Genomic DNA, 57,671 nt, shown 5'->3' on the forward strand with positions numbered 1-57,671 from the left:
TTTCGTGTTGAGCAAGAATATTAGCAACACTTGCGATTGCACCAAAACGATCATTATGCATGACTAAAATTGCAGGATGGTTCCCTGATAGTTTTAGTTCAAAACCGTTTAACTCAGTTATTTCAATTTTACCGCCGCCAATGGAGATGCCGACTAGTTCAAGCTCACCATTATGGTCCCCAATCATAATTCTAGCTGTATTCGGGTGATCGGTGATGGCATCCTCTTCAATAAAACGAATCTTAATGCCACGTTCCTCAGCAAGATCAAGCGCATTTATAATTCTAGTGTCATCGGTTTCAAAATCTAATATACCACCAACGATGGCAACATCTGTCCCGTGTCCCTTATAGGTTTGGGCAAAAGAGCCGTATAAAGAGATGTTGGCCCATTTTGGTTCCCTACCAAACAAACTTCTTGCTACTTTTCCAATCCTTAGAGCGCCAGCGGTATGAGAGCTGGATGGTCCAATCATTACTGGACCGATTATATCAAACACGCTTCTATACTTCACAAGTCTTCTCTCCCTTTCTAATGATAATAAAAAAAAGAAGGGTCTTACCCTTCTATTTTATCTATTCCTTATTCAATTGCAAAGATAAAAGAATATAATGGCTGCTGTCCATTATGTATTTCAACTTCAACATCAGTAAAGTTTTCTTCAACAAATTGAGCAACTGTCTTTACTTCTTCATCTGAAACGTCCTCGCCATAAAGGATTGTTAAAATTTCAGAATCCTCATCGAGCATTTTTAAAAGTAAATCTTTTGCAGCTTTTATCATATCTTTATCTTTAATAACAATTTTCCCTTCGGCAATCCCCATGAAATCATCTTTCTCGATTTCCAAACCATCAATTTGGGTGTCACGAACCGCAAAGGTGATTTGCCCTGTTTTCACATTGTTTAATGCTTCGATCATGGCAGTTTTATTCGCTTGAACATCTCCAGCCGGATTAAATGCCAATAGTGCAGATAAACCTTGCGGAACCGTTTTAGAGGGGATAACATAAATTTCCTCATCTTCCGTTACTTCCGCTGCTTGGTTTGCTGCCATAATAATGTTTTTGTTATTTGGCAAAATAAATACCTTTTTGGCATTTACTTCTTTGACTGCTTTAATGATATCCTCTGTGCTCGGATTCATTGTCTGCCCGCCTTCAATGACTGCTTGCGCCCCGATACTTTTAAATAAATTAGCAATTCCTGGTCCCATTGACACAGTGACAATTCCATATTCCTGCTTTTCATTAGGACGTTCCTTCAAATCGGTAACTAATGGCGTCTTTGTTTCTCCGACAATATTTGAATGCTGCTGGCGCATGTTTTCAATTTTCATATTGATTAAGCTGCCATACCGCTGGCCATATGTTAAGACATTGCCAGGCTGTTCTGAGTGAATATGAACCTTAACCACATCTTCATCCGCAATCACAAGTAGAGAATCTCCAAATCCACTTAGGTCATTCCGGAATACTTCCTCTTTAAAGGGATGCTTGGCAATTTTATCTTGTTCAAACTTCACCATAAATTCCGTGCAATATCCAAATACAATATCTTCAGTATGGATATGGCCCTGGACATTTTTATGATGCTCTGCACTTACTAATTCATCCATTGTAGGAAGGTAAGCAGGTGAATCAGGTAGCTTTTCACCTTTTAATTCAGCTAAGAAGCCCTCATAAACAAATACAAGACCTTGTCCACCGCTATCCACAACGCCTACCTCTTTTAAAACAGGCAGTAAGTCAGGTGTCCTCTTTAAGGAGGCTTTCGCTTCCTTTACTATTTCTTCCATAATTTCAATAAGATCATCTGATTGTTGGGCCGTTTGAACACCTTTTTTGGATGCATCCTTCGCAACAGTTAAAATGGTGCCTTCCACAGGTTTCATTACAGCTTTATAAGCGGTTTCAACTCCAAATTCAAATGCTGAAGCGAAATCCTTCGCATTAATGGAAGCCTTATTTTCTATCGATTTAGCAAAGCCGCGGAACAACTGGGAAAGAATGACACCTGAATTTCCGCGCGCCCCCATAAGTAAACCTTTTGATAAGGCCACTCCAACTTTACCGATATGTTCGTTAATATTATTTTTTACTTCCTTTGCCCCGGAAGTCATGGATAAATTCATATTTGTTCCGGTATCACCATCCGGTACAGGAAAAACGTTTAACGCATCCACCAATTTGGCATTTGCAGATAAATGATTCGCCCCCTGAATCACCATATCTGCAAAACGTTTTCCATCTAATGCTCTAATTGACACGAGCCTTCCTCCTTACTACGGGTTCGTCACACGAACACCTTGAACGTAAATATTTACTGAGTCAACGGCAAGTCCAACAGTCTTATCGAGTGTGTATTTTACCTTTGATTGCACATTGTGAGCAACCTCGGAAATTTTCGTTCCATAGCTGACGATTATATACATATCAATATGTATTGCTTCATTTTCTTGGCGGACAATGACTCCGCGGGTGAAATTTTCCCGACGTAAAATTTCTGTTAGACCGTCTTTTATTTGATTTTTAGAAGCCATACCGACAATTCCATAACAATCGATTGCTGCTCCTCCAGCGATGGTAGCGATTACTTCGTTCGAAATATCAATTTGTCCGTACTTTGTTTTTAATTCAATGGACATGAATCGTTCCCCCTTTGGAATATGCTCCTTGACTACAGTCATTTTACTATAGTCTTGACAAATAAGAAAGTCATACTTGTTTGTATACTATTTGAACACCATTAACTGATGTCAAGGTATTTTTCTTGAAAGCTTTTATTCCACCTATTGCATTCCATTAACTTGTATGATAAATTATTAAGGTATCTTTAAGCAGAAATATGGCCATGCCATTTTTCTTTACAGATGTACCATCTGAATTTAATGAAAAATGCAGCATAAAGCTTTTGGTAGTTAAGGAGGGAAATCAATATGCCACGTAAATGTGTTATAACTGGTAAAAAAACGACAACTGGTAATTCACGTTCTCGCTCTATGATCGCAAGCAAGCGTACATGGGGTGCAAACCTTCAAAAAGTACGTATTCTTGTAGATGGTAAACCTAAACGTGTTTGGGTTTCTGCAAGAGCGTTAAGATCTGGTAAAGTAGAACGCGTTTAAATGACTCGAGCACTCAAAATTGGGTGCTCTTTTCTTTTTTTTGGCTGTGTTAAACTTGCCAGTTGATTTGCAGCATCCGCGGGCGTTCCGGGGAGCCTCCTCGGCACTTAAGCGCCTGTGGGGTTTCCCCTGCCCCGTACTCCCGCAGGACGTTGAATCAGCATCTTTGAATCTACACCGCACGAAGGAAATGCGATAGCATTTTCGAGAATCTCGCGCCTTCCGCTCCAATTAACATAGTTTCAAAAATCAACAATGACCTTTAACACAGGCTTTTTTTGAGGATGTTTACTTTTCATTTATTCTTATTCTTTCCCAATTATACGAAAATAAAAAGCACCCTCATTTCGGGTGCCATTAAATGAACATTTACATTATGTTGGGGCTAATATTTATTCGCCCTTCTTAAAAACCCCTATCATCGCTCGGACAAGACCACCTAAAAATCTCGGCAGTTTAATTGTATAGAATTTCATAATGCCCCTCCTCACCGTCTTTCACACATATCCACTTTTTTGTTTTCCCATACCATCATATTCAAACGAACAAAATCAGTTAATGATAAAACTTATTAATCGCGACTTCTTATCACTAATAATATGCCTTCGGAAAATGAAAAAGTACCATAATCACTTATAAGTTCATTACTAATACATAATGTGGAACCAATGGAAATATGACGATTTTTTAATGGATATTTAAATCCTTCGAGTGTGAGATCCGGGACTTCCTTAATAATCGGTATAAACGATATATATTTTTGGTTTTTCATTTTTGTTATTTTATGTTTTCCAGGAGCCTTTAAATAAAGCAGGTTAGAGCGGTCGATCAGACTGATATCGATAGGGAATTTTTTCAAAAGTTGAGGAATCAATAATTGAACATTGGCAAGAAAATGATCCAGTCTTCCTCCTGACGCACCGAATAAGCGGATGGCTTCAGGTTTTTGTTCCGTTGCCCAATTTAAGGCTAATTCCATGTCAGTTTCATTCTTTTCAGGCTGATACCGTTTCAGCTCTTTAACTTGACTTTCAATAAATTTTAATTCTTCTATTGTTACGGAATCAAAGTCTCCAAAGGCAATCGTTGGTTTAATACCTCTTTTTAATAAATTGAAAACACCTCTATCTACGCCTACCCAGCTAGCTTGATCTTCATTGTAATCGTTTAAATTCGGCAGCAGATCCTCTGGTCCTCCTGCAACAATATTGATGATCATAAAATACTCCTTTCTTTATAGGAAAGAGGGTGTCCTAAAAGTATAAACTTTAAGGGCACCCTCTTTTTATTAATGGTCTGTTAAACTTGGCTGTTGATTTCCGCTCTAGTGGCGGTACGGGGAGCCTCCTCGGCGCTATTGCGCCTGCGGGGTCTCCCCTGCCCCGTACTCCCGCAGGACATTGAATTACATCCTTGAATCCGCCCACGCACGAAGGAAATGCGATAGCATTTTCGAGGAGTCGAACGCCTTCCGCTCCAATCAACATAGCGGAAAATTTATCATGACCTTTGCACATATAGTGGTGCCTGACACCTTTTGGGACAACCTCTTATCTCTATCCTCTGATTAACGAAATGGCTTTTGCATAATCCTCTTGGTTATAAATGGCAGAACCTGCCACTAAAACGGTCGCACCTGCTTCTATGCAATGCTTAGCTGTTTCCGGATTGACGCCGCCATCGATTTCTATTTCAATGTCTAACCCTTTATTCTCAGCCATTTCCTTTACCGCTTTTATTTTTGGCAGTGCCTCTGGAATGAATTTTTGACCTCCAAAACCAGGATTTACTGACATTAATAAAACCATTTCTACATCAGCAATAATATGCTGGATTGTATCAACTGGAGTAGCAGGATTTAACACCACTCCTGCTTTCACTCCAAATGATTTAATAAGTTGAATGGTCCGGTGAAGATGACGGCATGCTTCAACGTGCACGGTTATAATATCAGCGCCTGCTTTTGCGAATGCTTCAATATAATGGTCTGGATTCTCAATCATCAGATGCACATCAAGAGGCAATTTGGTGATCGGACGAATTGCTTCAACAATAAGTGGACCTATCGTAATATTCGGTACAAAATGACCGTCCATTACATCGACATGTATATAATCCGCGCCTCCTTTTTCTACTTCTACAATCTCACTCCCCAATTTTGCGAAATCGGCTGAAAGTATGGAAGGTGCAATTTTTACCATATTTAATACCTCGGCTTTCTATCCTTAATTTCCTGTAAAAAATCTAAATAATGTTCATATCGGTACTTTGGAATTTCCCCGGCCTCTAAAGCTGCTTTAACACCACATTTTGGCTCACTTAGGTGCAGGCAGCCGCGAAATTTACAGTTTTCACTAGCTTTCGTCATTTCCGGAAAACAAAATGTTAAATCTTCCGCTTCTAAATTAGTAAATTCCAATGAACTAAAGCCAGGAGTATCGGCAACAAGACCGTTTCCGATACTAATTAATTCAACATGACGAGTCGTATGCTTCCCTCTCCCTAAATGCGTGGAAATGCCACTTGTTTTCAATTCTAAATCAGGGCGAATTGCATTCAATAGAGAGGACTTTCCTACACCCGATTGCCCTGCGAAGACAGATATTCTATTTTCTATATGCGGGTACAGTTGTTCGATTCCTGTAGCCGTTTCTGATGAGGTTAACACGACCTCATAACCTGCTTTTCGATACTGCTCACTGTACTCTGAAATCGCAACCAATTGGTCATGATTGGTTAAATCGATTTTCGTAATACAAATAAGGGGCTTAATATGATTGAATTCTATCAATACAAGAAAACGATCTAATAGCAATGTACTGAAATCAGGTTCAACTGCTGAAAAAACTAGGATGGCTTGGTCAACATTAGCTATAGGCGGACGGACCAGTTCATTTTTGCGTTCCTTTATTTCTAATATATACCCTTCTAAGTCATTTTCAGCCTGGAAAACCACCTCATCGCCAACAAGCGGAGTTATTTTATTTTTTCGAAAAATCCCTCTACCACGACACTGAATTGTCTCTCCGTTATGAAGCACATAATAAAATCCACTTAATGCTTTTATTATTTTTCCTTCAGGCATAGCTTCACTCCTTACATTAAAGCATAAAAAATCGATTGAACTGATCTTTTTCTTTGGCTGTGCATAAACTTGGCTGTTGATTAGAGCTCCAGGCGCTTCGCTTTCCGCGGGCGTTCCGGGGAGCCTCCTCGGCGCTTAGCGCCTGTGGGGTCTCCCCGCCCTGTACTCCCGCAGGACGTTGAATCAGCATCTTTGAATCAACACCGCACGAAGGAAATGCGATAGCATTTTCGAGGATCTCGCGCCTTCCGCTCCAATCAAGATAGTTTCAAAAATCAACAATGCCCTTTTACACAGCCTATTCTTTTAACTGTCAGAATAATTCTTTGTTTCATCCATTACAACCTTTTGGTCCACTTGAACTCTGTAACCAGCTTTTTTACCATATGGAATCAAAAGCTTGATTTGATATTTTTTATTATCAGTTATATAAAAAGTATCCGCAGGGTTTGTCATGGTATGATTCATATCATCAATGTAAATTTGCACCAATTGTTTATGGTCTGGATTCGCTGCTGCTGCTGTTGGATCGTAAGGTATCGTTATATCCTGGATCACTTCTTTAGGTGGAAAATCCTGCTTTCCTTTAGAAATGATGACAGAAATCTGATCTCCCTTTTTCATTTCAGTTCCTGCAGCTGGAGTTTGGGAAATGACATTACCTGTTGGAATTGTATCACTATATTGCTGTTGTGAAGTATCTAAAGTGAGACCAACAGAAGCTACATAATCCTGAGCACTTTTCACACTATATTGTGTGAGATCCTTTAGAACAATTTTTGTAGGGCCTTTACTCACTTTAAACTCTAATACTGTATCCTCCGGAACGATTTTTTGACCACCAGCTGGATTTTGGCTGATAATCGTTCCAGGGTCACTATCATCATTTACTTCTTCCTTCTTTATGTCTTTAAAATTTTGATTGACCAATAAGGGAAATACATCATCATATAGGCGCCCCACATAATCAGATATTTCAACTTTTTCTTTTCCGCTACTAACATAGAGATTTATTTTTGTATTTTCTTTAACGATGTTCCCGGCTACAGGATCTGTCTTGATTACATGATCTTTTTTTACAGTATCATCTGACATCTCAATTTTTTTTCCAGGTTGAATACCTTTTAATTTGAGCTTTGAAATAGCATCGTCTACGGTCATACCGCTCACATCAGGAATTTTAACATTTTTAACTGAAAATAAACCTGGAAAAACTGTAAAAGTTGATATGGCAAGAATCACTAATAATATAAAAGTAGAAACTAAAACAATCGGCCACTTTTTCCGTTTTGGTTTAGTTTTTTCCTTTTTGGGAGAACTCTTTTTGTCATTATTATTTTTATCATTACTATGCACTAATGTTTCATCAAGATTCTTATTGATGTGGTCATCAGTTATAACGGGAATAGCCTTTGTCGCCTCATCGTCATCTGGAATAGTAAATTTGGGCTCATGTAATCTTTCTGGATCAAGGGCTGTTCTTAAATCCTCTTCCATTTCATCGACATTATTATAGCGATGGAACGGATCTTTAGCAGTTGCTTTTAGTACAATATTTTCAACACTTTGCGGAACATTCGGATTCCATCTTCTAACAGAAGGCGTTTCCGATTGGAGATGCTTTAAAGCAATCGAAACAGCAGATTCCCCTGAAAAAGGTAGTCTCCCTGTTAATAACTCGAACATGACAATTCCCAATGAATAAATATCCGACTTCCTAGTGGCCATGCCGCCTCGTGCTTGTTCAGGAGATAAATAATGGACTGAGCCCAGAACAGAATTAGTTTGCGTAATGCTTGTTGCACTTAGTGCCATCGCGATTCCAAAATCGGTGATTTTCACATTTCCATTTAAGTCAATCAAAATATTATGTGGCTTAATATCGCGGTGGATAATATGGTTTTGATGGGCATGGGAAATAGCAGAAGTTAACTGCTTCATGATCTCAACCACTTGTTCAACCCTTATTGGTGAATTTTGTTGTATGTACTGTTTTAATGTTTGACCCTCAACATATTCCAATACAATATAATAAAGGTCATTTTCTTCGCCAACATCATAAATATTTACGATATTCGGGTGAGCCAAGCTCGTAGCAGATTGTGCTTCTCGATGGAACCTCCTGATAAATTCCTCATCATCTGCAAAGTCGAGGCGTAGCATTTTAACGGCAACATCCCGATCCAAAATCATATCATGGGCCAAGTAGACATTTGCCATCCCGCCTCCGCCTAGTATATCGAGGATTTTATAGCGGTCGCTTATTCTTTTCCCAATTATCACAGTGTTCACCCTCTTTCAATTTCATCATCGAATTCTATGATGATTAGGGTGATATTGTCTTCGCCCCCATTTTCATTTGCTATTTTAATTAATAAGGTTGCTTTTTCCTCAAGCGATGAATCATTTGTTAGGATTGCCATCATTTCTTTCTCAGTGACCTTGTTTGAAAGTCCGTCAGAACACAAAAGAAGGTAATCCCCAGATTCAAGCATAATGGTTTTGACATCAATTTTGATGTCTACTTCTGTCCCAATTGCCCGTAAAATAACATTTTTTCTAGGATGGTGCTCTGCATCTTCTTTTGAAATTTGTCCCGTTCGGACTAATTCATTAACAAGCGTGTGATCTTCTGTTAATTGATGAAATCCGGTATCATTTAATATGTAACAGCGGCTATCACCGACGTGCGCAATGGTGGTAAATTGATTGGTGACAATCACGGCTTCAATGGTTGTTCCCATTCCTTCGCATTCACTGTTATTGAGGGAATGTTCTAATAACAAGCTATTTACTTCATAAATATTGTCTTTCAGCCATTTTTCTGCTTCATCAGCTGTCGTAAGTCCTTCTGTTTGCTCCCACTTTTCTTGTAGGTGTGCAATCGTCATACCACTCGCTACTTCACCGGCACGGTGACCACCCATGCCATCAGCTACGATGGCAAGGCAATGTCCGTCCCGGTTAACAAAAATTCCCCCATTATCCTCGTTATTTAAGCGGATTCTCCCACAGTCCGATTTAAATATAGTCTTCACTTTTGTCACCTCGTCTCTTCTTTCCGCTCCTTTGCACGAAGTTGTCCACATGCTGCATCGATGTCATGGCCGTGCTCTCGGCGAATTGTTACATTAATTCCGTGTTTTTTAAGGGCTTTTTCGAACGCAAAAATTTTGTCTTTTGGTGTTCGTACATAATCCCGTTCAGGGACATAATTCACAGGGATTAAGTTCACATGACATTTCAATCCCTTTAGCAATACTGCTAATTCCTCGGCATGTTCAACAGAATCATTCACTCCACCGAAAAGACCATATTCAAAGCTTATTCGACGCCCCGTCTTATCGATATAATACCTTACTGCTTTCATTAAGTCATCAAGTTTATAAGCTTTATTGATTGGCATTAACCTTGATCTTAATTCTGTATTCGGAGCATGAAGGGATATAGCGAAATTAATTTGCATATTTTCATCGGCAAATTGATAGATTTTGGGAACGATTCCACTTGTCGATACTGTGATATGCCGAGCACCAATATTAAGTCCTGTATCATAGTTAATGATTTTTAAAAATGACAGCATATTGTCGTAATTATCAAAAGGTTCACCAATTCCCATGATGACGACTGAGCTGACACGTTCATCCGTTTCATCAAGGGCTTGCTGCACCGTCACAACCTGTGCCACAATTTCACCAGCTTCAAGGTGTCTTTTTAACCCCCCAAGAGTTGAAGCACAAAACGTGCAGCCAATCCGGCAGCCAACCTGTGTAGTAACGCAAACAGAGTTACCGTAATCATGCCTCATCAAAACTGTTTCAATTGAATAGCCATCAAATAGCTCAAATAGAAATTTGATGGTTCCGTCTGAAGAGGTTTGCTTTATTACTGTTTTTAAGGTTGTTAATTCAAAATGATTGGATAATTTGTCACGTAAGCTTTTAGATAAATTACTCATTTCTTCAAAGGTAGAAATTCTTTTTTTATAAAGCCAATCATAAATTTGTTCGGCCCGAAATGGCTTTTCACCATTTTCTGATAACCAATCTTTTAATTGTTGCAGCTGCAATGAATAAATGGATGTTTTCTTAGAATCATTTTCTGACTTCGTCTCAGTTGTATTTAATTGCTCCAACATTAACACCTTCTTTCTATTATCTTGCTCAGCTCCTGACAAGGCGCTTACGCTTTTCTTAATACTGCCATATAAAAACCGTCAGATCCAAAGTCCTGAGGAAAAATTTGCAGATCAAAACCTGTAATGAGAGGCTGAACCGCCTCAGGCATGCGATTTTTAAACAAGTCATCCCCTTCAAATTGAGGATTCTCTTGCAAAAACAATTGTACTGTCTTTTCGTTTTCCTCTTTATCAACAGTACAAGTACTGTAGACAAGAATTCCACCTTTTTTTAGTAATGGCGCAACAGCTGTTAGCAGCTTATGTTGAATACCGCTTAAGCGAGTAATATCTTCTTCATGTTTAGTATATTTCAAATCAGGCTTTCGTCTCATTACACCAAGTCCCGAGCACGGAGCATCAAGTAATATCCGGTCAAATGATTCTTGACTAAACTTTTCTCCTGAGATTCTTGCATCCATCGCAAACGTTTGGATAGTTTTTAGTCCTAGTCGACGAGCATTGTCATTGATTAATTTTACTTTGTGTTCATGCAAATCAAGCGATATCACTTCACCTGAATTGCCCATTTTTTCAGCGATATGGGTGCTTTTTCCGCCAGGAGCTGCACAAGCATCGAGTACTTTTTCATGTTCTTTTACACCTAGTGCGTAAGAAACGAGCATCGAGCTTTCATCCTGAATTGTCAAAAATCCTTGTTTAAAGGCTTGGGAATTGGCTAAATTCCCTTTTAATGAACGAATGGCCTCTGGAATAATAGGACTTTTTTCGATTTGAAAACCTTCTTCCTCAAGAAGGGCGATACAATCATCTCTCGTTGTCTTCGTGAGATTGGCTCTAGCTGTTTGCAGAGGAGCCGTTACATTCATTTCAACCATTTCTTTCGTTCTTGCAAAACCAAATTGGCTGACCCATCTATTTACAAGCCACTCTGGGTGGCTTGTTTCGATCGACAGCCTTTCGATCGGATCAACTATTTCCTCCAAAGATGGCAGTCCCTCTCTTTGAATACTTCTTAAAACTCCGTTCACAAGGCTAGCAATCCCTTTGTGACCGCGTTTTTTTGCAATTTCAACTGCTTCGAAAATCGCTGCTCTATCGGGGATTTTATCAAGGTACACCATTTGATAAAGAGTAAGTCTAAGTAAGTGGAGTACCCAGCTTTCCAATTTTTTTGTATTATTAATGAATGGTTTTAAAAAATAATCAAGGGCCAGTCGTCTTTGCAGCGTACCATATGTTAATTCTGTCAGTAAGCCAATATCTTTTTTAGGTAATTGATTTTTTTCAATCGAATGATGCAGCAATAAGTTGCTGTAAGATTGATTTTTTTCAATCGATTCAAGAAGATCCATGGCAGTTTCACGGACATTTTTCCTTGATGAATTCATGTTAGTCTCCTAATTTGCATCCTATTGTCATTTTTGAACCAGAGCCCCTTAAAAATTCCTCACTCATCATCTTCGTCTTGCCTGATGGCTGCAGTTCTGTAATCTTTATAGCAGTATCATTCCCTGTACCAACGATAAAACCATCTGGTTCAATTTTAAAGATGGTACCAGGCACCTCATTTTTCAAGCCGGGGACTTTTTCAGCTTGCCAAACCTTCATAACCTGTCCGCCTATTGTTGTAAATGCAACCGGCCACGGATTTAATCCGCGAATATGATTGAATATTTCCTCACCGGTTTTCATCCAATCGATTTTTTCTTGTTCCCGTTTAATGTTTGCTGCAAATGTTGCTTTGTCATGATTTTGCGGTATCGGTGTAAGTTTTCCCTCCAACAAAAGCGGCAAGGTATCTTTTAACAGGTTTGCACCAGCTAGACTTAATTTATCATGCATGGTACCGACATTATCCTCATCCGTGATCGCTACTTCAACATTCGTTAGCATATCACCTGCATCTAATTTTTCAACCATATACATGATTGTAACACCCGTTTTCTTTTTCCCTTGCATGATCGCATAGTGAATCGGTGCGCCGCCGCGCAACTCTGGGAGCAAAGAAGCATGAACATTAATACAGCCGTATTTAGGAGCATCTAACAATTCCTTCGGTAGTATTTGGCCATACGCAGCGGTGACAATTATATCCGGATGTAACGCAAGAATTTTTTCAAGTTCCCCTTTTTCACGGATTTTTTCCGGCTGATAAACTGGGATACCATGTTTTACAGCTTCAACCTTAACCGGAGGAGGAGTTAAAACCTTTTTTCTGCCAACCGGACGATCAGGCTGAGTAACTACTCCGATTACATCATAGCCATCTTCGATGATTTGCCGTAATATTGGAACTGAAAAATCGGGTGTCCCCATAAAAATAATTTTTGTCATTCATTTTCCTCTCCTTTTAATTCTTCCGGTTCAAGGTATCTATTTACTTTTGACGTGAATAGAATTCCATCAAGATGATCAATTTCGTGTTGAATTGCTCTTGCTAAGAATTCTTCCGCTTCAAGGATATACTTCTTACCTTTTCGGTTGTAGGCTTCTATTTTCACATAATTAGGTCTTGTGACTTCTCCGTATAGATCAGGGAAGCTTAAACACCCTTCCGGACCTGTTTGTTCTCCGGATGTTTCTAGGATACGTGGATTAATCATTTCAATTGTGCCCGATTCATCATCAATATCGACAAGGGCAATTCGTTCAGGGATGCCGATTTGCGGTGCCGCTAAGCCGACCCCATCAAATTCAATCATCGTATCGTACATATCATCAAGCAGTTTTCCAAGCTTACGATCAAACTTTGTTACTTCCCTGCAAGACTGCTCTAAAATATCAGCAGGGTAGTAAACGATCTTTCTAATTGCCAAAACTTTTCCCCCATTTATGCCAGTTATATTTTTAATAGCATCATTTTTTTACTATTCATTTTCACCCAAAAAAACTAATCATAATCTATTAAGCTTTTATGATAAAGAAATAAAGCGTAAGCGCCTTGGTCAGCCTGCCTGCATCTCTGAATAATCTTCTTTGCAGGCATGCGACGAGCTGAACATAACTTCCTTGAATAACCTGTGGCGCAGGAGCAGCGTTCAGGGCTAGACGCTCCTCCGAAAAACTCACGTTTTTCGGCGTGCGAAGTACCGCTTTCGAAGCTTACTCTTATGGAGCTGGATAAACAGAAAAGCGGAAGCGCCTTGGTCAGGGGCGACTGGCATAAGACGAGCCGGCTTGAAGGTTGTTTTTTAACCTTCAGGACGGATTGGCTTATGACCCCGAGCCCCTAGGCGCTAGAGCTGGACAATTCTCGAAGTCAAATGAATAAATTATTATAATATAAGAAAATTACATTAAAATAAATGGATTTACATCAATAGATACTTGCAAGCCGCTTTTTGTATCTTTTTGATACTGATCAAGAATGGTCTTCAGTGTCCTTATCAGATTCGGTTCCCGCTTGTATTTTATCAAACATTGATACCGGTATCTATTATTAATCCTTGGGATTGGTGAAGCCGAAGGCCCAAGAATGACAGTTTCATTTGATAATTGTGACCGAATAAATGCGACTATTTTTTCCGTTTCCTTTACAGCCTTTAATAATTCTTCATGGCTTACAGTAATCAGGGATAAATAATAAAATGGCGGATAACGATGGGTTTTACGAACCATCATCTCACGATTATAAAAAAGGTCATAATCCTGCGTGCCAGCCAATTCAACACTGTAATGCTCAGGGGAATAGGTTTGGATAATAACCTCACCGGGCAATTCATGCCGACCTGCCCGCCCACTTACTTGTGTTAATAGCTGAAAGGTTTTTTCAGAAGAGCGGAAATCGGGCAAATGAAGCATAGTATCGGCAGAGAGTACACCTACCAACGTTATATTGGGAAAATCAAGTCCTTTTGCAATCATTTGTGTTCCTAAAAGGATATCTGCTTTTCCTTCCTGAAATTCCTTCAATAGCCGTTCATGTGATCCTTTTCTTCCAGTAGTATCTACGTCCATTCGGATCACTCTTGCTTCAGGCAGGATTTTTCCAAGCTCATCCTCCACCTTTTGTGTCCCAGTGCCAAAATAACGGATATATTCACTGGAACACTCAGGGCAACGTTTTGGAACCAACGATTCATAGCCACAATAATGGCATTTCATTTGTCCGCCTGCCCGGTGATAGGTTAAGGATATATCGCAATTGGGACAATTCATCACATAGCCACAGTCACGGCACATAACGAACGAAGAATGGCCACGTTTATTTAAAAATAAAACAGACTGCTCTTGCCGCTCGATTCTCTCCTTAAGCTTTTCAAACAATTTTCTTGAGAACATTGAGCGGTTTCCTTCGCGCAGCTCTTCTCGCATATCAATAATTTCAACAGAAGGAAGGGCTTGGTTATTCATTCGGGTAGGAAGCGTCAGCAAGTGATAAACCTTCTTTTGTGCCCTTGCAAAAGACTCAAGAGAAGGGGTCGCACTTCCTAGTACTACCGAACAGTTATAGTTTCTTGCTCGTTCAATCGCTACATCCCTAGCATGATAGCGAGGCATTTCCTCTTGTTTATAGCTTGTTTCATGCTCTTCATCAATAATAATAATTCCCAAATTTTCAAATGGAGCAAAAATGGCTGACCGGGCACCAACGACCACCTTCACTTCTCCTCGATGAATCTTTCTCCATTCATCGTATTTTTCACCTGCAGAAAGACCACTGTGCAATACGGCTACAAGGTCGCCGAACCTTCCTTTAAACCGATTTACCATTTGTGGTGTTAAGGAAATTTCCGGTACTAAGACAATAGCTTCTTGTCCTTTTTCAATCACGTTTTGGATGGATTGCAAATAGATTTCCGTTTTGCCGCTTCCGGTTACACCATAGAGCAAAAATACTTCATGCTCTCCCTTTTCAATGGAATGAAGAATAGGTGAAATGGCTGCTTTCTGTGCTTCTGACAATGGTAACGGCTTTGTTCGCTCAAACGTTCGATTGAGGTAAGGATCGCGATAAACCTCCATGTCTTCTTCAATAAGGATTTTTTTTTCAACTAAGGACTTAACCGTTGAAGCCGAAATCGATAGGTCTGAAAGCAGCTTCTTCAATTCAACAGGTTCATGATAAAGGACAAAATAAGTTAAAACCTCCTTTTGCTTCACCTGCCTACCAGTCATTTTCGCTATTTCCGCCGTTAATTCGGCTGCGGAAAGAAGTGGACGGACAAACTTTAACTTCTTTTTCTTTATTCTTTCCTTAACCTCATAATGAACTTCTAGCAGTCCATTTTCCGTCTCCTTTTTAAGTGCAGGAACAATCCCAAATTGCAATGCCTCATCCCAGGAAAGAGTCCTACCCTTCTGAAAAAATGGATGAAGGATAGGAGCTAAATCATTAACAGCCGCCCCAGAAGAGATCTTTATTTTCTTCTCATACTTCGCCTTTAATGCCGCTGGGAGCATCACTTGATAGGCAGAAATTTTAAAACAAAGGGTATGTTCAGTTAACCAGTCTCCAAGGTTTAACAATTCATGATTGAGGACGGGCTCAAGGTCCATCGGCTCTATAATCGCTTTTAAATTGTTAAAGTCAGATTCACTTTTGATTTCGGTTACAAATCCTTGAATATTTCTCGGACCAAATGGTATTACCACTCTCGTACCAGGTTGAATAATATCCGACCATTGTTCAGGAATCAGGTAATCAAAAGTTTTATCCGTTTGTTTCGCAGGCACATCGACAATCACACTAGCGATTTTCATTTTTTTCCAAATCCTTTAATAGAACAGAAATTTCATGTAAAATCTTGTCTGCCACTTCGTGTTTTGACATAAGCGGTAAAGGGACTGCTTCTCCATTCCGTTTATAAATTGTCACGATGTTTGTATCGGTGCCAAAGCCTGCCCCTTCAGTTTTCACATTGTTGGCTACAATCATATCGGCGTTTTTCGCCAGCAGCTTCTTTTTCGCATATTCTTCAACATTGTCGGTTTCCGCCGCAAATCCAACAAGTATTTGTTTACCTTTCCTTGCACCTAGCTCAAGTAAAATATCTTTTGTTCGTTCTAGTTCAATAAAGGTATCTCCAGATTGTTTTTTCACCTTATGATCATAGGCTGTTTTCGGACGGTAATCGGCTACCGCTGCCGTTTTAATCACGACATCAGCTGAAGCAAAAAATTGTAGGACGGCGTTATACATCTCCTCAGCACTTTCAACCTTCACAACCTCAACTCCGGTTGGTGCCGTTAATTGAACTGGTCCTGTTATTAACACAACACGGGCTCCAGAAGCTTTCGCTTTTTCGGCAAGGGCGTAGCCCATTTTTCCAGTTGAATGGTTAGAAATAAACCGAACTGGGTCAATTTTTTCCCGTGTTGGTCCAGCTGTGATGACAACTGTTTTACCTTTTAGCTCTAAGCTTTTTGACTGAAAAAAGTGTTCTATTACTTCTATGATTTTTTCTGGTTCCTCTAAACGGCCCTTTCCTACATATCCACAGGCCAGATACCCTTCACTTGGTTCAATAAATTGATAGCCATATTCGGCTAAAATTGCAAGATTCTTTTTTACAGTTGGATGGTCATACATGTGTACGTTCATTGCCGGAGCAATCCAAATAGGTGCAGTTGTAGCAAGTAAAGTCGTTGTAATCATATTATCAGCAATGCCATAAGTAAGCTTTGCGATCGTATTTGCTGTTGCCGGTGCAACCAGAACAAGGTCTGGCCAATCTGCGATGTTGATATGGGCAACGACACTTGGATCTTTTTCATCGAATGTATCTGTATATACTTCATTACGGGATAAAGCTTGAAAGGTCAATGGGGTAACAAATTTTGCTGCAGAATCGCTTAATAGTACCTTAACATGAGCACCCGCCTGGACAAGCTTGCTTGTCAGTGCTGCAGCCTTATATACCGCAATGCCCCCTGTAACACATAATAGAATTCTTTTATCCTTTAACATTTTGAACCCCCACTTCTAGTTCACTCATTCTTCCTTTTATTATGCTAGAATAGAACCAATTTTTCATCTTTTTCAGTTAATGTTTTACATATATACATTCTTTATAAAAGGCTGTGTTAAACTTGCCTGTTGATTTGCGCTCAAGAAGCGAGCATCCGCGGGCGTTCCGGGGAGCCTCCTCGGCGCTTAAGCGCCTGTGGGGTCTCCCCTGCCCCATACTCCCGCAGGACGTTGAATTAGCTTCTTCGAATCTACACCGCGCGAAGGAAATGCGATAGCATTTTCGAGGATCTCGCGCCTTCCGCTCCAATCAACATAGTTTCAATAATCAACATTGACCTTCAACACAGCCTTAAATAAAAAAGGCTGACCAAATTGTCAGTCCTTCTTTCATCATTCATTTTAGTTACTCTGCTTGTGAGTCTCTTTTCGAAATACGGTACGTGAGTTCACCGCTATGAATTTCTTCTAATGCTTTACCAACATATTTAAAAGAAACATATTTAGGGAGCCTCTCATCATGGTCCTGCTGCATCAAGCGGGCACGTTTTGCCGCAACAGATACAAGTGAATATTTTGAGTCAATTTTCTCAAGTAATGAGTCAATCGAAGGATATAACATATTATTCAACCTCCAGCAATTTTTTATAGCGATGTTCAACGCGTACTCTACGACAGTGTTCTGCCATGACAATGGCCTTTACACGCTCACAGGCGAGTTCGACTTGATCATTTTCTACAACGTAGTCATATAATTCCATCATTTCGATTTCTTCCCGAGCAGTCAGCATCCGGTTATGGATAATTTCCTCTGTTTCTGTCCCTCTTGTCACAATCCGATTCTTTAATTCTGAAAGACTTGGTGGCATAAGGAAGATAAATAAGCCTTCAGGAAACTTTTCGCGAACCTGCTTGGCCCCTTTTACTTCAATTTCTAAGAAGACATCTTTGCCTTCATCTAAGGTTTTTCTTACATAATCAACAGGAGTTCCGTAGTAATTCCCTACGAATTCTGCATACTCTAAAAGCTTCCCTTGCTGAATTAATTCTTCAAATTCTGCTCGAGATTTGAAAAAATAATCAACTCCATCTACTTCTCCCTCTCGAGGTGAACGAGTGGTCATCGAAATGGAGTATTCAAATGCTGTATCCGGATGGGAAAATATCTCTTTTCGAACCGTTCCTTTTCCAACCCCAGATGGGCCGGAAAGGACAATAAGCAATCCCTTTTCTTGCATTTAAAAAATCCTACCCTTCATCAATAATCTCTTCACGGTCAGCAAATCGATGGGCAACCGTTTCAGGCTGGACAGCAGATAAAATGACATGATCACTATCCATTACTATGACTGCACGTGTACGTCTCCCGTACGTTGCATCAATTAATGACCCCCGATCCCGAGCATCTTGGATAATTCTTTTTATCGGAGCAGATTCAGGGCTGACAATTGAAATAATGCGATTAGCAGAAACAATATTTCCAAAGCCAATATTAATCAATTTTATCGACATGACTATCATCCATTTCATCAATAATCTAGTTTGACCGTATCAAACCTTTTCTAAACCACAACCTATTCGATATTTTGCACCTGTTCCTTCAATTTCTCAAGTAAACTTTTAATTTCTACGACATTTTTAGCAATATTGGAATCATTTGCTTTTGATCCAATCGTGTTTACCTCTCTATTCATTTCCTGAACAAGAAAATCAAGCTTTCTTCCTATCGGTTCAGTATGGTCCAGTGTTTGGATGAACTGGTTGATATGGCTTTTTAATCTAGTTATTTCTTCATTTATATCCGCCTTATCGGCAAAAATAGCTACTTCAGTCAATATTCTTGACTCATCTAGTTGCCCAAGTAAAAACTCATTCAATTTCTTTGTTAATCTTTCTTTATATAATTGGGCAACAAGCGGTGCATGCCCTGTCAGCTCAAGTATATGTTTATTTATTTGTGATATGGATGCAAGTAAATCCTTTTCAAGCTCTTCCCCTTCCACTACTCTCATTTGTTTTAATGAAAGAGCAGCTTCCTCTACTGCAGTTAGTACTAAATTCTCCAATTCTTCATTGCCTGCTTCATTTTCTTCAATATGTATAAGTTCACTGCGATTAAGCAGGTCTTGAAGTGTTATCGTTCCATCAAGATGATATTTTTCCTGGGCTTTAATAATGAACTGATAATATTCTTCAATTAGCTGCCAATCAACATGGACTTTCCGAATGACAGGACTTTCTCCTTCAATACTTACAAAAACCTCAACCCTGCCACGACGGATATGTTGATTTAATTTTTTCCTTATTTTATCTTCTATTTTTATAAGCTGTCTAGGCAAACGAATATTCATTTCGTTAAAACGATGGTTTACCGTTTTTACTTCAATAATTACAGTAAAAGAGTCTGACTCTATTTTTGCTCTACCAAAACCCGTCATACTTATAACCATCATTTTCACTTCCGTTCTGCTAATCGGTCAATAATAAAAAATAAAAAGGTAATTGACGAAAGTCTAACTACCTTTTGGATTATAACATACTTTATTTTGTTTTTCTTAATAAAAATGAGCCTGCAAGTAAAAAAGTTGGTATCGATGCCATTCCTACAATTAACAGCCAGTCACGTGCTGAAATGGGCAGAGTGTGGAAGATTGGCCATAGTGGTGGATAGTAAATGGCTACAAGCATTAAAGCAATAGAAGAGATTACTGACCAGACAAGATATGAATTTCCAAATGGATTTCTAGATAATACTGATTTTTCACTACGGCAGTCAAAGACATGGATAAGCTGTGCCATCACAAGTGTTGCAAAGGCCACTGTTTGAGCATATTGCAGTTGTGTTTTATCATTATGATAAACAATAATAAATGCTAGTAATGTTACAAGTCCGATCAGAAATCCTCGGGATACAACCTTCCAACCTAATCCCCGGGAAAAAATGCCTTCATTTGGACTGCGAGGGGGACGTTTCATGACGTTCTCTTCAGGTCGGTCAAGTCCGAGGGCCATTGCTGGTAAACCGTCAGTTACTAAATTCACCCAAAGAATTTGGATAGGTATTAATGGTAAAGGCAGCCCTAAAATCATTGCAAACAGCATGACGAGAATTTCACCAACATTAGAAGCAAGCAGATAGCGGACGAATTTACGTATATTTTCATATATATTTCTTCCTTCTTTAATAGCTCCTTTAATCGTAGCAAAATTATCATCCAACAGGATTAGGGCGGATGCCTCTTTGGCCACATCTGTCCCGGTGATTCCCATCGCCACTCCAATATCTGCCGCTTTGATGGCAGGTGCATCGTTTACACCATCACCCGTCATGGCGACGACATGCCCATTATTTTGCAGTGCTTTTACTATTTTCAGCTTATGCTCTGGGGAAACTCTAGCAAAAACAGAAACATCTTCCACCACATCTTCTAATTCCTCAACAGACATTTTGGATAGGGTATTGCCATCTACTACTCTGCTCCTATTGGTTAAGATACCTAATTGTGCAGCAATCGCCTTGGCAGTAATCACATGATCCCCGGTAATCATGACGGTTTTAATACCCGCTTGCTTACACTCTTTTACCGCCTCTTTTACTTCAGGTCTTGGCGGGTCTATTATTCCCTGGATACCGATAAAAATTAAATTTTTTTCTGCCTCTTGCTCGCTTAAGATCACAGTGGTCCCCTTCACTGGTTTATAGGCAATTGCAATTGTTCTTAAGGCCTTTGCTGCCAGCATATTGATCTCATTCTGTACCTTACCCTGTATTTCATGACCTAAATGCAATATTTTCTCATCCCAAAGAATGGATTCACTTTTGCCAAGAATGACATCTGGTGCACCCTTTGTCACAATAAAATGTCTACCTTGCTTATCTTTTACATGCATACTCATCATTTTTCTCGTCGAATCAAACGGGAATTCCTTCATAATAGTGAACTCTTTCAACAGGTTTGAGCGCTTATAGCCCGCCTTCATGGCACTTACAAGAAGTGCGCCTTCTGTCGGATCCCCGTCTAATACGATTTCTTCCTTTTTCATGTGTAATTCAGAATGATTGCATAGCATCCCAAAAATAAGCATTTGCTGCATCGCTTTTTCATCTTTCGGTTGAACTAATTTGTTATCTTCATAAAACTTTCCATTTGGTTCATAGCCGACTCCGTCAACGATCCACGTATGACTACCGCTCCATAAATGGGTAACGGTCATTTTGTTTTGAGTCATTGTCCCGGTTTTATCGGAGCAAATAACGGACGCACAGCCAAGGGTTTCAACTGCAGGCAGCTTCCTGACAATCGCATTTTTCTTAATCATTTTCTGAACACCAAGTGATAAGGCAACCGTTACGATGGCCGGCAAGCCCTCAGGTATAGCTGCAACCGCGAGAGAAACCCCCGCTAAGAACATTTCATATATTTCATGTCCCTGGATAACTCCAACGACAACTACAAGTATTGTTAAAAAAAGCGCAACTGTAATTAAGATTTTTCCGAGCTGTTCTAAACGGCGCTGCAGCGGTGTATCTTGTACTTCAGCCTTTTGAAGTAAATCCGCGATTTGCCCCATTGCTGTTTTCATCCCAGTGGCAATAACGACACCCACACCGCTCCCCCTTGTGACCATCGTTCCCATAAAGGCGATATTTTCCATATCGCCAATCCCTGGATTCGGATGCTGTAAACATTCAGTATGTTTTGCAACGGGTACAGATTCTCCTGTTAGAGCTGACTCTTCAACTTCTAAGCTCCTTGAGTCGATCACCCTGACATCTGCACCAATTCGGTCGCCACTTGTAAACTTTAATACGTCACCGATGACAATTTCTCTCGAAGGTATTTTCATCCATTCTCCGTCTCTTACTATCATTACATGAGGGGCTGATAGTTCCTTTAAAGCTTGAAGTGATTTCTCTGCTCTTCGCTCTTGAAAAAATCCCAGGCATCCATTAATGAGGACGATTGCAATAATCGCTATTGCATCAATATATTCACCTAACAGCCCTGATATTAGGGTGGCTGCGAGGAGAACCAAGACCATGAAATCTTTAAATTGACTAAAAAATAAGAGTAAAGCGGACTGCTTTTCTCCTTCATCTAATTCATTAAGCCCATTCTTTGATATCCTAATTTTTACCTCTTCCGTGCTTAATCCAGAAGAAAAGTCGGTTTCTAGTGCCTTTTCTACTTGTTTGATCTCCATCTCATGGAATTTCATCCGACCATCTCACTTCCCCCTTTAATACTCACTCTCAAGAAAGCTTATTCAGACCTGTCCAAAAAAATGCTAGGTTTATTAGTACAGGATAAAATAAGACAGATGATAAATTGGTAGGATATAATGAATATAAAGCTTTTAGAAAAGGATGTTTTTTTATGTCGTTTGATGGTTTATTTACAAAAGCAATGACAGATGAGCTTTCCCGCTCACTAAAAGGCGGACGAATAAATAAAGTTCATCAGCCCTATAAAAATGAAGTGATTTTAACAATACGTGCTAACGGTGTGAATCATAAACTTTTATTATCAGCACATCCCAGTTATGCAAGGGTACAACTAACAAATGAGGCGTATGATAACCCAAGTGAACCGCCAATGTTTTGTATGCTGCTTCGGAAACATATTGAAGGCCATATTTTAGAGGATTTATACCAGGTTGAGACGGATCGGTTAATTATATTTGAAATAAAGGGACGAAATGAACTAGGTGATATTAGCTACAAACAGCTAATCGTTGAAATCATGGGAAGGCATAGCAATATCGTTTTAGTAGATAAAACGAGGAACATCATCCTCGACAGTATTAAGCATGTTTCTTTTGCTATTAACAGCCACAGAGCTATTTTACCAGGGCAGCCTTACGTATATCCGCCAGAGCAGCACAAGGTGAATCCATTTAAGGCCAGTGAAGAAGATATTCTAAGAAAAATAGATTTTAACAGCGGTAAACTTGACCGCCAGCTAGTCGACGAATTTGCAGGTATTTCCCCTCTTTTTGCAAAAGAAGTCATTTTTCAAAGTGGGATTGCTAATCGAACAACTCTACCAAATACATTTATTGGATTGGTAAATAAAATAGACGCTGTAGAGCTTGTTCCTTCCATTATGATAAATAACGGAAAAGAAAACTTTTATCTTTTTCCACTTGATCATTTAAAAGGTGAAGTCAAAAGCTTCTTCACACTTAGCGAAATGCTCGACCGTTTTTACTTTGGCAAAGCAGAGCGGGACCGAGTTAAACAACAGGGACACGATATTGAACGGTTGATTGTGAATGAGAAAGAAAAAAATGAAAAGAAAATTGAAAAATTGCAAACTACTTTAATTGATGCTGAAAAGGCAGAGCAGTTTCAGCGCTATGGCGAGTTGTTAACCGCCAATCTTTATGCAGCAAAAAAAGGGATGAAAGAAATAGAAGTGCTCGATTATTATGACGAGGAAGGCCGGACGGTAGTGATTGAACTAGACCCTCGAAAAACACCTTCGGAAAATGCTCAAAAGTATTTTTCAAGATACCAGAAAGCGAAAAATTCCATTTCTGTTGTAATCGAGCAAATTGAAAAAGCGCGAGAAGAGGCAGCATATTTTGATAACCTCTTGCAGCAGGTACAATCTGCAGCACCGAAGGATCTTCAAGAAATTCGCGAGGAATTAGTCGAAGGTGGTTATATTCGTGAACGTCAAAGAAGAAATGGGAAAAAACCGCAAAATGCAAAACCGGTTCTCGATCTTTTTCAATCGTCAGATGGTACCGATATTATTGTTGGAAAAAATAATAAACAAAATGATTATTTAACGAATAAACTGGCGGCAAGGGATGAAATCTGGCTACACACGAAGGACATTCCTGGTTCACATGTCGTGATTAGAAGTAAGGAACCATCGGATGAGACCATTCGCGAAGCTGCCGCTTTAGCGGCGTATTTCAGCAAAGCTAGAAATTCAAGCTCCGTTCCTGTTGATTTTACAAAGGTTCGTTTTGTTAAGAAACCAAGCGGTGCAAAACCGGGATATGTGATTTATGAAAACCAACAAACGGTTTATATCACACCGGATGAGGAGATCGTGTTAAAGTTAAAGAAAAATTAATCAAAAAAGAGCAATCTTGTGCACTATTTTGAAAATTAGTGACCAAAAATTGCAAATACGCATAAAAAAAGTGTCAGGCACCATTTTTGGTGCCTGACACCCTTTTTTTACTCGAACCGCTTACTCCATTCAAGTGGATTATTGCTCCAAGAGAGTAAACTTTCTTGGTCATTTTCATTGATATAACCTTTTTCTATGGCGACCTTTACTAAAGTCGGAAAATCAGTTAACGAATGACTCTTAATCTCTTCTTGTGCAAATGCTTCTTTACCTTTTTCAAGTCCATACGTAAAAATCGATACCACGCCAAGCACATCACATCCTGCTTCTCTTAGTGCTTGAACAGCGGTGATCACACTGCCTCCGGTCGAAATTAAATCCTCAACAACGACAACCTTTTGCCCGTTCTCCACTTTTCCCTCTATCTGATTTCCTTTCCCATGCCCCTTTGCTTTAGAGCGGACATAGCACATCGGTAAATCCATGAGTTCACTCACCCAAGCAGCATGTGGGATCCCGGCAGTTGCGGTTCCAGCAAGTACTTCTGCATTTGGAAAGTTTTCAACTATTAGCTTTTGCATGCCACGAGCAATTTCTTTTCTAACTGCAGGATAGGATAATGTAAGGCGATTATCGCAATAAATCGGGGAACGAAGTCCGGAAGTCCACGTAAATGGATCTTGTGGCTTTAACCCTACCGCTTTGATGTCTAATAATTTTTCTGCAATTAAATGTTTCATCATTCTACTCCCTTCCATACTTCCATCCATTTTTCATAGCTTTTAAGAGGGTCGGCAGATCTCGTAATGGAGCGCCCTACCACGATTGAGGTCACCCCTGCCTTTCTTGCAAATTCTGGAGTGGCCACTCTCTTTTGGTCTCCCACTTGGTCTGTCTCCATTCGAATTCCCGGAGTGATGGTGTAAAAGTCAGAACCTAGTTTTTCCCGGATCGAGACTGCTTCCCATGCCGAGCAAACGACACCGTCCAATCCCGCCTCTTTTGTAAGTGCGGCATAATGTAGAACGGATTCTTGCAATGAAACCGGGATGAGCTGTTCTTTTTGCATTGATTTTTCCGAAGTGCTGGTAAGCTGGGTAACGGCGATGCATGCAGGGCGTTTCCTTCCAGCTCCTGTGCCGGCCTCAAGTCCCTCTATAGCAGCCTGCATCATTTCTTTCCCGCCTGCAGCATGCACATTAACTAGGTCACATTCGAGCGAGGCAAGACCTTTCATGGCACTTTTAACAGTATTTGGGATATCGTGTAGCTTTAAATCTAAAAATATTCGATGTCCCGATTCTTTTAACATTTGAATGATCGAAGGGCCTTCCTGGTAAAATAGCTCCATACCGACTTTTACAAACAGCTGTTTTCCCGTAAATGGCTTTAAAAAATGCTTCACTTCATTTCCGCTTGCAAAATCTAGCGCGATGATGAGCGAATTCTCCATGCTACTTCCAGCTCCTTCCTATGCATTCACTGATATGCTCATAACCTAATTTATCCAACAAAATCGGTAATTCTTCAATAATAGTAGGGCAAACAAACGGATCTACAAAATTCGCTGTTCCCACGGCAACTGCACTGGCACCGGCATAAAAGAATTCAATCACATCTTCTGCAGACTGAATGCCGCCCATCCCGATAATAGGAATCGAAACTGCTTGACTGACATCATAAATCATTCTGATTGCAACTGGTTTAATGGCAGGACCCGAAAGTCCCCCTGTACGGTTTGCTAAGATCGGTTTACCAGTCTTTATATCAAGCCTCATACCAACAAGTGTGTTGATCATTGTTAAACCATCTGCTCCTCCATCTTCAACAGCCTTGGCCATTTCGACGATATTGGTGACATTTGGTGAAAGCTTCACATAAACAGGAACCTCTGATACTTCCTTCACCTTTCGAGTCAAAGCTCGAGCAATCTCAGGAATAGTACCAAATGCAATACCGCCTGTTTTTACATTTGGACAGGAGATATTTAATTCAAGCGCATGGACGTTTGGCGCTGTAGAGATTTGTTTAGCAACGGCGACATAATCCTCTTCTAAAGAACCGGCCACATTCGCGATAATCGGAACATCGTATTGGGCGAGCCATGGTAGCTCTTCTCCAAGAACTTTTTTAAGACCTGGGTTTTGCAGACCAATCGCATTCAGCATCCCGGCAGATGTTTCCGCCACACGTGGTGTTGGGTTTCCAAACCTCGGCTCTACTGTCGTTGCCTTAATCATGATCGCACCAAGAGTGCTTAAATTATAAAACTGGCTGTATTCCCTGCCAAACCCGAAGCATCCGGAGGCTGGCATGATTGGATTTTTCAATGATAAGCCTGGCAGCTCTATGTTCAAACGGCTCATATCAACACCTCCCCGGCACGAAAAACTGGTCCATCACTACAAACTTTTTTATACGAATCACCGCTTTTGCATACACATGCAAAGCAGGCTCCAACACCACAGCCCATGCGCTCCTCTAATGACAGAAACACTTTCTTATCAGCAAACATTCCTTCAATCGCCCGAAGCATTGGTGTTGGCCCACAAGTGTAAATACAATCAAACGCTAAATCTTTCATCACATCTGTGACAAAGCCCTTTGAGCCATATGAACCATCCACAGTTGTTATATATGTTTCGCCATTCTTCAAAAATTCCTGTTCGTAAAATACGGCTGATTTCGTTTGGAAACCGAGGATGTGAATGACCTTTACCCCTTTTGTTGTCAATTGATCAGAAAGTTCATAGAGTGGTGGTACACCAATTCCGCCGCCTACAAGCAAAGCGGTCTCCCCTGCCTTTACCTCATTCACAGGAAAGCCGTTTCCTAATGGTCCGAGAATATCAAGCTCCATACCATCTTCTAATTGTGCAAGTTGTGAAGTCCCTATTCCTTCCGCGCGATAAATCATGGTAAATTGCCCTAACTCTTTATCATACGAGGAAATGCTAATCGGTCTTCGCAAAAGCGGGTCTCTATTTGAGACCCGAATATGCACGAATTGACCCGGTTCGCTTATTTCGTTTACTAACTTTGCTTCCACTGTAAGTTCGTAAATATCCTCTGCTATTTCATTTTGGCTGATGATTTTGCATAACTCTTTTCTGATCATGCAAAGACAACCTCCTTTTCCTGTCCAGCCATTGCTTCTGCAGAGAAATTCATTGACTCAATCACTTTCAAAATGGCATCTGCTGTATCTAGTGAAGTTAAACAAGGAATACCATTTTCAACAGCCTCGCGACGGATTCTAAAACCATCCCGCTCTGGTTGCTTTCCTTTTGTTAATGTATTGATAATAAATTGAGTTTCACCACGATGAATAACCTCTAACAAGTTCTTACCTTCCGACCCGATTTTTTCAACCACCTTAACTGGAAGTCCTGCTGACTCCATGATAGCTGCTGTTCCGCTCGTAGCCATAAGCTGGTAGCCAATATTCGCAAATCTTTTTGCAAGCTTTAGTGCTTCTTGTTTATCTTTATCGGATACAGTAAACAAGACAGTACCAAACTTTTGAATATTCATCCCGGAAGCTACTAATCCTTTATAGAGAGCTTTTTCAAGGGTCGCATCCTTACCCATTACCTCACCTGTTGATTTCATTTCTGGTCCTAATGTAATATCAACATCTTTCAGCTTAGCAAAAGAGAATACTGGAACCTTCACATACACGCCTTCTTTTTCTGGAACAAGCCCCGGAGTGTATCCTTGCTCGATAATGGAAACACCTAAAATTGCTTTTGTCGCAATTTTTGCCATCGGTACGTTTGTAATTTTACTTAAGAATGGTACAGTGCGGCTTGAGCGCGGGTTCACTTCTAGAACAAATACTTGTCCACCGGATAATACATATTGAATATTCAACAAACCAATAATATTTAGGCCTTTTGCCAGTTTTTCAGTATAATCAACGAGCGTGTTGATCACATCTTTTGACAGAGTTTGCGCAGGATATACAGCAATGGAATCGCCTGAATGGACACCTGCACGCTCAATATGCTCCATAATTCCTGGAATCAAAACGTTTTCTCCATCACAAATGGCATCTACTTCAATCTCTTTTCCTGTTAGATAACGGTCAATCAAGACTGGATGATCAGGATTGATTTTCACCGCATTTTTCATGTAATGAAGCAATTCTTCTTTGCGGTAAACAATTTCCATTGCCCGGCCGCCTAGGACATAGGAAGGGCGAACCAATACCGGGTAGCCAATTTCATTAGCTATTCCTATTGCTTCCTCTACCGATAATGCCGTTTTGCCAAGTGGCTGTGGAATATCAAGCTGTTTCAATGCATGTTCAAATTTATCCCTATTTTCTGCTCTGTCTAAATCCTCTAGACTTGTTCCTAGGATTTTAACACCATTTTTCTCTAACTTGGCAGCTAGGTTGATCGCTGTTTGTCCCCCAAACTGGACGACTACTCCGATTGGATGTTCCAAGTCGATGATGCTCATCACATCCTCCACCGTCAACGGTTCGAAGTAGAGCTTGTCGGATATACTGAAATCGGTAGATACAGTTTCCGGATTGTTATTGACTACGATGGCTTCATAACCTGCTTCTTTGATCGCTTTAACAGAATGGACAGTTGCATAATCAAACTCAATTCCTTGACCAATTCGGATCGGGCCAGATCCGAGAACAATCACACTTTTTCTTCCTGTCACTACGGATTCATTTTCCTCTTCATATGTTCCGTAATAATAAGGTGTTTCTGATTCAAATTCTGACGCACATGTATCAACCATTTTATATACTGGAACAATACCTGCATCCTTACGCAGATGATAGATTTCTGCTTCTGTGCGATTCCATAGCTCCGCAATCTTCTCATCTATAAATCCCTTTTGTTTTGCTTCCTTTAGGATTTCTTTATCGTATGGATTGGCACTAAGCTTTGCTTCAAGCGCAATAATCCCTTCCATTTTCTTTAAGAAAAACAGATCAATTTTACTCCATTGATGAATGGTATCAATGGTGATTCCACGCTTCAATCCTTCAGAGATGTAGAACAGCCTTTCATCTCCCGCTTTACGAATCCGTTTCTCAAGTAATTCGTCAGTGATGTCCTCTGCACCATTCAATTCAAAATGGTAGACCCCCGCCTCAAGCGAGCGGATCGCTTTTAACAACGATTCTTCAAACGAGCGGCCGATTGCCATTACTTCGCCTGTCGCTTTCATTTGGGTACCAAGTGAACGGTTCCCTGATTCAAACTTATCAAACGGCCATCTTGGAATTTTTGTTACAACATAATCAAGTGCCGGCTCAAAGCTAGCATACGTTTTGCCCGTTACTGGATTCAGCATTTCATCGAGCGTTAGCCCAACCGCAATTTTCGCTGCAAGCTTAGCAATCGGATAGCCAGTTGCTTTTGATGCTAATGCTGAGGAGCGACTAACCCTCGGATTCACTTCGATAATATAGTAGTTAAAGCTATAAGGATCTAGAGCAAGCTGAACGTTACAGCCTCCTTCAATCTTAAGAGCACGGATTATTTTTAAAGATACATTCCTAAGAAGCTGATATTCTCGATCACTTAAGGTCTGACTTGGAGCCACAACAATTGAATCTCCGGTATGTACGCCAACCGGATCAATGTTTTCCATATTACATACTACGATTGCATTATCATTCGCATCCCGCATGACTTCGTATTCAATTTCTTTGTAGCCAGCGATACTTTTTTCCAGCAAACATTGATGTACCGGACTGTTTTTTAAACCACTAGTTACGATTTCCTCAAGTTCTTTGGGATTATGACAAATCCCTCCACCTGTTCCGCCAAGGGTAAAGGCTGGGCGGACAATAACCGGAAAACCGATTTTTTCAACAAAAGCTTTTGCTTCATCTAATTCATGGATAATTTCGCTATCTGGAACGGGTTCGTTTAAATCGTTCATTAAACTGCGGAATAATTCGCGGTCTTCCGCCTGCTGAATAGCTGTGAGCTTGGTGCCAAGGATTTCAACACCGCACTCTTCCAAAACGCCTGATTCTGATAACTCAACAGCTAAATTAAGACCCGTTTGACCGCCTAGTGTTGCCAGAAGCGCATCCGGACGTTCCTTACGTATAATCCGGCTGACGAACTCAACGGTTAATGGTTCGATATAAACAGCATCGGCCATTTCTGTATCGGTCATAATCGTTGCCGGGTTGGAATTTACAAGGATGACACGATAACCTTCTTCTCTAAGGGCTATACAAGCTTGAGCTCCTGCATAGTCAAATTCTGCTGCTTGCCCGATGACAATCGGTCCTGAACCAATCACTAAAATGGATTTGATATCTTTACGTTTAGGCATGTGCTGTAACCTCCTGTTTGTTTGCTTCCATCAGCGCAAGAAACTGCTCAAATAATCCATTTGCATCTTCCGGTCCAGGCGATGCCTCCGGATGATATTGAACGGTAAAAGCAGGATAATCTAAATGTTTCAAACCTTCTACTGTTCCATCATTTAAAGCGATATGGGTTACTTCTAGTCGTGTATTTTTAATGGATGCTTCCTCAACTGTATATCCATGGTTTTGAGAAGTAATAGCAATTTTGCCTGTTGCCAAATCCTTCACCGGATGATTCGATCCGCGGTGACCAAATTTCATTTTCGCCGTGTCTGCTCCGCAGGCAAGAGCAAACAACTGATGTCCTAGACAAATACCAAACAGTGGAACTTGACCTAAAACTCCTTTAATCATTTCTATTGCCTCTGGAACATCTTTTGGATCTCCAGGTCCATTCGATAGCATGATCCCATCAGGTCGTAATTGAAGAATTTCTTCCGAAGTAGTGTGGTAAGGAACCACAATTACATCACAATCGCGTTGGTTTAATTCCCGTAAAATCCCATGTTTCATTCCAAAATCCACGAGGACTACTCTTTTTCCTCGACCTGGGCTCGGATAAGGATTTTTCGTAGATACTTGCTTTACTTGATCCGTTGGGAGAGAGTTTGTACGTAATTTGTTTATTACCTCATCCGCATTTTCTTCAATACTGCAGATCGCTCCCTTTAATGTCCCATACTGGCGAATCATTCTTGTTAACTTACGTGTATCAATCCCAGCAATCCCAGGAATATTCTTCATTTGAAAGTATTCATTCATGGAAAATTCGCTTCTCCAGTTCGAAGGAAAATCACAAACCTCTTTCACAATGAACCCTTTTACAGCCGGATAAATCGATTCAAAATCATCACGGTTAATCCCGTAGTTACCGATTAATGGGTAAGTTAGCGTAACGATTTGCCCACAATAGGATGGATCGGAAAGGATTTCCTGATAACCGGTCATACCAGTATTAAACACAATTTCACCAATCGTATCTGAGTTACTGCCGAACCCTTCCCCGATAAAAATGGTTCCGTCCTCTAAAATAAGCTGTTTTTTCATGCTGTTACACATCCTTTTTCCCAAACTATTTTTCCTTCAGCTATTGTAAGCACTGGCCAGCCTTTGCACGCCCAGCCTGCAAACGGGGTGTTTTTCCCTTTTGACGCAAACTCATCCGGATTGATTACATGTTCTTCCTCTAAATTCAACAGGACTATGTCTGCAGGTGCCCCCACTTCGATTTTTCCAAATGGAAGTCCAAACGCTTCAGCCGGCTTCGTCGTTAAATAGGCAATTAATTCTTCAAGTGTAATGATGTTTTTCAAAACAAAATGTGTATAAAGTAGTGAGAAGGCTGTCTCTAAACCAACAATTCCGAAAGGCGCGAGTACCATTCCCTCTGCTTTTTCTTCAGCTGTATGCGGTGCGTGATCAGTTGCGATAAAATCAATCGTTCCATCGAGAAGTCCTTCTATCAACGCAGTCCTGTCAGCAGCATCTCTAAGTGGCGGGTTCATCTTATAATTGGTGTCAAGTCCTTTAATATCATCTTGAGATAATAATAAATGATGTGGTGTTACTTCGGCAGTGACATTAATTCCCGCCCGTTTTGCATCCCGAACAACGCGAACGGATTCCTTAGTGCTGATATGACAGACATGATAGTGACAGCCTGCAGCTTCAGCGAGCAGGACATCTCTGGCAATTTGCACCGATTCACAAACCGATGGAATTCCATTCAGTTCATTGTTTTTGGAAAATGACCCTTCGTGGACACAACCTTTATTAATTAAGGTGTTTTCTTCACAGTGGGCAACAATCGCCATATTGGCCTCTGCTGCTTTTCGCATCGCAGAAAGCATCATCGCAGCGGACTGGACGCCAACACCGTCATCCGTAAATGCGAAGGCACCAGCATTTTTTAGTCCTACGAAATCGGTCAATTCTTGCCCCAGCTCTCTAACAGTAATCGATGCATATGGCAAAACACGAACACTTGCCGTTTGCTGGATTCTATTTTGCAGCCATCTCATTTGCTCTGTGGTGTCAGGCACCGGTCTCGTGTTTGGCATAGCAGCAACCGTTGTAAAACCTCCTCTTGCAGCAGCCATTGTACCTGTGGCAATTGTTTCCTTCCTTTCACCGCCAGGCTCGCGAAGATGGACATGTAGGTCAATAAATCCTGGAGAAACGAAGTAATTGGCTGCATCAATGATTCGATCAACATTTGTGTCCATTCCTGCTTCGATTTTTGCGATAAATCCATTTTCAAGTAATATATCAGACTTTTTTATTTCACCATTAGACGTTAAGTAATTTGCGTTCTGTATAAGTATTTTCATTTCTATTTCCTCCTTGAAGAATTTCAATCGACCTCTTTAGTACAGCCATACGGACAAATACTCCATTTTCCATTTGTTTGAAAATCCTTGATCTATTGCATTCCACAAGGCTATCGGCAATCTCAACATCCCGGTTAACCGGGGCTGGGTGCATGATAATACTTCCAGCCTTCATCATTTTTTCTCTTTCTACTGTTAGACCAAATTGTGAATGATACTCATTTGCCGTAAAGCTTCCTTTTTGTTCATGACGTTCATGTTGAACACGGAGGAGCATCACAACATCAGCTTGTTGGATCGCGTAATCAACAGGCATGAATTTCGAAGCATCCAAGCTATTACTTTCAAACCATTCTTCAGGTCCAGAAAAAATTACTTCTGCCCCGAGCCTTGTTAGGGCATCTGCATTTGAACGTGCTACTCTGCTATGGCAGATGTCTCCAATAATGGCAATCTTTAAGCCTTGGAATCTTCCAAACTCTTGATAGATGGTCATCAGGTCTAGAAGAGACTGGGTTGGATGATGCCCACAGCCATCTCCCCCATTGATGATTGGTGTATTAACACTTCCAATTAACTCATCAAAATAACGATCCTGCTGATGACGAATCACTATTAGATTTACACCGATTGACTCTAAAGTTCTTACAGTATCGTATAGAGTCTCGCCTTTTTGGACACTTGATGTTGATACTTCAAACGGGATCACCTCTAACCCTAATCTTCTTTCTGCCACTTCAAAGCTGCTCTTAGTTCTTGTGCTCGCCTCGAAAAATAGGTTGGCAGCAAACATTTGTCTTTCAGGCTTCCAAACCATTCCATCAGCAAATTTTTGTGCATCCGATAATATTTGATGAATGTCTTCCACCTTTAATTCGTTTGTGGTTAGTAAGTGTTTTTCCATCTTTTCATCCCGTCCTTTCGTCTTTTGGCTAAAAAAATACCCTGACCAAATGATCAGGGTGCAAAAAATTTGTACTTTCGAAATCAGGTATGGACTTACCTTACTCCATTCCTGTTTTCATGTACTACACCCTTCTAAGCCTCTCTGGACTTTATTTAAAAGGTTCATATTGACTATGCAGTTTTGTGATTTTCGGCAGATTCTTCTATATTAAACATATTTTCATCCACCTGCGGTTTTCCGGGAAGAATAAGGTTTAGCAATACACCGAAAATGGCTGCCAAGGCCATGCCTTGAATTTGAAATTTATCAGATACTTTAATAAATGCCCCGCCAATCCCGATGACGAGGATGACTGATGAGATCACTAGATTTCGTTTGTCTCCAAAATCAATTTTACTATCGACCAGCATCCTTAATCCTGATGATGCAATAATTCCGAAGAGTAGAATCGAGACACCACCCATAACAGGAGTTGGGATGGAATGAATCAGCGCAGTTATTTTGCCAATAAATCCAAAGACGATCGCGAAAATGGCTGCTCCTGCAATAACATAAACACTATAAACTCTGGTAATGGCCAAAACTCCGATATTTTCACCATAGGTTGTTTTAGGAGGTCCGCCGATCAACGACGAAATTAGTGTCGCTGTTCCATCGCCCAGGATAGAACGGTGAAGACCCGGATCTTTAATATAATCACGTCCTACAACCTTACTGAGAACCATTTGGTGTCCGATATGTTCTGAAATCGTTACAACCGCAACCGGTGCCATTAGGAGAACTATATCCCAGGAAAATTTCACTTTATAGCTAACAAATGGAATAATAAATTGCGGCATTTCGAACCAGTGTGCTTTTAAAACTGGCTGGAAATCGACGATTCCCACGATTAATGCATAGATATAACCAATCACTATCCCTGCTAATATCGGGATGATACTTAACATTCCTCTTAGATAGATAGAGAAAATAATGGTTGCTGCGAGCGTTACTAATGCTACTGAGAAATGAAGCAAGCTATATTTTCCAGCAGCGTTATTCATGGCCATCCCAACTGCCGTTCCTGAAAGGGCTAAACCGATGACAATGATAACCGGTCCTACAACAACAGGGGGAAGCAATTTCATTATCCAACGGTATCCTGCCATTTTTATTACAAGGGCAACTATCACATAAACCAATCCTGCAATGAAGGTTCCTAACATCGCCGCACCCGGACCTCCAGCTGACTTGGCCGCAATGATCGGGGCAATGTAAGCAAATGACGACCCTAGATAGGCTGGAACTTTCATTTTGGTAAGGAACAAAAATGCCAAGGTTCCAAGTCCACTGGAAATCAACGCAAGTGCAGGGCTTAATCCAACAAGATATGGAACAAGGATTGTAGCACCAAACATGGCAAATAGATGCTGCAGGCTAAGTGTCAGCCATTGGCCAGGTTTTGGAATGTCATTTACGTCTAAGATTGGTTTACTGCTCATTCTTTTCTCCTCCGCATTGAATATATTATTATTTCTCTATAAAAAAACCACTTTGTTCGTGACGGTACAAAGTGGAAATGAAGACGCCGTAAAAGTATACTTTCGGCTTTTTCCCCTTTGTCAGCCTCACAGGACCGCATTTAAAAGGGTTGCTATTTACTTGTCATAAATACTTACTCGATCAACTTGATCTACTTCTGCTAATTCAACGACAATTTTTTCTAAGTTTGAGGTTGGAATATTTTTACCTACATAATCTGCTCGGATCGGCAATTCACGATGACCTCGGTCCACCAACACAGCAAGCTGTATTGCTGAAGGGCGCCCTAGATCCATAAGTGCATCCAAGCCTGCCCTTACAGTTCTTCCAGTATATAAAACATCATCCACCAAAATTACCTTTTTATCGTTACTGTCCACTGGAATATCTGATCCTTTAACAAGCGGTTCTTGATTTTCCGTTTTCTTCGTTAAATCGTCTCGATACAAGGTAATATCCAATTCACCAACCGGGATGGGACTCCCTTCAATCTCTTCGATTTTTGCCGCAAGACGCTTTGCCAGGTAAATACCCCTTGTGCGAATGCCAACTAGTAGGCAATCCTCTATTCCTTTATTCTTTTCAATGATTTGATGAGCAATCCTTGTTAAGGCACGGCTGATCGCTTGTTCATCCAAAACAAGTGCCTTTTGCGTCATACTACCACCTCTTTTTGAAAAATAAAAACCTCTCACCGTAGCGAGAGGCAGAAAAGGAATATTCATAAACGAATGGCTATTTAATCACCATTGTTTTTATCCGTTTCCTTCTCAGCCTCACGGGACTGATTTAAAGGCTCATTAAACTATAGACATCTTACATTACTTTAAAGGTCATGTCAACGATTATTTCGAAGTTGATCGAGCAAACTTTCAAATTCTGCAGGGAGCGGGGCCTCGAATTGTAAATATTCCTTTGTTCTTGGGTGATCAAATCCAAGGATTCCTGCATGAAGTGCCTGTCCGCCAATATCAAACGTTTTTTTCGGTCCATATTTCGGATCACCTGCAAGCGGGTAGCCTATATATTTCATATGCACACGAATTTGGTGGGTCCTGCCTGTTTCTAATTGACACTCAATAAACGTAAAATCTTTAAATCGCTCTATCACATTAAAATGGGTGACCGCATGCTTTCCATTATCCACAACAGTCATACTTTGTCGATCTTTAGGGTCTCTGCCAAGTGGTGCATCAATCGTGCCAAATTCATGGGGTATAACGCCATGGACAATCGCTTTATATTTTCTTGTTACTGTTTTTTCAACTAGCTGATTGACAAGACTTTCATGGGCCATATCATTTTTAGCCACCATTAAAAGACCTGAGGTATCCTTATCAATCCGATGAACAATACCTGGTCTTAAAACCCCATTTATCCCCGATAAATCTTTGCAATGTGCCATTAATCCATTGACAAGGGTCCCTGTAATATGTCCAGGTGCAGGGTGTACAACCATGCCTTTTGGTTTATTGACGACCAATACATCTGAATCTTCAAAATATATGTCTAGGTTAAGGTCTTCTGGGACCACGTCCAGCTCCTCTGGTTCAGGTATAATGATCTCGATTTGATCATTCAAGCTGCACTTATAATTGGTTTTGATTTTTTGACCATTAACAAGTACATGACCATCTTTAATCCATTGCTGTACTTGTGTTCTTGACCATTCTTCATCTAAAGTTGAAATGACTTTATCGATTCGATCGCCATTTTGATCCTCAAGAATGGTGTGTTCCATTTTCTCCATATGATTTCTCCTTCATTTTCCTCTCATCACGAATCATTAGGATCATTAATAAAATGACACCAATGCATAATGCCGAATCGGCAATATTAAATACAGGAAAGTTATAGCCAAAAATAAAAGTATGAATAAAATCCACAACCTGCTTACGGATGACACGGTCGATAAAGTTACCAATGGCTCCTCCAAGCATCAATGCCAAAGAAACCCCTAACAACCAATTACCCTTTGCAGATTTTTGAATGTAATAAATAATTGCTACAATGACAACTATTGTAATAATATAAAAAAGCCACATTCGTCCCTGTAATATTCCCCAGGCAGCCCCACTATTACGATGGGAGGTAATATATAACACATTATCAATAATGGGAATACTGTCACCGAAATTCATTCTGCTCACAATTAGCCATTTTGTAAATTGATCCAATAAAACAACAAATAAAGCAATTAAATAATAAAACACTAACATACCCCCATATCTGCCAATACTTACTTCCTTAGCATTTTAGCATATTATACTAAGAAAGGACAATGTAAGGTGAACGATAAAAGGATTAATTGCCTTACGATAGAAGCTATTTAATTTTTTTGAATCGTTTATAGACTTAAGAGTCGGAATGTTTTTTATTAAATCAATTGGCATGATTTCCCCAGAAATTTCACATTTACCAAAGCTTCCATCACTCATTTTTTTGATAGCGATTTTAATGTCTGTAAGTTCGTCTTCTAAAATACGGATGAACCAATCTGGATTTTGTTCCTTTTTTAATGAGTTTTCAATTTCAGCTTGTGTATGACGGAGTTCCAAAAACAGCTTTTCCTGCATGGCATTCATAAGTTGTTACCTCCGTAATGATTTTGTCTTATTATTTCCGCAGTCCTTTATCTGACTCGAAAAAACATTTGACAACATCAACAACAATTAACGGAGGTGGAAATAAATAAGAGGATGTCCTAAAACAAAGTGTCAGACCCATCAACCTTCAATTTATAGCTACTTTTAAAAAAAGCGGCTATATATTGAGTGTTAATCGAGAGGTCGGACCCTTTAGGGACATCCTCTTTTCAGTATTAGGCTAAATCAGGATAGTGTTCTTTTATAACTTCCGCACAACGATGGCAGAGAGTATTATGGTCAGGGTCTTGACCCACTTCAGGAGTGACAATCCAGCATCTTTCGCATGTTTCTCCTTCTGCTTTTGTAATAACAATGGCGGCAGTATCTAGTTTCAAGGCATTTTCCGGTGCTTCCTCATAAGAACCGACTACTTCAAAACCTGAAACAATAAAGAGCTGCTTTACATTCTCATGAATGGAATCTAATAATTCTTTTGTTTTTTCATTAACATATAAAGTAACTTTTGCAGTTAAAGATTTACCAATTACCTTTTGATTTCGTGCTTCTTCGAGTGCTTTTAGAACATCATCGCGAAGTTCGAGAAAAGCATTCCACTTTTCTTCCAATCCCATAGCATTTGCCAGCACTTGATATTCCGGCATGTCAGTAAGCTGTACGCTTTCTTCTTCAACCGAAGGTATAAATTTCCAAACTTCATCTGCAGTGTGTGAAAGGATTGGCGATACCAGCTTCGTTAAAGCAAGCAAACAATCATACATAACTGTTTGAATAGCTCGACGATCAGGGTGATCACTTGCCTCAATATATAGGATATCTTTAGCGAAATCAAGATAAAAAGAGCTTAAATCTAGTGTACAGAAATTGTTAACAGCATGATAAATAGAAGCAAACTCATAGTTTTCATACGCATTTCGTACATGCTTAATCAGCTTATTCAATTTCAAGAGCATGAATTGATCGACTTCCCGCAAGCTTTCATACGGAACCCTATTTTCCTTCGGATTAAAATCTGCCAAGTTCCCTAATAAGAAACGGAAGGTGTTGCGAATCTTACGATACACTTCAGCAACCTGTTTCAGGATGGCATCGGAAACGCGCACATCAGCCTGATAGTCAACAGATGCTACCCAAAGGCGTAAAATATCTGCACCAAGTTGATTCATAACCTTCGCAGGAACGACAACATTACCTAACGATTTACTCATTTTTCTTCCATCACCGTCAAGGGCAAAGCCATGACTTAATACTCCTTTATACGGTGCTTTTCCAGTAACCGCAACGGCTGTCGATAAGGAAGAGTTAAACCAACCACGGTATTGGTCAGAGCCTTCAAGATAAAGATCCGCAGGTCGGACTAATTCATCCCTTTCAAGGAGTACTGCTTGATGAGAAGAACCGGAGTCAAACCAAACGTCCATGATGTCAGTTTCTTTTGTAAAGGTCCCATTTGGACTTCCTGGATGGGTGAACCCTTCAGGTAATAAATCCTTTACGTCACGTTCAAACCAAATATTTGAACCAAATTCACGGAATAAGGCTGAAACATGTTCAATGGTTTCATCCGTAATAATTTCTTCACCATTTTCAGCATAAAAGACCGGAATTGGTACACCCCAAACTCGTTGCCTTGAAATACACCAGTCTCCACGGTCACGAACCATATTAAACAAACGAGTTTCTCCCCATGCTGGTACCCATTTTGTTCCCTTTACCGCTTCGAGCAAATCATTTCGAAAATCTTTAATGGAAGCAAACCATTGAGCAGTCGCACGATAGATGACTGGTTTTTTCGTTCTCCAATCATGCGGATAAGAGTGAGTAATGAACGACAGCTTTAATAGTGCTCCTGCTTCTTCTAAACTCCCGACAATCGGTTTGTTTGCATTATCGTAAAATAATCCTTCGAAGCCTGGCGCTTCGCTTGTCATAACGCCTTTGTCATCAACAGGGCAAAGGACATCTAAACCATATTTTTGCCCAACATAAAAGTCATCTTCACCGTGTCCTGGTGCTGTGTGAACACAACCTGTTCCCGCATCAGTTGTTACGTGCTCACCGAGCATCACTAGCGAATCACGACCATATATCGGGTGGGACGCAACGACGTATTCCAATTCAGTTCCTTTTACTTTTTGGACTACAGAAGGGTCTTGCCAACCAATTTCTTTAGCAGCTGTTTCTAAAAGGGCTTCAGCAACTAAATACTTTTTCCCCTCTACGGATACGACAACATACGTTAAGTCAGGATGGACAGAAATACCAAGGTTTGCAGGAATAGTCCAAGGGGTTGTTGTCCAAATGATAATGTGCGTGTCGGAATCAAGCACATCTTTTCCATCTTTAACCTTAAAGGCTACATAAATTGACGCTGACCGCTTATCTTGATACTCAATCTCTGCTTCAGCAAGCGCAGATTCACTTGATGGAGACCAATAAACAGGCTTAAGACCTTTATAAATATAGCCTTTTTTAGCCATTTCACCAAAAACCTTAATTTGTTGGGCTTCATATTCAGGCTTAAGGGTAATGTATGGATTTTCCCAGTCTGCCCGAACTCCGAGACGTTTAAATTGCGAACGCTGGTTATCAACTTGTTCAAGCGCATATTTAGTACATAGCTCACGGAATTCTGCAACTGACATTTCTTTGCGTTTTACACCCTTATTGGTTAATGCCTGTTCAATCGGCAGTCCGTGAGTGTCCCATCCTGGTACATACGGTGCATGGAAGCCGCTCATTGATTTATAGCGGACAATCATATCCTTGAGGATTTTATTTAACGCATGGCCCATATGAATATCCCCGTTTGCGTATGGAGGTCCATCATGAAGGACAAAGATTGGTCTACCCTTCGTCCTTTCTTGTACCCTTTGATAAATATTCATTTTTTCCCACTTTGCCTGAATATCTGGTTCTTTTTGTGGGAGATTGCCACGCATCGGAAATTCCGTTTTTGGCATTAATAATGTATCTTTAAATTCCATCTTTTCTTCCTCCATTATTTCTAATAGTACAAATCAGATTAGACATTTTTCCATAAAAAAACCTTCTCGTCCCAAAATAGGGACGAGAAGGTTTATTCCCGCGGTACCACCCTAATAGAAAAGTACGAAGCTTCGTACCATCCTCTTAGCATTCGTAACGTGAATGATCCGCCATAAGCCTACTATCACAAAAAGTGAGTTCGACCTGGAACTCAAGGGTGATTTTCCAATTTATCACTTTACCGAGCTTTCACCATCCTCGATTCGCTAATAAAAGCAAAAGAAAATTGTACTCTCCCTATCAACGCCATGTCCATTCTATTTTACTTGTTAACAAATTATATGCGATTCACGTCACATTCGTCAAGCTAAGGAATCCTCTTCCTCGTGGAGTTTTAATTCAGTTGCATCGATTTCATATTCTAGTAAATGGTCCCAGTCATCTGTATTCAACATATCTAATTGGGCTTCAATCAACATCTTAAATCGAGTGCGGAAAACTTTTGACTGCTTCTTTAAATCCTGGATTTCAATTGCAATTTTCCTTGCCTTTGAAAGTGATTCGTTCACGATCCGATCAGCATTTTTTTCCGCTTCCTTAATAATAAGCTTTGCTTCCTTTTGTGCATGTCGTTTGACTTCTTCGCCAGCTTCCTGAGCAATTACGATTGATTTATTTAATGTCTCTTCAATATTGTTAAAATGTCCGAGCCGCTCTTTCATATCATTCAAACGTTCTTCTAATTCTTTTTTCTCTCTAAGTACAAGCTCGTAATCCTTAATGACTTGGTCAAGGAATTCATTTACTTCATCTTCATCGTAACCCCGAAAACCTTTATTGAATTCTTTGTTGTGAATATCTAACGGCGTTAACGGCATATTGCCACCTCCATAATATCTAATCTACTAATCAATATATGTATAAAAAACAATTCGACAAGCTTTTCGAAAATCCTTCTTTAAAATAAATTATTTTTGTTTTCCTACCTGAATTCTCCATTTTTCTTTTTTCGTCTTTCCTTCAATCGACATTATTTTTGCTCTGCCATAGCCACGGACAGAAATTAAGTCTCCTTCACCAACTTCAAAAGCAGAATTTTCGACCAATGTCCAATTTACTTTTACGAGTCCCTGTCCAATGAACAATTGAGATTTCTGTCTGGACAGATGATGAATATTGGAAACAATCGTATCAAGTCGTAAAGAAGAAACGGTTACATGTTCATCCGTCCATAAAACATCAGAGCGTATGCTCGAATTTAAATTGATTTCCGTTATTTTAACGCTAGTCCTGCCAATGGATTCAAGATTATTTTTTATATAATCACAAACTTCCTTGGCGGCAAAAAATTGAATTCTGCCATCTTTGATGAGGATATCTCCAAATTTCCCCCGCTTTAACCCAAGCGACATAAGGGACCCTAAAACTTGAGGATGTTCAATTGTCACAAATTTCTTAGGATAATCAATTTCGAGGAGAGTAATTTGGAAATCTTCTTCATTTCCCGTCAAATACTCGGGTAGAATTAGCGCTCTTTTTCTTTCTGCGTCTTGACTGCCGCCAAGTAGTTTATATTTTATCTCTCCATTTTCACCGATTAATGCTTTTAGAATATACTGCTCTCTTGGATCAAGGAAATCGGTCAACTTAAGAGCATATGTTGATTCCACATAGCTCTTCCATTGTAGTACCTGGTCGATAAACTCCCTTTCCTCTGGTCTAAAATGTTGATAAATGTTCATTAATGTTAACACAACCTAATTGTTAGAATCCTTATAGCCAACCGGCAATCCCATATAAGCCCCTTGAAGCAAAATTAAGAACAAGAAATGCAACAATAGGCGAAATATCAATCATTCCTAATGGAGGAATTATTTTTCTGAACGGTTCTAAATAAGGCTCGCAAATTCTAGCCAAAAACCGGCCGATAAATGTATCTCTGGCATTTGGGAACCATGACATCAAAATATAAATAATCAAAGCCCATGAGTAAATACTGATTAATTGTTGTAACAAATAAATAACCATATGCATTTCCTTACAACCTCGAATCTATATTATTTTGTTCTTGAAGAAGCTCAGAAATATTACCTGATACCTCAACATTATCAGGAGTGCATAAAAAAATATTAGAACCAATTTTTTGAATTTCACCGCCAATTGCATAGACGACACCACTTAAAAAGTCAACAATTTGCCTTCCCTGGTCTTTATCAATGCGCTGCAGATTCACCACAACGGCACGACGATTTTTAATTTGATCAGCAATTTCGGTCGATTCTGAATAGGTGCCTGGTTCAACCAATATAACCTTTGATGAATTCGTTACCGATTGAAGACTTACTACGTTTTGGTTCTTAACCGGTTGTTTTTGCGGTTTTATACGAACGACTTCTTCTTCAGGCTCATTTTCATGGTTTTCAATTTCATCGTCTAGAAAGAAAAAATTTTTTAGTTTTGATTTAATTGTCATAGAATTACCTCCTATTCATCATCGCCGACAAGTGCCGTTCCTATTCTAACCATTGTTGCCCCTTCTTCAATTGCAATGGAAAAATCATTACTCATTCCCATTGAGAGCTCACTACATGGGGCAAAATCGAATTGAAATGCTTGAACTTGATCCCGTAGTTCCCGTAATTTCCTAAAACAGTCACGAAGTGCCCTCTCATCTTCTGTTAACGGGGCCATGGTCATTAGTCCTTCAACACTAATGTTCTCAAATTCTTGTAGCTGTTTAATAAAATCGAGAACATTTTCTGATTCTAAACCATGTTTAGACTCTTCTCCGGAAACATTTACCTGAACAAGACATTTTATTTTTTTGGTCGCTCGTTTGTTGATTTCTTCCACTAAAGAAAGTCGATCAATGGAGTGAATATAGTCTACTTTATCGATAATATTTTTTACCTTTCGTGTCTGAAGCGTTCCGATAAAATGCCAGACAGGCTTGTCCCCTAAAACACTCCATTTTTCAAGTATTCCTTCATCTCGGTTTTCCCCGAGATTTTCAATTCCTGCATCAAGAGCTTCCTTTGCCCTTGAAGTACTAACATATTTTGTTACCGCGATAATTGTGACTTCATTCGGATTACGATTTGATTTTTTGCAAGCATCATTAATTTGTTGTCTTATATTTTCAAGATTTATTGCTACCTTCATAACGAAAAAGCAGTCTCCTTCCATCCAATAAAACTTAACATTCTTCCAGTTTGGCCTTGGTCACGACGATGAGAAAAAAATTGCTCATTACAGCTAGAACAATAGCTGGTCATCGTTATATTTTGATCAGGCACTCCAGCTTTCCTTAGAATAAGCCTATTCATTTCACGCAAATCTAAAGAATACTGTCCTTCTTTTATTAAATTATATGGTTTTTCTTCCACTTCTTCTAGTAAATTTTTAACAAAGTTAATTACGTAATCATTTACAATATAGCATTTCCCACAAATAGACGGACCAATTGTCACAAAAATTTGCTCTGGATGAATGCCTTCATTCCTCCACGTTTCTACCATTTGTTTAGCTATTGTTTTGACTGTCCCTTTCCATCCAGCATGAGCTGTACCAATCATTTTTTTTTCTGGTGCGATGAAAAAGAGCGGGACGCAGTCAGCAAAACAAAGTGTTAGTAGGATGCCTGACTCATCCGTATAAAAACCGTCAGTACCTTTAAAGGCATCTGTGTATGAAATGGCACCCTTACCACAATCATCCTTCGTCACTTTTTGTATGATACAATCATGGATTTGTTCAGCCCCTATCCACCGATTTAACGAAAAATCGAGAAGGTCTGCTGTTTTTATTCTATTGGCACAAACATCTTGAGCATCATCCCCAACATGGAAACCAAGGTTAAGCTCTCTATAAATTCCTTTGCTATATCCACCATTTCTAGTCGTAATACCGGCAACTAATTCTGGGAATTGATTCATCCAGTTTTCAATTGTCAAAATGGACTTATTTTGTACAACAAATGGTTCCATTTTTCCATACCTCTTTTTGTTTTTCTTTAGTTTAACATGAATTGAATAAATGGTCACCGCCAAACGGCTTGCTTTATACTTCCGCCTCTTCATGCAGTTGTGCCTCGATGCCTTTATATCTGACCAAGATTACATCTTGACCTATTTTTATAATATTTTTCCAAGGAATGACCACTTCATTCTCCTTCCCAAAAATGCCTAGGACTCTTCCACTTCCAGAAATGACGACCGCTTCAATTTTGCCTGTCGATAAATTTATTTCGATATCTCCAATATTCCCCAACCTTTTTCCATCAGCTACATTGACAACGTCTTTTATTTGAAATTCTGAGATTTTTACCATTATCGCTCACTCCCATTTAGATACTATAAAAAATATATGATTGGACATTTAAATATATCTATAAAATAAAAAAATAAAGCTGCCCGTTAAGGCAGCTCAGGCTGTCGAGAAACTTTCGATAGCCTTTTATTTCATTCACCTTCTTTAACAATACACCGCGTTAATTTATTATAATATTATTAATATATTTATATAGGCTGTTCAATAGGTCAGTTGATTTGCGCTCCAGGCGCTTCGCTTTCCGCGGGCGTGCCGGGGAGCCTCCTCGGCGCTTTGGCGCCTGCGGGGTCTCCCCTGCCCCGTACTCCCGCAGGAGTCTTCGCGCCTTCCGCTCCAATCAACAGGCTAGCTAGCATTGACAATTAGTTATTAAAAATCGGGATTTTAGTTCACATAAAAAATTGCCGAGAAAAATACCCTTTCTCGACAATCTGAACTGCCCATCGGACAGCTTTGTTATTTGATATGAAACTTTTAACTTCGAGAATTGTCCAGCTTCAGCGCTTAGGGGCTCGGGGTCATAAGCCAATCCGTCCTGAAGGTTAAAGAACAACCTTCAAGCCGGCTCGTCTTATGCCTGTCGCCCCTGAACAAGGCGCTTCCGCTTTTCTTTTTGTCCAGCTCCAGCGCCTAGCTCCTCGGGTCATAAGCCACTTCCAAAATGAAGGCACAAAAAGCGCCTTCTTTTTGGAATCGTCTTATGCCTGTCGGAGCTAAACAAGGCGCTTCCGCTTTTCTTTTAGCTCTGGATATTTTTATTCATTTGCCGAATGGCTGCTTTCTCTAAACGAGATACTTGTGCTTGGGAAATTCCAATTTCGTCTGCCACTTCCATTTGCGTTTTGCCTTGAAAAAATCGCTTTCGTAAAATTAATTTTTCACGATCATTTAAACGCCTCATCCCTTCTTTCAAGGCAATTTCCTCTATCCAATGAATGTCCTTATTTCGCTCATCGCTCAATTGGTCCATTACATAAATTGGGTCGCCTCCATCATTATAAATTGGTTCAAATAAGGATACAGGGTCTTGAATAGCATCTAAGGCAAACACGATTTCTTCATGAGGAACTTCTAATACTTTTGCAATCTCCTCGGCCGTAGGTTCCCTTGATGTCTCACTCATCAATCGTTCCCTAACCTGAAGGGCCTTATAAGCGATATCCCTCAATGATCGCGATACGCGAATCGGGTTATTGTCACGTAAATATCGTCTAATTTCTCCAATAATCATCGGTACGGCATAAGTGGAAAACTTTACGTTTTGATTTAAATCAAAATTATCAATTGATTTCATAAGTCCGATACAGCCAACCTGAAAAAGATCATCAACAAATTCACCTCGGTTGTTAAAGCGCTGTATGACGCTTAGGACTAGACGTAAATTTCCGTTTACTAATCTTTCGCGAGCCGTAATATCGCCCTCTTGCATTTGCTTGAAGAGTAATCTCATTTCTTCGTTTTTTAATACTGGAAGTTTTGATGTATCAACACCGCAAATTTCAACTTTATTTCGAGTCAAATCTTTCCCTCCTCATAGGAGCTGCTGTTCAAAAATAAGTATCTCCTTGAGCAGGAAAAATATGCACCCAACCCTTAAGGTGAGTAAGCTCTTAAAGTCGAAAAATGCGATAAAATCACGTTTTATACTATAAAAAAAATTCCTTTTAAACCATTTTATTGAATTCCTTTCGTAATCTTTTAATAATTCTTTTTTCTAATCTAGATATGTAGGACTGAGAAATTCCAAGCATATCAGCAACATCCTTTTGTGTTTTTTCTTCGCCATTCGTTAATCCAAAACGGAGCTCCATTATTTGCTTTTCCCTGTCCGAGAGCTGATGCAATGCTTTTGTCAACAGCTTTCGGTCTACATTTGCTTCAAGATCCTTCGTGATAATATCATCATCGGTTCCCAAAACATCGGATAATAATAGCTCATTTCCATCCCAGTCAATGTTTAAGGGCTCATCAAATGATACTTCGGAACGAATTTTATTATTTCTTCTTAAATACATGAGAATTTCATTTTCAATACATCTTGACGCATATGTTGCCAGTTTAATTTTCTTTTCTGGATTAAACGTATTGACCGCCTTGATTAACCCAATTGTCCCAATACTGATTAAATCTTCTATATTAATCCCGGTATTCTCAAATTTTCTAGCAATATAAACCACTAATCTTAGGTTTCTTTCAATTAATATTGACCTAGCCGCCTTATCCCCGCCTGGTAATTTTTTTAATAACATTTCCTCTTCGTCTTTACTTAAAGGAGGAGGCAATGCTTCGCTTCCGCCAATATAGTAGATTTCATCTGTTTTTAGACCCAATTTCATCAGTATTTTATACCAGTAATAGGATAAGCGAAGTCTCCATTTTTTCATGTAAGTTCCTCCTTCTAAAAATATGTTTTTCTGAGTATAGTAATATTAACTTACCTTCACTGTTTCACTAAGCTGCTTTTTTCCGGTTAACATTTTCGGATGTACGATAGACTCAAAGGCATCATCGGCTGAAAGCTGCTGCATGGTAAAAGAAATAAGACCCTTCTCACATAAGTACTGATCACCGTTTTGATGAATGTAAATAGAATCCGGCTTAACGGTGACAACGAGTTGATTCTCTTGTCCAACGACCCGGCATGGAACAACTCTCAGTCTATTTTGCCATTCCAAAGGTAATTCTGTATTTCCCATTAAAAGGGCCTCATGGTCGTTTGCTATTTTTATGATTGGTTCAGGCATTTCCTCAATCAGGTTGCGAATGGAAACAATCATAACAGGAAGCTTCGAAAGTGGATCATACAATTGATTTCCGCTATCTACCAATCCTTTGCAAGAAAAAGTTATTTCCTCAATTGTCACCTGTACCTTCACGATCTGATCAAATTGAATTTTGGCCATCTCAAAATTCTCTACATTTTTTTTCGAGAAGTGCCAGGCAATTGGAAACCCAATCAGTACGAAAAGCCAGGTTATCGGGTCACCAAATCCGTTTGAAAGTGACTTAAGAAACTCCAAGGTCATGTTTGAATCATATTGGATAAAATAATGGGTTCCAATCAAAGCCCCGCCGATTAAAAAGGTTGCGACATATAGAGTCATTAACCCTTTTATAAAGTAGGAAAACCGCTTATATCCAAACACTGCAAGCACCATCAAGACAGAACAAAAAAGTTTTGAAAGAGGATGGTTAGAATAGGTATTTAATGGAGTAAACCATAATAAGATAATGATTGACCCAATAAACCCTCCAGCTAGTAACCGCCAAATCCGTATCCTTCTTTTTAAGAAAATCGCAGTTAAATAAAGGAGAAGGCTATCAAATAACAGATTAAGAGCCCAAATTACATCTAAATAAACGGTCAATAAGCTTCCTCCTTTTCGAGTTAGCGCAATTCATTTCTACGATTATGGTTTTCTACTCTATCTGTATACGAAAAAGTATATCTTAGAGGTTAGGCTGAAGTGTGTCACTTTCTGTAAACAAAAAAACAGAAATTTTCACTATTCGAAACGGAATTTGTCAAATAGGTCAGTAGATGACCATTCTTACAAATGGATACTTGATCATGGAAGGGTATAAAAAAAGAAGGCTCTGTTAAAATTGTCTGTTAATTTCCGCTCAAGAAGCGAGCATCCGCGGGCGGTTCGGGGAGCCTCCTCGGCGCTATTGTGCCTGCGGTGTCTCCCCTGCCCCGTACTCCCGCAGGACGTTGAATCATCATCTTTGAATCAACACCGTACGAAGGAAATGCGATAGTATTTTCGAGGATCGAGCGCCTTCCGCTTCAATCAACATGGTGGCAAAATCAACAATGAGCATTAACATAGCCAAAAGAAAAGAGGATACCCTTTAGGGACATCCTCTTTTCACTATTTTGAATTTATCGTTTTTTTCGGTTACGCAAGAAGGTTGGTATATCCAATGCTTCTTCTTGATTTACATTTGAAGTACGGGTAGGCTCTTGGTGTAATTCTTCACGCTTTGGCTCCCGCTTTATATTGTTAATTGTAGGTTTTGCTTGTCCAATTTGAGGTCGTGCAGCCTTTGGCTGAGGTACCTCCTCATTAAACCCTGTAGCAATAACCGTAACAATGATTTCGTCCTTTAAATTTTCATTAATAACGGAACCGAAAATCATATTTACTTCTTGGTCAGTTGCGGTGGCAACGATATCTGCAGCTTCTTGAACCTCGTAAAGACTTAGATTCGTTCCTCCGGTAATATTCATCAATACACCTTGTGCACCATCGATTGATGTTTCTAATAATGGCGAATTGATTGCTTTCTTAGCTGCTTCGGCAGCCCGATTATCTCCTGCGGCAACTCCAATTCCCATTAAGGCAGAGCCTTTATTCGACATAATGGTTTTCACATCTGCAAAGTCTAGGTTAATTAACCCAGGGGTAGCGATTAAGTCAGAAATCCCTTGTACACCTTGACGGAGAACATTATCTGCCTCGCGGAAGGCTTCGAGCATTGGAGTACTTTTATCTACAATCTCAAGGAGACGGTCGTTTGGTATGACAATAAGGGTATCCACCGCTTCCTTCATAGAACCGATGCCTCCTGATGCTTGATTCGCACGCTTTCTCCCCTCAAATGTAAAAGGACGGGTAACCACTCCAACTGTCAATGCCCCTAAATCACGAGCAATTTGAGCGATTACAGGAGCTGCACCAGTACCTGTTCCGCCTCCCATTCCGGCAGTTACAAACACCATGTCTGCGCCGCTCAATGCCTCCTCAATTTGTTCTTTACTCTCTTCTGCAGCCTTTTTTCCAACTTCAGGATTTGCTCCTGCCCCAAGACCGCGGGTTAATTTAGCTCCAATTTGCATTTTTACTTCAGCTTTTGAAAGATTCAATGCTTGAGCATCTGTATTCACTGCGATAAACTCAACGCCTTGAACGCCATGCTCAATCATACGATTTACAGCGTTATTACCTCCACCGCCAACCCCGATTACTTTTATGGTTGCAAGAGAATCTAAATTTGTATCAAATTCTAACATGACAAATCCTCCTAATTCATCGATATTCCTTTTCGTAATGCCTACTCGAAAAAGTAACCAAGGAATTTTTTTACTTTTGATGACATCTTTTCTTCCGGATGTTTTTCTACTTTAGATTTTGGCTGTTGATGTTGCTGTTGCTGTTGCTGCACTTTAGGCACAGTTTTTTCAATTGGCTCAGAAATCGATGCTTGCCCACTGAAACTGCCTCCTGGCAATCTAGTACTCTTATAAGCATATTTGATGATCCCTACCCCAGTTGTATATTGAGGTTCTCTTACTCCAATATAATCAGGAACAGCAACCCGTACTCTGTTTTGCAAAATCACTTGTGCAAGCTCTAACACACCTTGCATATTGGCAACACCGCCGGTTAGAACATACCCTCCCGGCATATCGGTTACGCCATATCGTTTCATTTCATGTAAAACAAGTTCAAAAATTTCTTCTAATCTAGCTTCTATAATATCAGATATTTCAAGCTGATTAAATTGTTGGTGTTGATCACTTCCGATAATGGGTACACTAAAGACGACATCCTCTGATGCTTCATCATAAAAGGCATGTCCATATTTAACTTTAAGGTTTTCAGCATCCTCTGTGGAAGTACGCAAACCTACAGATAAATCTTTTGTTATATGGTCTCCTCCAACAGGAATAACGCTGGATGCCGATAAATAGCCATTTTCAAAAACGGCAAGTGTTGTTGAGCCGCCACCCAGATCAATGAGGGCAACACCAAGGTTTTTTTCATCTTTCGATAGGGCGTACTCACCGGCAGCAAGAGGTTGCATAATAATGTCCAGAATCTCAAGTCCAGCACGTTCAACACAGCGTAAAGTATTAATTAAAACTGTTGTCGTTCCAGTTATAAGCGTACCTTCTACTTCCAAGCGAACACCAATCATACCCCGAGGGTCATTAATTTCATCTTTTCCGTCTAAGATAAACTGTTTTTGAATGACTCCAATTTTTTCTCTTTCAGGTGGAATTGCTCCAACGTATGCTGCTTCAATAACGCGAAGTACATCTTCATTTGTAATTTCTCGATTTTGGCTGGAAACAGCAACAACACCACGACATGGCTGAAGCGATACATGATTTCCGCTAACACCGACATGAACCTTCCGAATTTCCAAACCTATCATTCGTTCCGCCTGCTCAATCGCCCTTTTAATCGAATGAACGGTGTCCTCCATATCAACGATGGATCCTTTTCTTAATCCTTCCGATTTCACATTCCCGACACCAATAATATTCAATGAGTCATTGACCATTTCACCAATGATTACTTTTACACTGGACGTACCGATGTCAAGACTTACATATATTTCATTGCTGTTCATTCTTTGGCACCTCCTTTTAAAACTCCTTAAGTCGAACAACAATATATTTTTTATTCAGATAAATTTCTTACGTATTCATCATATAAAAGTATTCGTCACTTTAAAATGATTCCCTTTAAAAAAATCAATTTTTTTCTAATTTTTCCTTTTTTGTTGACCATTTTGTCAATAATATCCTTCTAATAACAGCAATATTTTGGAATAATCTGACCCCAAAAGCAAATATGGCTGCTAGATATAAGTCTACACCAAGATGAACTCCTAGAAAAGCTAAACCTGCGGCTAGTAAAATATTAAAAAAGAATCCCGATACAAATACTTTCTCATCATAAATATTTTGCAAGTGGGCCCTGATTCCTCCAAACAATGTATCAAAAGCGGCTAAAACAGCTATTGATAAATAATGTGAGTATTCCTCTGGAATTCGAATGTCTGTTAAAAGCCCGAGAATAATCCCAACGATCAACCCCATAATCGGAAGCCACATTATGAACTTCCTCCTTCTTCTACGGTCTCCATTTCCTTAATCCGTATTGGATTATCATAAGCGGGAACAGTAACCGCTGGATTCGGAGATGTAACGGTAAGTCTAAGATTTTCTATGAAAAATTCTTCGGTCGATTTTGAGACCTGCATTCGATTAAATAATTTTTCAGCAGCTTTCATATTATCAACAGCTGCTCTCACTTCAAACGGCATACTTCGAATCACATGCCCATCGATTTTCGTTTCTGAGTTTATATCGCGTATCACTGTGGTATTAATTATTCTTCTTCCATCAATAGACACATATTTTGCACCATACATGTTTAGCTCGTTTAATAATCTTTTTAAAAGTTCAGGAGACACCACTTTCGTTACGGGTTTCCCTAATTGGATTTCTTCATAAACTGGCTCTATTTTCAGAATAATTCCCGGAGCCGTTACTTCTGTCAAACCCGCTTCTTGTTTCAACTCTTGCAATGTATCCCGCAGTGCCTGTTCTTTGCTCTGTTTTCGTTTTGAATCATAGGCTGCTAGTTTTTTTTCATTTGAACGGATTTCAGTCAATAAATTGGACTGTAATTCCTTTTCTTTTAATAAAGCATCTCGCAGCTGCCAAATATCGCGTGTATCCCTTTCAATCGGTTTTTTAACCGTTTGAAATTGAATCGCAATCATGAAGCCGATAATGGCTGCAATCAAAGTAAAACTTGTCTTTTTATTTGGCTTGTCCACCGTTTCCACCTATCCCCTTCAAGAAATCTTCTTGTGGACAGAATTCATTAGCTGCTTAAAATTGGATTTAGGGTTATTTCATTTTGTTTTTCGAGTGTAAAAACAATATGATCATTTACGAGTTGATCCTTAACCCCGCCATTTAAAGTCACGGCTGCAGATAAAACGTCTGGATCACCGATGGCCGTTATGACAAATGGAGCGGGATGCTCTATACCATCAACTGTAATAACGGGACCATTGCAAACTATGTAAGAATGACTCGTAAGCCGCTGCCCGTTGATGGCAACCACTTCAGCCCCTGAAATATACAGCTCGGTCACCACTTTAAAGACATGTGATTCATGGACGAGATAGTTATTAACATTATCTTTCTTTGGATCATAAGCACCATCGGCAAGGGTAATTTTTATTCCTTTTCCTTTTACCTTTGCTTTTCCAAGGAACATCCGGTACTTATCAGCATCCTCAGCAAGGTTAAAATAGACTTGTGTTTCTTTCGAGAGATTTTTTTCATTTTCTTTTACTTTTCCCTGCTTTTGGATTAATTCTTTTTGAAGCTTGCGGTTTGTCTCTTCTTGAGCAATGAGTTGATTTCTTAAATCAAGCGTCCTTTCCCATTGATCACCTGTTATTCCAGATTGTTCCTTTTTGTTCTCTAATTGCGTCAGGTGATAGGAAAAAGACATTATATAACCGAGTACAAGGCAAACAAGTGATAATATAACCTGATTACCCTGCACTCTTAGCTTTTTCAACGGTTTTATCCTCCCCTTGCTGATCGAATGCCTTAAAGAACGAACCGACCTCTAAATCAATCATTCCTTTTTTACTAGGATCTAATTGGCTAATGATCGAAGGGTAATTGGCCATTTTTTCTGAAAAACTCCTTAAAGTAGCACTAACCTCAAAACCGTCATTCATAAATAAAATGATATGATTTTGATCTGTTTTTGTCGGAGAATAGTGAATTTCAGAAATGGAATTAAGAATTTCATCAGGCAGGTTTTCAAGCCCCGTTACCATATCATTTAGTACAGGCCCATCTTTAAAGTCGAATAAAATAGGGGAATTTGCAGGAAGTTCAGCTATTTTTCTATCTTTAAGAATTTTTCCATTTTCCAATACTGGATAATAGGCATTATCTGTTTGAAGATAGGCAACTCTTTTATGTTCTTGTACTTGAATGATAATCGTATTTGGCCATTTAATATTGACACTTGCTTTTTTTATTTCAGATAAACTTTTTAAATGCGACGTAACATCTTCTGTTTTTACCTTCCAAATGTTGGTGTTCGTTGAAATGCCGGATTGACTAATTAATTCAGTGCTCGAATAAATTTTATTGCCTTTCACAACAATGTTCTTGACGTGACTTAAAGGTGATTGTGCATAAGCGACAACTAAAATTATTGCAAAAAACAAAGAGAGCAAGAATATTAGCCTTCTATTTGCCTTTCGCTTTCTTTGCTCTTTTAGCTTCGGAATCCGATCTTCAAGAGCAACAATCTTGCTTTTTTCCATCCCTTTCCCCCCAAAAAAATAGTTGCCGCTATGCTCAGGGCTCATGCAAAGAGAAAACAACAGCACGTAAGGCATGCCGTCATTATATTTTCAGTAGTTTTTTCGCCTAATTATAATGAGTAATTATATCACAATATTTGTCATTCGTAAGAGGTTTATTACTACTTTCTTCCGATTATTTCTACTTCTGTTTCTATTTTAATTTCATATAATTGGTAGATGGTATCCTTTACATGTTCGATTAACGCAAGAACATCTCCTGCTGTGGCATTACCTGCATTAACGATAAAATTCCCATGCATATCGGATATTTTTGCACCACCAATACTGAAACCCTTCAGCCCTGCCACTTCAATTAATTTACCGGCATAGTGAGGTAGGGGATTCCGAAATATACTTCCTGCACAAGGAAAGTTCCACGGTTGCGTTTCCTTTCGGTAATCTTTGTTCTTTTGCATTTGTGAAACAATTTCATCCCTGTCACCCGCTGCAAGCTCAAAAACCGCTTCCACAACAATCCCTGGGCGTTTTATTTGTAACACAGATGTCCTGTAGGTAAACTCCATTTCTTCATTTGATAGCCATTCAAATGATCCATCCTCAAATAATATATGAGCACGTTTTAAGATTTTACTAATATCTGAACCATGGGCACCAGCGTTCATATAAACAGCACCGCCGACTGACCCGGGAATACCACTGGCAAATTCCAGACCAGTCAACCCTTTTTTACTAATTAAAGTGGAAAGGCTTACGAGTGAATAGCCTCCCCCAACGGTAATTTCTGTACCATTTATTGTTAGGGTATCTAAGCCTGAACCGAGCTTAATGACTGCACCTTCAATGCCTTTGTCAGAGACTAGCAAGTTTGAGCCTCTGCCAATTGCCCGCCAGTTAATGCGGTGTTTTCTAATTACTTCCATGACCATTTTTAAATGAATCACAGACGATGGCTCAATATAAAGGTCAGCAGGTCCGCCTATTTTAATCGTGGTATGATTGGCAAGAGGTTCATTTTTTTTTATTTTACCGATATTTAAAGCTTGTAACTCTGAAAATATTTCATCCATTCAAATCACCTTACTTTCAATTACTGTCTTATCATTTTAATTTATGCTGAATATTTATATGGGCTACTTCTGATTTCCCTTGACAAGCAGTTCCATAAGCTTATAGAGCCTTCTCGCAGCATCGGGAATACCCATGCTTTTTGCTTTTAATTTCATTTCTTTAAGTTTTTCTTGATCTAATAGAATTTGATCAATGTGGTTAACTAGGCTCTTGCTGATCAAATCCTTTTCCAGTAATAATGTCGCTGCACCATTATTACTTAGCGATCTTGCATTTTTTTCCTGATGATTATTTGTCACATACGGACTTGGAATTAGTATACTTGGAATACCAAGGGATGTTAATTCCGCCAATGTTGTTGCACCAGCCCTTGATACAACTAAATCGATTCCCGCCAATACTTCAGGCATATTATGAATAAACGGCTTAATGACAACATTTTTTGGATTTCCTACTAATTCCACTTCTTTTTTAACATCTTCAAAATGAACTTCTCCCGTAATATATAAAACTTGATAAGGTTTCGCACCAAATTCTGACAATGATTTTATTACGGCCTCATTGATTGGCTTTGCTCCCCTGCTTCCGCCAAATATTAAAACAGCGGGCATCGTTGTACTTAAACCTGCAGAAAGTCTGCCCTGAATACCATCCTTGCCAATTACTTCAGATGCTCGGGGATTACCGGTAAATTCCACTTTTTCTTTTGGAAAGTATTCCTTTGCCTCTTCAAAACAAACAGCAATTTTTTTGACATAACGGCTTAAAAATTTATTGGTCAGACCGGGCACACTATTTTGTTCGTGTATAATGGTTGGAATTTTTAATTTTGCTGCTGCATAAACAACAGGCCCACATACATACCCGCCCGTTCCAATTACGATATCAGGCTTGAATTCTTTTAATATTTTTTTACAATCGTTTACACCTTTTAAAAATCTATATACTGTTTTTACATTCTCAAATGAGAGCTTTCGTTTAAATCCTGTTATATAAATGGATTTAAAAGGAATATTCTCTCTTGGTACCAGATTACTTTCTAAGCCATTTTTTGTTCCTATGTATAAAAATTCAGCATCCTTCGTTTCCTTTTGAATTTCTCTTATTAGTGCTAGCGCAGGGTATATATGTCCGCCAGTTCCACCGCCGCTTACCACAATTTTCATGTTTTTACACACTCCTAATAAATTCGATGAGAAAGTTTACCTTTCCCTCCGATTACACTATCTTACTATAAAAATAAACTGAATCAAGTATATAGAAAAGATTGTTATAGAAATGAAAAGATATCTATACAATCGTCAAATAAAAAAAATACCCTGCTAACGCAACAGGGTAAACTAATAACGTGAATATCGACTAATATTTAGTAAAACACCGATTGCCATTAACATTAATGTTAAGGACGAACCACCATAGCTTAAAAATGGCAAAGTAATTCCTGTAACTGGCATCAACCCTGTGACAACACCGATATTTATCATAACTTGAATCGCAATCATCGCAATGATCCCAACAGCAAGAAAGCTGCCATAAAGGTCCGGTGCGCCGAGCGCAATGCGAATCCCTCGCCATAATAAGAGCGAAAACAAGAGCAAGATAAACGTCCCACCAATAAATCCTAATTCCTCAGATAAAATGGCAAAAATAAAATCAGTTTGCGGTTCGGGCAAATAGAAAAATTTTTGTCTGCTTTGACCTAGACCAAGTCCAAATAATCCACCTGGACCAATCGCATATAGGGATTGAATAATTTGAAATCCGCTACCAAGCGGGTCTGACCATGGATCTAAATAGGAAGTAATCCGTTGCAAACGATAGGGTGCTGACACGACCAACCCGACAAACCCCATAACTCCCAGCAAACCTAATAAAGCAAAATGGAAAATCCTAGCTCCAGCAATAAAAATCATGACTACACAAGTTCCAATCATAACGGTTCCAGTCCCTAAATCAGGCTGAAGCATAATCATGGCAAAGGCGATAAATACTAGTCCTAAAGATGGGATCAGACCTTTACGGAATGAGGTAATTAATTTTTGATTTTCAGAAAGATATTTTGCTAAAAAGGCTATCATTGCCAGTTTCATGAATTCAGAAGGC

The 57,671-nt window shown here is 39.6% G+C and carries 55 protein-coding genes and 1 other annotated feature (2 of these 56 running past the window's edge); of the genes, 2 read left to right on the forward strand and 53 right to left on the reverse strand.

What is annotated here, in order from left to right:
• From sdaAB to BN1082_RS02020, 3 genes are all read right to left on the reverse strand, one after another.
• Nucleotides 1-514, reverse strand: partial view of an L-serine ammonia-lyase, iron-sulfur-dependent subunit beta gene (gene sdaAB, locus BN1082_RS02010; protein ID WP_090630135.1) — the 5' portion only. 149 nt of this gene lie to the left of the window's left edge; the window shows 514 of its 663 coding nt (coding positions 1-514); the start codon lies at nucleotides 512-514; its stop codon lies off the left edge, out of view.
• Between the two features lie 68 nt (nucleotides 515-582).
• Nucleotides 583-2,268 carry a DAK2 domain-containing protein gene (locus BN1082_RS02015; protein ID WP_090630138.1) on the reverse strand — a complete coding sequence of 562 codons (1,686 nt, stop codon included), beginning with the start codon at nucleotides 2,266-2,268 and terminating at the stop codon, nucleotides 583-585.
• Nucleotides 2,269-2,283: 15 nt separating this feature from the next.
• Nucleotides 2,284-2,646 carry an Asp23/Gls24 family envelope stress response protein gene (locus BN1082_RS02020; protein ID WP_090630140.1) on the reverse strand — a complete coding sequence of 121 codons (363 nt, stop codon included), beginning with the start codon at nucleotides 2,644-2,646 and terminating at the stop codon, nucleotides 2,284-2,286.
• Nucleotides 2,647-2,937: 291 nt separating this feature from the next.
• On the opposite strand from BN1082_RS02020, the gene rpmB reads away from it, so the two are divergent.
• Entirely contained in the window at nucleotides 2,938-3,126 is a 189-nt protein-coding gene (gene rpmB / locus BN1082_RS02025) for a 50S ribosomal protein L28 (protein ID WP_090630142.1), read from the forward strand.
• 392 nt (nucleotides 3,127-3,518) lie between these two features.
• Here the strand turns inward: rpmB and spoVM are convergent, their stop codons facing one another.
• The 17 genes from spoVM to BN1082_RS02120 all read right to left on the reverse strand — a co-directional run bounded on the left by spoVM (nucleotide 3,519) and on the right by BN1082_RS02120 (nucleotide 22,482).
• Nucleotides 3,519-3,602 (reverse strand): stage V sporulation protein SpoVM, encoded by an 84-nt coding sequence (spoVM, locus tag BN1082_RS02030; RefSeq protein WP_090630146.1) that lies wholly within the window; start codon nucleotides 3,600-3,602, stop codon nucleotides 3,519-3,521.
• A 95-nt stretch (nucleotides 3,603-3,697) separates the two neighbouring features.
• Nucleotides 3,698-4,345: a thiamine diphosphokinase gene (locus tag BN1082_RS02035; RefSeq protein ID WP_090630148.1), complete on the reverse strand. Its 648-nt coding sequence runs from the start codon at nucleotides 4,343-4,345 to the stop codon at nucleotides 3,698-3,700.
• A gap of 337 nt (nucleotides 4,346-4,682) precedes the next feature.
• Nucleotides 4,683-5,327 carry a ribulose-phosphate 3-epimerase gene (gene rpe / locus BN1082_RS02045; protein WP_090630152.1) on the reverse strand — a complete coding sequence of 215 codons (645 nt, stop codon included), beginning with the start codon at nucleotides 5,325-5,327 and terminating at the stop codon, nucleotides 4,683-4,685.
• Nucleotides 5,328-5,329: 2 nt separating this feature from the next.
• A complete protein-coding gene (rsgA, locus tag BN1082_RS02050; protein ID WP_090630155.1) occupies nucleotides 5,330-6,211 on the reverse strand; it encodes a ribosome small subunit-dependent GTPase A in 882 nt (293 codons plus the stop codon).
• A gap of 306 nt (nucleotides 6,212-6,517) precedes the next feature.
• Nucleotides 6,518-8,494 (reverse strand): Stk1 family PASTA domain-containing Ser/Thr kinase, encoded by a 1,977-nt coding sequence (gene pknB / locus BN1082_RS02055; protein ID WP_090630158.1) that lies wholly within the window; start codon nucleotides 8,492-8,494, stop codon nucleotides 6,518-6,520.
• A gap of 5 nt (nucleotides 8,495-8,499) precedes the next feature.
• Nucleotides 8,500-9,249, reverse strand: a complete 750-nt coding sequence (locus tag BN1082_RS02060; protein WP_090633088.1) for a Stp1/IreP family PP2C-type Ser/Thr phosphatase — start codon at nucleotides 9,247-9,249, stop codon at nucleotides 8,500-8,502.
• A gap of 5 nt (nucleotides 9,250-9,254) precedes the next feature.
• Nucleotides 9,255-10,346 carry a dual-specificity RNA methyltransferase RlmN gene (gene rlmN / locus BN1082_RS02065; protein WP_090633090.1) on the reverse strand — a complete coding sequence of 364 codons (1,092 nt, stop codon included), beginning with the start codon at nucleotides 10,344-10,346 and terminating at the stop codon, nucleotides 9,255-9,257.
• Nucleotides 10,347-10,393: 47 nt separating this feature from the next.
• Nucleotides 10,394-11,740: a 16S rRNA (cytosine(967)-C(5))-methyltransferase RsmB gene (gene rsmB, locus BN1082_RS02070; protein WP_090630160.1), complete on the reverse strand. Its 1,347-nt coding sequence runs from the start codon at nucleotides 11,738-11,740 to the stop codon at nucleotides 10,394-10,396.
• A 1-nt stretch (nucleotide 11,741) separates the two neighbouring features.
• Nucleotides 11,742-12,686: a methionyl-tRNA formyltransferase gene (fmt, locus tag BN1082_RS02075; RefSeq protein ID WP_090630163.1), complete on the reverse strand. Its 945-nt coding sequence runs from the start codon at nucleotides 12,684-12,686 to the stop codon at nucleotides 11,742-11,744.
• Nucleotides 12,683-13,168: a peptide deformylase gene (def, locus tag BN1082_RS02080; RefSeq protein ID WP_090630165.1), complete on the reverse strand. Its 486-nt coding sequence runs from the start codon at nucleotides 13,166-13,168 to the stop codon at nucleotides 12,683-12,685. Before def ends, fmt begins: the two co-directional genes overlap by 4 nt.
• 475 nt (nucleotides 13,169-13,643) lie before the next feature.
• Nucleotides 13,644-16,055 carry a primosomal protein N' gene (gene priA, locus BN1082_RS02090; protein ID WP_090630172.1) on the reverse strand — a complete coding sequence of 804 codons (2,412 nt, stop codon included), beginning with the start codon at nucleotides 16,053-16,055 and terminating at the stop codon, nucleotides 13,644-13,646.
• Nucleotides 16,042-17,262, reverse strand: coding sequence for a bifunctional phosphopantothenoylcysteine decarboxylase/phosphopantothenate--cysteine ligase CoaBC (coaBC, locus tag BN1082_RS02095; RefSeq protein ID WP_090630176.1), 1,221 nt, complete (start codon nucleotides 17,260-17,262; stop codon nucleotides 16,042-16,044). The genes priA and coaBC overlap by 14 nt, the downstream gene beginning before the upstream one ends.
• Before the next feature lie 406 nt (nucleotides 17,263-17,668).
• Nucleotides 17,669-17,884, reverse strand: coding sequence for a DNA-directed RNA polymerase subunit omega (gene rpoZ, locus BN1082_RS02100; RefSeq protein ID WP_090630178.1), 216 nt, complete (start codon nucleotides 17,882-17,884; stop codon nucleotides 17,669-17,671).
• 1 nt (nucleotide 17,885) lies between these two features.
• The gene (gmk, locus tag BN1082_RS02105; protein WP_090630181.1) at nucleotides 17,886-18,500 is read right to left on the reverse strand and encodes a guanylate kinase; all 615 of its coding nucleotides are present in this window, start codon (nucleotides 18,498-18,500) and stop codon (nucleotides 17,886-17,888) included.
• A 10-nt stretch (nucleotides 18,501-18,510) separates the two neighbouring features.
• Complete coding sequence (gene remA, locus BN1082_RS02110; protein ID WP_090630182.1) at nucleotides 18,511-18,774, reverse strand: extracellular matrix/biofilm regulator RemA; 264 nt, start codon at nucleotides 18,772-18,774, stop codon at nucleotides 18,511-18,513.
• Nucleotides 18,775-18,836: 62 nt separating this feature from the next.
• Nucleotides 18,837-19,712, reverse strand: coding sequence for a YicC/YloC family endoribonuclease (locus BN1082_RS02115; protein ID WP_090630184.1), 876 nt, complete (start codon nucleotides 19,710-19,712; stop codon nucleotides 18,837-18,839).
• Between the two features lie 91 nt (nucleotides 19,713-19,803).
• On the reverse strand, nucleotides 19,804-22,482 hold the full coding sequence (locus BN1082_RS02120; protein WP_090630186.1) for a calcium-translocating P-type ATPase, SERCA-type: 2,679 nt from the start codon (nucleotides 22,480-22,482) through the stop codon (nucleotides 19,804-19,806).
• Between the two features lie 158 nt (nucleotides 22,483-22,640).
• Here BN1082_RS02120 and BN1082_RS02125 point away from each other — a divergent pair, with 158 nt between their 5' ends.
• Nucleotides 22,641-24,353 (forward strand): Rqc2 family fibronectin-binding protein, encoded by a 1,713-nt coding sequence (locus tag BN1082_RS02125; RefSeq protein ID WP_090630188.1) that lies wholly within the window; start codon nucleotides 22,641-22,643, stop codon nucleotides 24,351-24,353.
• Nucleotides 24,354-24,460: 107 nt separating this feature from the next.
• Here the strand turns inward: BN1082_RS02125 and pyrE are convergent, their stop codons facing one another.
• The 33 genes from pyrE to spoVE all read right to left on the reverse strand — a co-directional run.
• A complete protein-coding gene (gene pyrE / locus BN1082_RS02130; protein WP_090630191.1) occupies nucleotides 24,461-25,093 on the reverse strand; it encodes an orotate phosphoribosyltransferase in 633 nt (210 codons plus the stop codon).
• Nucleotides 25,093-25,806 (reverse strand): orotidine-5'-phosphate decarboxylase, encoded by a 714-nt coding sequence (pyrF, locus tag BN1082_RS02135; protein WP_090630194.1) that lies wholly within the window; start codon nucleotides 25,804-25,806, stop codon nucleotides 25,093-25,095. Before pyrF ends, pyrE begins: the two co-directional genes overlap by 1 nt.
• A gap of 1 nt (nucleotide 25,807) precedes the next feature.
• The gene (locus tag BN1082_RS02140; RefSeq protein ID WP_090630196.1) at nucleotides 25,808-26,719 is read right to left on the reverse strand and encodes a dihydroorotate dehydrogenase; all 912 of its coding nucleotides are present in this window, start codon (nucleotides 26,717-26,719) and stop codon (nucleotides 25,808-25,810) included.
• On the reverse strand, nucleotides 26,716-27,471 hold the full coding sequence (locus tag BN1082_RS02145; RefSeq protein ID WP_090630199.1) for a dihydroorotate dehydrogenase electron transfer subunit: 756 nt from the start codon (nucleotides 27,469-27,471) through the stop codon (nucleotides 26,716-26,718). The genes BN1082_RS02140 and BN1082_RS02145 overlap by 4 nt, the downstream gene beginning before the upstream one ends.
• Nucleotides 27,468-30,674, reverse strand: a complete 3,207-nt coding sequence (carB, locus tag BN1082_RS02150; RefSeq protein ID WP_090630202.1) for a carbamoyl-phosphate synthase large subunit — start codon at nucleotides 30,672-30,674, stop codon at nucleotides 27,468-27,470. The genes BN1082_RS02145 and carB overlap by 4 nt, the downstream gene beginning before the upstream one ends.
• Nucleotides 30,667-31,758: a carbamoyl phosphate synthase small subunit gene (locus BN1082_RS02155; protein WP_090630204.1), complete on the reverse strand. Its 1,092-nt coding sequence runs from the start codon at nucleotides 31,756-31,758 to the stop codon at nucleotides 30,667-30,669. The genes carB and BN1082_RS02155 overlap by 8 nt, the downstream gene beginning before the upstream one ends.
• Entirely contained in the window at nucleotides 31,755-33,041 is a 1,287-nt protein-coding gene (locus tag BN1082_RS02160; protein WP_090630207.1) for a dihydroorotase, read from the reverse strand. The genes BN1082_RS02155 and BN1082_RS02160 overlap by 4 nt, the downstream gene beginning before the upstream one ends.
• Nucleotides 33,001-33,945 (reverse strand): aspartate carbamoyltransferase catalytic subunit, encoded by a 945-nt coding sequence (locus BN1082_RS02165; protein WP_090630209.1) that lies wholly within the window; start codon nucleotides 33,943-33,945, stop codon nucleotides 33,001-33,003. The genes BN1082_RS02160 and BN1082_RS02165 overlap by 41 nt, the downstream gene beginning before the upstream one ends.
• 173 nt (nucleotides 33,946-34,118) lie before the next feature.
• The gene (locus BN1082_RS02170; RefSeq protein ID WP_090630212.1) at nucleotides 34,119-35,429 is read right to left on the reverse strand and encodes a solute carrier family 23 protein; all 1,311 of its coding nucleotides are present in this window, start codon (nucleotides 35,427-35,429) and stop codon (nucleotides 34,119-34,121) included.
• Nucleotides 35,430-35,585: 156 nt separating this feature from the next.
• A complete protein-coding gene (gene pyrR, locus BN1082_RS02175) occupies nucleotides 35,586-36,128 on the reverse strand; it encodes a bifunctional pyr operon transcriptional regulator/uracil phosphoribosyltransferase PyrR (protein ID WP_090630214.1) in 543 nt (180 codons plus the stop codon).
• A gap of 179 nt (nucleotides 36,129-36,307) precedes the next feature.
• Nucleotides 36,308-37,219 (reverse strand): RluA family pseudouridine synthase, encoded by a 912-nt coding sequence (locus BN1082_RS02180; RefSeq protein ID WP_090630217.1) that lies wholly within the window; start codon nucleotides 37,217-37,219, stop codon nucleotides 36,308-36,310.
• Entirely contained in the window at nucleotides 37,191-37,682 is a 492-nt protein-coding gene (gene lspA, locus BN1082_RS02185; protein WP_090630220.1) for a signal peptidase II, read from the reverse strand. Before lspA ends, BN1082_RS02180 begins: the two co-directional genes overlap by 29 nt.
• A 42-nt stretch (nucleotides 37,683-37,724) precedes the next feature.
• A complete protein-coding gene (locus BN1082_RS02190) occupies nucleotides 37,725-38,054 on the reverse strand; it encodes a hypothetical protein (RefSeq protein ID WP_090630222.1) in 330 nt (109 codons plus the stop codon).
• A 236-nt stretch (nucleotides 38,055-38,290) separates the two neighbouring features.
• On the reverse strand, nucleotides 38,291-41,062 hold the full coding sequence (ileS, locus tag BN1082_RS02195; RefSeq protein WP_090630225.1) for an isoleucine--tRNA ligase: 2,772 nt from the start codon (nucleotides 41,060-41,062) through the stop codon (nucleotides 38,291-38,293).
• A 75-nt stretch (nucleotides 41,063-41,137) separates the two neighbouring features.
• Nucleotides 41,138-41,376 (reverse strand) — a binding site (T-box leader).
• A 49-nt stretch (nucleotides 41,377-41,425) separates the two neighbouring features.
• Nucleotides 41,426-41,941 carry a DivIVA domain-containing protein gene (locus BN1082_RS02200; protein ID WP_090630228.1) on the reverse strand — a complete coding sequence of 172 codons (516 nt, stop codon included), beginning with the start codon at nucleotides 41,939-41,941 and terminating at the stop codon, nucleotides 41,426-41,428.
• Nucleotides 41,942-42,031: 90 nt separating this feature from the next.
• A complete protein-coding gene (locus BN1082_RS02205; RefSeq protein WP_090630230.1) occupies nucleotides 42,032-42,805 on the reverse strand; it encodes a YlmH family RNA-binding protein in 774 nt (257 codons plus the stop codon).
• Between the two features lie 31 nt (nucleotides 42,806-42,836).
• Complete coding sequence (locus BN1082_RS02210) at nucleotides 42,837-43,097, reverse strand: YggT family protein (protein ID WP_090630232.1); 261 nt, start codon at nucleotides 43,095-43,097, stop codon at nucleotides 42,837-42,839.
• A gap of 4 nt (nucleotides 43,098-43,101) precedes the next feature.
• Nucleotides 43,102-43,536, reverse strand: coding sequence for a cell division protein SepF (locus BN1082_RS02215; RefSeq protein ID WP_090630235.1), 435 nt, complete (start codon nucleotides 43,534-43,536; stop codon nucleotides 43,102-43,104).
• Between the two features lie 11 nt (nucleotides 43,537-43,547).
• Entirely contained in the window at nucleotides 43,548-44,225 is a 678-nt protein-coding gene (locus BN1082_RS02220) for a YggS family pyridoxal phosphate-dependent enzyme (protein ID WP_090630237.1), read from the reverse strand.
• Nucleotides 44,222-45,049, reverse strand: a complete 828-nt coding sequence (pgeF, locus tag BN1082_RS02225) for a peptidoglycan editing factor PgeF (protein WP_090630240.1) — start codon at nucleotides 45,047-45,049, stop codon at nucleotides 44,222-44,224. The genes BN1082_RS02220 and pgeF overlap by 4 nt, the downstream gene beginning before the upstream one ends.
• 73 nt (nucleotides 45,050-45,122) lie before the next feature.
• Nucleotides 45,123-45,392, reverse strand: coding sequence for a YlmC/YmxH family sporulation protein (locus BN1082_RS02230; protein ID WP_090630242.1), 270 nt, complete (start codon nucleotides 45,390-45,392; stop codon nucleotides 45,123-45,125).
• A gap of 739 nt (nucleotides 45,393-46,131) precedes the next feature.
• A complete protein-coding gene (sigG, locus tag BN1082_RS02235; RefSeq protein ID WP_090630245.1) occupies nucleotides 46,132-46,911 on the reverse strand; it encodes an RNA polymerase sporulation sigma factor SigG in 780 nt (259 codons plus the stop codon).
• Between the two features lie 145 nt (nucleotides 46,912-47,056).
• Complete coding sequence (gene sigE, locus BN1082_RS02240) at nucleotides 47,057-47,776, reverse strand: RNA polymerase sporulation sigma factor SigE (protein WP_090630248.1); 720 nt, start codon at nucleotides 47,774-47,776, stop codon at nucleotides 47,057-47,059.
• Nucleotides 47,777-47,821: 45 nt separating this feature from the next.
• The gene (spoIIGA, locus tag BN1082_RS02245; RefSeq protein WP_090630251.1) at nucleotides 47,822-48,760 is read right to left on the reverse strand and encodes a sigma-E processing peptidase SpoIIGA; all 939 of its coding nucleotides are present in this window, start codon (nucleotides 48,758-48,760) and stop codon (nucleotides 47,822-47,824) included.
• Between the two features lie 518 nt (nucleotides 48,761-49,278).
• Nucleotides 49,279-50,409, reverse strand: coding sequence for a cell division protein FtsZ (gene ftsZ / locus BN1082_RS02250; protein WP_090630254.1), 1,131 nt, complete (start codon nucleotides 50,407-50,409; stop codon nucleotides 49,279-49,281).
• Nucleotides 50,410-50,450: 41 nt separating this feature from the next.
• The gene (gene ftsA, locus BN1082_RS02255; protein WP_090630257.1) at nucleotides 50,451-51,755 is read right to left on the reverse strand and encodes a cell division protein FtsA; all 1,305 of its coding nucleotides are present in this window, start codon (nucleotides 51,753-51,755) and stop codon (nucleotides 50,451-50,453) included.
• 124 nt (nucleotides 51,756-51,879) lie between these two features.
• Nucleotides 51,880-52,242, reverse strand: a complete 363-nt coding sequence (locus BN1082_RS02260) for a small basic family protein (RefSeq protein ID WP_090630260.1) — start codon at nucleotides 52,240-52,242, stop codon at nucleotides 51,880-51,882.
• Nucleotides 52,242-52,973, reverse strand: coding sequence for a DUF881 domain-containing protein (locus BN1082_RS02265; protein ID WP_245640280.1), 732 nt, complete (start codon nucleotides 52,971-52,973; stop codon nucleotides 52,242-52,244). Before BN1082_RS02265 ends, BN1082_RS02260 begins: the two co-directional genes overlap by 1 nt.
• 47 nt (nucleotides 52,974-53,020) lie before the next feature.
• Nucleotides 53,021-53,731 carry a DUF881 domain-containing protein gene (locus BN1082_RS02270; protein WP_245640281.1) on the reverse strand — a complete coding sequence of 237 codons (711 nt, stop codon included), beginning with the start codon at nucleotides 53,729-53,731 and terminating at the stop codon, nucleotides 53,021-53,023.
• Nucleotides 53,706-54,497, reverse strand: a complete 792-nt coding sequence (locus tag BN1082_RS02275; RefSeq protein WP_090630262.1) for a cell division protein FtsQ/DivIB — start codon at nucleotides 54,495-54,497, stop codon at nucleotides 53,706-53,708. Before BN1082_RS02275 ends, BN1082_RS02270 begins: the two co-directional genes overlap by 26 nt.
• A 161-nt stretch (nucleotides 54,498-54,658) precedes the next feature.
• Nucleotides 54,659-55,567, reverse strand: coding sequence for a UDP-N-acetylmuramate dehydrogenase (gene murB / locus BN1082_RS02280; protein WP_090630265.1), 909 nt, complete (start codon nucleotides 55,565-55,567; stop codon nucleotides 54,659-54,661).
• A 63-nt stretch (nucleotides 55,568-55,630) separates the two neighbouring features.
• Nucleotides 55,631-56,734: an undecaprenyldiphospho-muramoylpentapeptide beta-N-acetylglucosaminyltransferase gene (gene murG / locus BN1082_RS02285; RefSeq protein WP_090630268.1), complete on the reverse strand. Its 1,104-nt coding sequence runs from the start codon at nucleotides 56,732-56,734 to the stop codon at nucleotides 55,631-55,633.
• A gap of 174 nt (nucleotides 56,735-56,908) precedes the next feature.
• A protein-coding gene (gene spoVE / locus BN1082_RS02290; protein WP_090630271.1) for a stage V sporulation protein E crosses the window boundary here: on the reverse strand, nucleotides 56,909-57,671 show its 3' portion. 338 nt of this gene lie beyond the right edge of the window; only the last 763 of its 1,101 coding nucleotides appear in the window; its start codon lies off the right edge, out of view — the gene reads right to left on this strand; the stop codon is at nucleotides 56,909-56,911.

Source organism: Neobacillus massiliamazoniensis (assembly GCF_001048695.1).
GTDB lineage: Bacteria > Bacillota > Bacilli > Bacillales > Cytobacillaceae > Neobacillus > Neobacillus massiliamazoniensis.

Coding starts and splice junctions, on each gene's coding strand:
- BN1082_RS02020 (WP_090630140.1), bottom strand. CDS start 2,646: ATGTCCATTGAATTAAAAACAAAGTACGGACAAATTGATATTTCGAAC.
- rpmB (WP_090630142.1), top strand. CDS start 2,938: ATGCCACGTAAATGTGTTATAACTGGTAAAAAAACGACAACTGGTAAT.
- spoVM (WP_090630146.1), bottom strand. CDS start 3,602: ATGAAATTCTATACAATTAAACTGCCGAGATTTTTAGGTGGTCTTGTC.
- BN1082_RS02035 (WP_090630148.1), bottom strand. CDS start 4,345: ATGATCATCAATATTGTTGCAGGAGGACCAGAGGATCTGCTGCCGAAT.
- rpe (WP_090630152.1), bottom strand. CDS start 5,327: ATGGTAAAAATTGCACCTTCCATACTTTCAGCCGATTTCGCAAAATTG.
- rsgA (WP_090630155.1), bottom strand. CDS start 6,211: ATGCCTGAAGGAAAAATAATAAAAGCATTAAGTGGATTTTATTATGTG.
- rsmB (WP_090630160.1), bottom strand. CDS start 11,740: ATGAATTCATCAAGGAAAAATGTCCGTGAAACTGCCATGGATCTTCTT.
- fmt (WP_090630163.1), bottom strand. CDS start 12,686: ATGACAAAAATTATTTTTATGGGGACACCCGATTTTTCAGTTCCAATA.
- priA (WP_090630172.1), bottom strand. CDS start 16,055: ATGAAAATCGCTAGTGTGATTGTCGATGTGCCTGCGAAACAAACGGAT.
- coaBC (WP_090630176.1), bottom strand. CDS start 17,262: ATGTTAAAGGATAAAAGAATTCTATTATGTGTTACAGGGGGCATTGCG.
- rpoZ (WP_090630178.1), bottom strand. CDS start 17,884: ATGTTATATCCTTCGATTGACTCATTACTTGAGAAAATTGACTCAAAA.
- gmk (WP_090630181.1), bottom strand. CDS start 18,500: ATGCAAGAAAAGGGATTGCTTATTGTCCTTTCCGGCCCATCTGGGGTT.
- remA (WP_090630182.1), bottom strand. CDS start 18,774: ATGTCGATAAAATTGATTAATATTGGCTTTGGAAATATTGTTTCTGCT.
- BN1082_RS02115 (WP_090630184.1), bottom strand. CDS start 19,712: ATGGTTATAAGTATGACGGGTTTTGGTAGAGCAAAAATAGAGTCAGAC.
- BN1082_RS02120 (WP_090630186.1), bottom strand. CDS start 22,482: ATGAAATTCCATGAGATGGAGATCAAACAAGTAGAAAAGGCACTAGAA.
- BN1082_RS02125 (WP_090630188.1), top strand. CDS start 22,641: ATGTCGTTTGATGGTTTATTTACAAAAGCAATGACAGATGAGCTTTCC.
- pyrE (WP_090630191.1), bottom strand. CDS start 25,093: ATGAAACATTTAATTGCAGAAAAATTATTAGACATCAAAGCGGTAGGG.
- pyrF (WP_090630194.1), bottom strand. CDS start 25,806: ATGGAGAATTCGCTCATCATCGCGCTAGATTTTGCAAGCGGAAATGAA.
- BN1082_RS02140 (WP_090630196.1), bottom strand. CDS start 26,719: ATGAGCCGTTTGAACATAGAGCTGCCAGGCTTATCATTGAAAAATCCA.
- BN1082_RS02145 (WP_090630199.1), bottom strand. CDS start 27,471: ATGATCAGAAAAGAGTTATGCAAAATCATCAGCCAAAATGAAATAGCA.
- carB (WP_090630202.1), bottom strand. CDS start 30,674: ATGCCTAAACGTAAAGATATCAAATCCATTTTAGTGATTGGTTCAGGA.
- BN1082_RS02155 (WP_090630204.1), bottom strand. CDS start 31,758: ATGAAAAAACAGCTTATTTTAGAGGACGGAACCATTTTTATCGGGGAA.
- BN1082_RS02160 (WP_090630207.1), bottom strand. CDS start 33,041: ATGAAAATACTTATACAGAACGCAAATTACTTAACGTCTAATGGTGAA.
- BN1082_RS02165 (WP_090630209.1), bottom strand. CDS start 33,945: ATGGAAAAACACTTACTAACCACAAACGAATTAAAGGTGGAAGACATT.
- BN1082_RS02170 (WP_090630212.1), bottom strand. CDS start 35,429: ATGAGCAGTAAACCAATCTTAGACGTAAATGACATTCCAAAACCTGGC.
- pyrR (WP_090630214.1), bottom strand. CDS start 36,128: ATGACGCAAAAGGCACTTGTTTTGGATGAACAAGCGATCAGCCGTGCC.
- BN1082_RS02180 (WP_090630217.1), bottom strand. CDS start 37,219: ATGGAGAAAATGGAACACACCATTCTTGAGGATCAAAATGGCGATCGA.
- BN1082_RS02190 (WP_090630222.1), bottom strand. CDS start 38,054: ATGAATGCCATGCAGGAAAAGCTGTTTTTGGAACTCCGTCATACACAA.
- ileS (WP_090630225.1), bottom strand. CDS start 41,062: ATGGAATTTAAAGATACATTATTAATGCCAAAAACGGAATTTCCGATG.
- BN1082_RS02200 (WP_090630228.1), bottom strand. CDS start 41,941: ATGCCGTTAACGCCGTTAGATATTCACAACAAAGAATTCAATAAAGGT.
- BN1082_RS02205 (WP_090630230.1), bottom strand. CDS start 42,805: ATGAACATTTATCAACATTTTAGACCAGAGGAAAGGGAGTTTATCGAC.
- BN1082_RS02210 (WP_090630232.1), bottom strand. CDS start 43,097: ATGCATATGGTTATTTATTTGTTACAACAATTAATCAGTATTTACTCA.
- BN1082_RS02215 (WP_090630235.1), bottom strand. CDS start 43,536: ATGACAATTAAATCAAAACTAAAAAATTTTTTCTTTCTAGACGATGAA.
- BN1082_RS02220 (WP_090630237.1), bottom strand. CDS start 44,225: ATGAAGGTAGCAATAAATCTTGAAAATATAAGACAACAAATTAATGAT.
- pgeF (WP_090630240.1), bottom strand. CDS start 45,049: ATGGAACCATTTGTTGTACAAAATAAGTCCATTTTGACAATTGAAAAC.
- BN1082_RS02230 (WP_090630242.1), bottom strand. CDS start 45,392: ATGGTAAAAATCTCAGAATTTCAAATAAAAGACGTTGTCAATGTAGCT.
- sigE (WP_090630248.1), bottom strand. CDS start 47,776: ATGAAAAAATGGAGACTTCGCTTATCCTATTACTGGTATAAAATACTG.
- ftsZ (WP_090630254.1), bottom strand. CDS start 50,409: ATGTTAGAATTTGATACAAATTTAGATTCTCTTGCAACCATAAAAGTA.
- ftsA (WP_090630257.1), bottom strand. CDS start 51,755: ATGAACAGCAATGAAATATATGTAAGTCTTGACATCGGTACGTCCAGT.
- BN1082_RS02260 (WP_090630260.1), bottom strand. CDS start 52,242: ATGTGGCTTCCGATTATGGGGTTGATCGTTGGGATTATTCTCGGGCTT.
- BN1082_RS02275 (WP_090630262.1), bottom strand. CDS start 54,497: ATGGAAAAAAGCAAGATTGTTGCTCTTGAAGATCGGATTCCGAAGCTA.
- murB (WP_090630265.1), bottom strand. CDS start 55,567: ATGGATGAAATATTTTCAGAGTTACAAGCTTTAAATATCGGTAAAATA.
- murG (WP_090630268.1), bottom strand. CDS start 56,734: ATGAAAATTGTGGTAAGCGGCGGTGGAACTGGCGGACATATATACCCT.